General features: G+C 66.4%; 42 protein-coding genes (1 of these 42 running past the window's edge). 20 read left to right on the top strand and 22 right to left on the bottom strand.

Translation table 11 applies throughout. The annotated features are described in order from the left end of the window. Together DYI37_RS16955 and DYI37_RS16950 are read left to right on the top strand one after the other, a co-directional pair. On the top strand, positions 1-213 hold the final stretch of the coding sequence (locus tag DYI37_RS16955) for an amino acid ABC transporter ATP-binding protein (RefSeq protein ID WP_116684466.1). It extends 579 nt beyond the left edge of the window; the window shows 213 of its 792 coding nt (coding positions 580-792); the start codon falls outside the window, past its left edge; it ends in the stop codon at positions 211-213. Further along, complete coding sequence (locus tag DYI37_RS16950) at positions 213-1,007, top strand: histidine utilization transcriptional repressor HutC (protein WP_116684465.1); 795 nt, start codon at positions 213-215, stop codon at positions 1,005-1,007. The genes DYI37_RS16955 and DYI37_RS16950 overlap by 1 nt, the downstream gene beginning before the upstream one ends. A 46-nt stretch (positions 1,008-1,053) precedes the next feature. On the opposite strand, the gene speB is transcribed toward DYI37_RS16950, so the two are convergent. Together speB and DYI37_RS16940 are read right to left on the bottom strand one after the other, a co-directional pair. Continuing rightward, positions 1,054-2,112, bottom strand: a complete 1,059-nt coding sequence (speB, locus tag DYI37_RS16945; protein ID WP_116684464.1) for an agmatinase — start codon at positions 2,110-2,112, stop codon at positions 1,054-1,056. Between the two features lie 172 nt (positions 2,113-2,284). Next, positions 2,285-4,246, bottom strand: coding sequence for a putative bifunctional diguanylate cyclase/phosphodiesterase (locus DYI37_RS16940; RefSeq protein ID WP_116684463.1), 1,962 nt, complete (start codon positions 4,244-4,246; stop codon positions 2,285-2,287). Between the two features lie 426 nt (positions 4,247-4,672). On the opposite strand from DYI37_RS16940, the gene DYI37_RS16935 reads away from it, so the two are divergent. Continuing rightward, complete coding sequence (locus DYI37_RS16935) at positions 4,673-5,962, top strand: PQQ-dependent sugar dehydrogenase (protein WP_116684554.1); 1,290 nt, start codon at positions 4,673-4,675, stop codon at positions 5,960-5,962. Between the two features lie 105 nt (positions 5,963-6,067). Here DYI37_RS16935 and DYI37_RS16930 read toward each other — a convergent pair whose 3' ends face one another. From DYI37_RS16930 to DYI37_RS16910, 5 genes are all read right to left on the bottom strand, one after another. After that, positions 6,068-7,342 (bottom strand): TRAP transporter large permease, encoded by a 1,275-nt coding sequence (locus DYI37_RS16930; RefSeq protein ID WP_116684462.1) that lies wholly within the window; start codon positions 7,340-7,342, stop codon positions 6,068-6,070. Beyond that, entirely contained in the window at positions 7,339-7,869 is a 531-nt protein-coding gene (locus DYI37_RS16925) for a TRAP transporter small permease (protein WP_199520191.1), read from the bottom strand. Before DYI37_RS16925 ends, DYI37_RS16930 begins: the two co-directional genes overlap by 4 nt. 143 nt (positions 7,870-8,012) lie before the next feature. Beyond that, complete coding sequence (locus tag DYI37_RS16920) at positions 8,013-9,005, bottom strand: TRAP transporter substrate-binding protein (RefSeq protein WP_116684461.1); 993 nt, start codon at positions 9,003-9,005, stop codon at positions 8,013-8,015. A 92-nt stretch (positions 9,006-9,097) separates the two neighbouring features. Further along, on the bottom strand, positions 9,098-10,030 hold the full coding sequence (gene kce, locus DYI37_RS16915; protein WP_116684460.1) for a 3,5-dioxohexanoate:acetyl-CoA acetone transferase: 933 nt from the start codon (positions 10,028-10,030) through the stop codon (positions 9,098-9,100). 5 nt (positions 10,031-10,035) lie between these two features. After that, positions 10,036-10,989, bottom strand: coding sequence for a 3-hydroxyacyl-CoA dehydrogenase (locus tag DYI37_RS16910; protein ID WP_116684459.1), 954 nt, complete (start codon positions 10,987-10,989; stop codon positions 10,036-10,038). Positions 10,990-11,183: 194 nt separating this feature from the next. On the opposite strand from DYI37_RS16910, the gene DYI37_RS16905 reads away from it, so the two are divergent. The 3 genes from DYI37_RS16905 (at position 11,184) to ampC (ending at position 14,149) form a co-directional block, all read left to right on the top strand. After that, positions 11,184-11,867, top strand: a complete 684-nt coding sequence (locus tag DYI37_RS16905) for a GntR family transcriptional regulator (RefSeq protein WP_116684458.1) — start codon at positions 11,184-11,186, stop codon at positions 11,865-11,867. Positions 11,868-12,010: 143 nt separating this feature from the next. After that, positions 12,011-12,778: an SDR family oxidoreductase gene (locus DYI37_RS16900; RefSeq protein ID WP_116684457.1), complete on the top strand. Its 768-nt coding sequence runs from the start codon at positions 12,011-12,013 to the stop codon at positions 12,776-12,778. Positions 12,779-12,979: 201 nt separating this feature from the next. Then, on the top strand, positions 12,980-14,149 hold the full coding sequence (gene ampC, locus DYI37_RS16895) for a class C beta-lactamase (RefSeq protein WP_199520190.1): 1,170 nt from the start codon (positions 12,980-12,982) through the stop codon (positions 14,147-14,149). An 18-nt stretch (positions 14,150-14,167) separates the two neighbouring features. On the opposite strand, the gene DYI37_RS16890 is transcribed toward ampC, so the two are convergent. The 5 genes from DYI37_RS16890 to DYI37_RS16870 all read right to left on the bottom strand — a co-directional run bounded on the left by DYI37_RS16890 (position 14,168) and on the right by DYI37_RS16870 (position 19,574). After that, entirely contained in the window at positions 14,168-14,947 is a 780-nt protein-coding gene (locus DYI37_RS16890) for an SDR family NAD(P)-dependent oxidoreductase (protein WP_116684551.1), read from the bottom strand. A gap of 79 nt (positions 14,948-15,026) precedes the next feature. Then, entirely contained in the window at positions 15,027-15,797 is a 771-nt protein-coding gene (locus DYI37_RS16885) for a PCC domain-containing protein (RefSeq protein WP_158555200.1), read from the bottom strand. A 92-nt stretch (positions 15,798-15,889) separates the two neighbouring features. Next, positions 15,890-17,521, bottom strand: a complete 1,632-nt coding sequence (locus tag DYI37_RS16880) for an acyl-CoA synthetase (protein ID WP_116684455.1) — start codon at positions 17,519-17,521, stop codon at positions 15,890-15,892. Further along, positions 17,518-18,687, bottom strand: a complete 1,170-nt coding sequence (locus tag DYI37_RS16875) for an acetyl-CoA acetyltransferase (RefSeq protein ID WP_116684454.1) — start codon at positions 18,685-18,687, stop codon at positions 17,518-17,520. Before DYI37_RS16875 ends, DYI37_RS16880 begins: the two co-directional genes overlap by 4 nt. Beyond that, positions 18,684-19,574 carry an IclR family transcriptional regulator gene (locus DYI37_RS16870; protein WP_425365060.1) on the bottom strand — a complete coding sequence of 297 codons (891 nt, stop codon included), beginning with the start codon at positions 19,572-19,574 and terminating at the stop codon, positions 18,684-18,686. Before DYI37_RS16870 ends, DYI37_RS16875 begins: the two co-directional genes overlap by 4 nt. A 176-nt stretch (positions 19,575-19,750) precedes the next feature. Between DYI37_RS16870 and DYI37_RS16865 the strand changes: the two genes are divergently transcribed. The 4 genes from DYI37_RS16865 to DYI37_RS16850 all read left to right on the top strand — a co-directional run bounded on the left by DYI37_RS16865 (position 19,751) and on the right by DYI37_RS16850 (position 24,388). Further along, positions 19,751-20,842 carry a DctP family TRAP transporter solute-binding subunit gene (locus tag DYI37_RS16865; RefSeq protein WP_116684452.1) on the top strand — a complete coding sequence of 364 codons (1,092 nt, stop codon included), beginning with the start codon at positions 19,751-19,753 and terminating at the stop codon, positions 20,840-20,842. Between the two features lie 128 nt (positions 20,843-20,970). Next, positions 20,971-21,462 (top strand): TRAP transporter small permease, encoded by a 492-nt coding sequence (locus DYI37_RS16860; protein ID WP_116684451.1) that lies wholly within the window; start codon positions 20,971-20,973, stop codon positions 21,460-21,462. Between the two features lie 3 nt (positions 21,463-21,465). Then, positions 21,466-22,800, top strand: coding sequence for a TRAP transporter large permease (locus DYI37_RS16855; protein WP_116684450.1), 1,335 nt, complete (start codon positions 21,466-21,468; stop codon positions 22,798-22,800). A gap of 316 nt (positions 22,801-23,116) precedes the next feature. Further along, complete coding sequence (locus DYI37_RS16850) at positions 23,117-24,388, top strand: NAD(P)/FAD-dependent oxidoreductase (protein ID WP_116684449.1); 1,272 nt, start codon at positions 23,117-23,119, stop codon at positions 24,386-24,388. A gap of 84 nt (positions 24,389-24,472) precedes the next feature. Here the strand turns inward: DYI37_RS16850 and DYI37_RS16845 are convergent, their stop codons facing one another. From DYI37_RS16845 to DYI37_RS16820, 6 genes are all read right to left on the bottom strand, one after another. Then, positions 24,473-27,193, bottom strand: a complete 2,721-nt coding sequence (locus DYI37_RS16845) for a nitrate reductase (RefSeq protein WP_116684448.1) — start codon at positions 27,191-27,193, stop codon at positions 24,473-24,475. 89 nt (positions 27,194-27,282) lie between these two features. Continuing rightward, the gene (gene nirD, locus DYI37_RS16840) at positions 27,283-27,645 is read right to left on the bottom strand and encodes a nitrite reductase small subunit NirD (protein WP_116684447.1); all 363 of its coding nucleotides are present in this window, start codon (positions 27,643-27,645) and stop codon (positions 27,283-27,285) included. Positions 27,646-27,657: 12 nt separating this feature from the next. Further along, the gene (nirB, locus tag DYI37_RS16835; protein WP_116684446.1) at positions 27,658-30,105 is read right to left on the bottom strand and encodes a nitrite reductase large subunit NirB; all 2,448 of its coding nucleotides are present in this window, start codon (positions 30,103-30,105) and stop codon (positions 27,658-27,660) included. Between the two features lie 129 nt (positions 30,106-30,234). Further along, on the bottom strand, positions 30,235-31,998 hold the full coding sequence (locus DYI37_RS16830) for an ABC transporter ATP-binding protein (RefSeq protein WP_116684445.1): 1,764 nt from the start codon (positions 31,996-31,998) through the stop codon (positions 30,235-30,237). Between the two features lie 13 nt (positions 31,999-32,011). Further along, positions 32,012-33,106 (bottom strand): ABC transporter permease, encoded by a 1,095-nt coding sequence (locus DYI37_RS16825; RefSeq protein WP_199520189.1) that lies wholly within the window; start codon positions 33,104-33,106, stop codon positions 32,012-32,014. 91 nt (positions 33,107-33,197) lie between these two features. Continuing rightward, positions 33,198-34,580, bottom strand: coding sequence for a CmpA/NrtA family ABC transporter substrate-binding protein (locus tag DYI37_RS16820; protein WP_116684444.1), 1,383 nt, complete (start codon positions 34,578-34,580; stop codon positions 33,198-33,200). A gap of 643 nt (positions 34,581-35,223) precedes the next feature. On the opposite strand from DYI37_RS16820, the gene DYI37_RS16815 reads away from it, so the two are divergent. From DYI37_RS16815 to DYI37_RS16785, 7 genes are all read left to right on the top strand, one after another. Further along, positions 35,224-36,492, top strand: a complete 1,269-nt coding sequence (locus DYI37_RS16815; protein WP_158555199.1) for a replication initiator protein A — start codon at positions 35,224-35,226, stop codon at positions 36,490-36,492. Between the two features lie 325 nt (positions 36,493-36,817). Then, a complete protein-coding gene (locus DYI37_RS16810) occupies positions 36,818-37,696 on the top strand; it encodes a calcium-binding protein (protein ID WP_116684442.1) in 879 nt (292 codons plus the stop codon). 63 nt (positions 37,697-37,759) lie between these two features. Continuing rightward, positions 37,760-40,891 carry a glycosyltransferase gene (locus DYI37_RS16805; protein WP_116684441.1) on the top strand — a complete coding sequence of 1,044 codons (3,132 nt, stop codon included), beginning with the start codon at positions 37,760-37,762 and terminating at the stop codon, positions 40,889-40,891. A gap of 29 nt (positions 40,892-40,920) precedes the next feature. Further along, the gene (locus DYI37_RS16800) at positions 40,921-41,853 is read left to right on the top strand and encodes a hypothetical protein (protein ID WP_116684440.1); all 933 of its coding nucleotides are present in this window, start codon (positions 40,921-40,923) and stop codon (positions 41,851-41,853) included. 146 nt (positions 41,854-41,999) lie between these two features. Then, complete coding sequence (locus DYI37_RS16795) at positions 42,000-42,623, top strand: class I SAM-dependent methyltransferase (protein WP_158555198.1); 624 nt, start codon at positions 42,000-42,002, stop codon at positions 42,621-42,623. After that, complete coding sequence (locus DYI37_RS16790; RefSeq protein ID WP_116684438.1) at positions 42,620-43,843, top strand: glycosyltransferase family 4 protein; 1,224 nt, start codon at positions 42,620-42,622, stop codon at positions 43,841-43,843. Before DYI37_RS16795 ends, DYI37_RS16790 begins: the two co-directional genes overlap by 4 nt. Continuing rightward, a complete protein-coding gene (locus DYI37_RS16785; RefSeq protein ID WP_158555197.1) occupies positions 43,840-45,366 on the top strand; it encodes a class I SAM-dependent methyltransferase in 1,527 nt (508 codons plus the stop codon). The genes DYI37_RS16790 and DYI37_RS16785 overlap by 4 nt, the downstream gene beginning before the upstream one ends. Positions 45,367-45,430: 64 nt before the next feature. Here DYI37_RS16785 and DYI37_RS16780 read toward each other — a convergent pair whose 3' ends face one another. The 4 genes from DYI37_RS16780 to DYI37_RS16765 all read right to left on the bottom strand — a co-directional run bounded on the left by DYI37_RS16780 (position 45,431) and on the right by DYI37_RS16765 (position 51,672). Then, entirely contained in the window at positions 45,431-46,156 is a 726-nt protein-coding gene (locus DYI37_RS16780) for a CmcI family methyltransferase (RefSeq protein ID WP_116684436.1), read from the bottom strand. Between the two features lie 170 nt (positions 46,157-46,326). Beyond that, positions 46,327-48,066, bottom strand: coding sequence for an SEL1-like repeat protein (locus DYI37_RS16775; protein WP_116684435.1), 1,740 nt, complete (start codon positions 48,064-48,066; stop codon positions 46,327-46,329). After that, on the bottom strand, positions 48,063-49,418 hold the full coding sequence (locus tag DYI37_RS16770; RefSeq protein WP_116684434.1) for an HlyD family type I secretion periplasmic adaptor subunit: 1,356 nt from the start codon (positions 49,416-49,418) through the stop codon (positions 48,063-48,065). Before DYI37_RS16770 ends, DYI37_RS16775 begins: the two co-directional genes overlap by 4 nt. Then, positions 49,390-51,672, bottom strand: a complete 2,283-nt coding sequence (locus DYI37_RS16765; protein WP_116684433.1) for a peptidase domain-containing ABC transporter — start codon at positions 51,670-51,672, stop codon at positions 49,390-49,392. The genes DYI37_RS16770 and DYI37_RS16765 overlap by 29 nt, the downstream gene beginning before the upstream one ends. Positions 51,673-52,405: 733 nt before the next feature. Between DYI37_RS16765 and DYI37_RS16760 the strand changes: the two genes are divergently transcribed. From DYI37_RS16760 to DYI37_RS16750, 3 genes are all read left to right on the top strand, one after another. Then, positions 52,406-54,166 (top strand): class I SAM-dependent methyltransferase, encoded by a 1,761-nt coding sequence (locus tag DYI37_RS16760; RefSeq protein ID WP_158555196.1) that lies wholly within the window; start codon positions 52,406-52,408, stop codon positions 54,164-54,166. A gap of 10 nt (positions 54,167-54,176) precedes the next feature. Further along, complete coding sequence (locus tag DYI37_RS16755) at positions 54,177-55,229, top strand: rhamnan synthesis F family protein (protein ID WP_199520188.1); 1,053 nt, start codon at positions 54,177-54,179, stop codon at positions 55,227-55,229. A gap of 108 nt (positions 55,230-55,337) precedes the next feature. Further along, the gene (locus DYI37_RS16750; RefSeq protein WP_116684430.1) at positions 55,338-56,756 is read left to right on the top strand and encodes a methyltransferase domain-containing protein; all 1,419 of its coding nucleotides are present in this window, start codon (positions 55,338-55,340) and stop codon (positions 56,754-56,756) included. Positions 56,757-57,671: the final 915 nt, after the last annotated feature.

Raw genomic sequence — 57,671 nt, 5'->3', positions numbered from 1 at the left:
ATGCGCGAGCTCGCCGGCGGCGGCATGACCATGGTGGTCGTCACCCATGAGATCGGCTTTGCCGCAAGCGTCGGCGACAAGATCGTCTTTCTCGACCAGGGCAAGCTGCTTCTCGACGGCCCGCCCTCGGAGATCTTCGGCGCACCCCGCCATCCCCGGCTCCAGCAATTCCTCGAGACCTATCTCGATCGCGGCGCCGCAACGCTCGTCTGATGGATGAGGAACGGCATCACGGACCAGAGGGCGGCGGAACCGGGGAGACGTCCGCCGCAGGCACCGATATCGGGAGCGAGGCCGCACAGCCCCGGCGCTCGCTGCACCAGACCATCCTCGAAAGCCTGAAGGGGCGCATCCTGTCGGGCGAATGGCCGCCGGGAACGCAGGTGCCGTTCGAACAGGATCTCGCCCGGCGGTTCGGCTGCTCGCGCATGACCGTGAACAAGGTGATGACGCAGCTCGCCGCCGCCGGCCTCGTGGAGCGGCGCAGAAAGGCCGGCACCTTCGTCAGGCGGCCCCAGTCGCAGACGGCGATCATGACGATCATGGACATCCGTTCGGAGGTCGAGAGCCTCGGCCTGTCCTACCACTACGAGATCCTCTCACGCGAGACACGGGACGCGGACGGCGAAGAGGCGCGCTGGCTCGGGTCCGAGGGACGGGTGGTCGCCGTGACCTGTCGCCATTTCGCCGCCCGCCAGCCCTTCTGCTTCGAGGACCGGTTGATCAATCTCGCAACGGTACCCGAGGCCGCGCGGGAGAGTTTCAGAACCCTGTCGCCGGGCGCATGGCTCGTCTCCAAGGTTCCCTGGTCCGATGCCGAATACCGCATCCGGGCGATCGCGGCGGACGAGGAGATCGCAGGCCGCCTCCTGATCAAGCCCGGCTCGCCCTGCCTCAGGATCTCGCGCCGCACCATGATCGACACCGTGCCGGTGACCTCCGTCACCCTCACCTATCCCGGCACTGATCACGAGGTCTCGGCCCGCTTCGCCTCTCAGGCGATCTGAAGCGCCCGCACCCGACCGCTTCGGGAGCGAGGGCTCGCGCGGCCGTTCAGGACCGCCCGCTGTTCTCGAAGCGCCTGGAAAGCCGTGCGAGGCTCAGGATCTCGAACAGCATCTGCGCACCCGCATGGGCGGTGTTCGTCGTCGTGTCGTATTGGGGCGCGACTTCCACCACGTCGCCGCCGACGATGTCGAGGCCGGAAAGACCGCGCAGGATGCCTTGCGCCTCCCGCGTCGTCAGCCCGCCGATCTCCGGCGTGCCGGTGCCGGGCGCAAAGGCCGGATCGAGGCTGTCGATGTCGAAGGAGACGTAGACCGGTCCGTCACCGACGACGGCCCGCGCCGTCTCGACGATCGCCGGAACGCCGAGCCCCGTCACCTCCTCGGAATGGATCACCGTCATGCCGCTCTCGTAGGAGAACTCCCACAGATATTCCGAGGAACCGCGGATCCCGATCTGGATGGTGCGCTCGGGATCGAGCACTCCGTCGAGAACCGCCTGCCGGAACGGCCCGCCATGGTGGAACTTGCAGCCCTCATATGGACCCGAGGTGTCGCAATGGGCATCGATATGGATCATGCCGACCGGCCTCTCGGCCCCGATCGCCTTGAGGATCGGCAGCGAGACGGAATGATCGCCGCCGACGAAGAGCGGCATGGCGCCGGCCGTCACGATCTTGCGGGCGGCCTCCTCGATATCGGCATGGGAGAGCGCGATGTCGAAGCGCGAACGGAAAGGAATATCGCCGATATCGGCGACGTTCAGCTCGTGGGTCGGCATCGTCTTCAGGACGTGGTTATAGGGTCCGACCCGTTCGATCGAGCGCAGGGCGCGCGGCCCGAAGCGAGAGCCGTTGCGATTGGTGACGCCGAGATCCATGGGCACGCCGACGAGCGCGATGTCGAGCCCGGAAAGATCGAGGGCCGCCCAGTCGACGGCACGGTGGGGAACGTCGAGAAGGGTCGGCATCCCGGCATAGGGCGCGACCCGCGTTCCCTTCTTGTCGAACAGCCGATCCGCAACCTTCGCAAAGCCCGGATCGTAGACCGCGCGCTCGTTCTCGCCCGAATAGCGGGCGCGCAGTTCGTCGAGCTTTGCCTCATCCATGTCCCGTCGATCTCCTTGAAGCGATCCGTTCGCCGGCCCCGCAGGCGGTCTATCCGCCCTGCGAAACATGATGAAGTTGGACGCCAAAGCCGACCGACTTGCAAGTCCTGGGCGGCGGACACCGAGGCATCGGCGCGCAGAACGGCCCCGATCCTCGGACCGGGGCCGGTGCTCAGACGGCGACCGGGTGACGGATCGCGTACTGCTCGGCGAGGAAGGCGGAGACGTCGGCCTCCTTCATGGGCTTGGAGTAGAAGTAGCCCTGGATGAGGCGGCAGCCGATATCCTGGAGAATGTCGAGCTGCTCGCGCGTCTCGACGCCCTCGACCACGCAGGACAGGGACAGGTCGCGGGACAGCGCGGTCACGGAACTGACGATCTTGCGGCTCGCATCGTTGGTCTCGAGGTCGCGCACGAAGCTTCCGTCCACCTTGATCTTGTCGAGCGGCAGCTTCTGAATCTGGCTGAGGGACGAATAGCCGGTACCGAAGTCGTCGAGCGAGATGCGCACGCCCGTCGCCTTCAGGCGGTGGATATTGGCGAGCGCCTCGTCGAGATTCATCATCAGCGCCGTTTCCGTGACCTCGAACTCGACGCGCGAGGGCGACACGCCGCTCTTCATCAGGATGGCGATCAGCCCCAGCACCTTCTCGGCCGACACGATATCGTGGCCCGACAGGTTGAAGGAGATGCCGACCTCCTCCGGCCACTGGCGGATCGCGTCGAGCGCCTTCTTCAGGAGCACCGGCGTGAGGGTTGAGATGAAGCCGCTCTGCTCGGCGGCGACGATGAACTTGCCCGGAGAGACGAAGCCGAGGACCGGGCTCTGCCAGCGCGCGAGGCATTCGAGGAGGAGCGTGCGATCCTCGTGCGAATCGACGATCGGCTGGAAGGTGAGAAAGAACTCGGCCTCCAGATCGGCCTCGCGAAGGGTCCGCTCCATGAGGGCCGCTTCGCGCACGTCCTTCTCGTGCTCGTCGGAGAAGACGACGGTCTTCATGCGTCCGGTGCGCTTGGCGTTGAAGAGCGCATAGTCGGCGCGGTCGTAGAGGGCCGTCGCGTCCTCGGCCGCCTTCGGGAATTCGGCAAAGCCAACCGAGCAGCCGAGAAGGAGGCGAAGGCCGCCGACCTCGATCGGCCTATGGACGGCCTCGACCACCGCATCGCCGATGGCCTGCAGCGCATCGGCGTCGGCGAAGTCGGAAACGATGAAGGCGAACTCGTCGCCGCCGAGGCGATAGACGCTGCCCTGCGCGGACATCGCGTCCCGCAGGCGCTCGGCCATGGCGGTGAGGAGACGGTCGCCGACGAGATGCCCGTGGCTGTCGTTCACGGTCTTGAAGCCATCGAGATCGATGATGCCGAAGGCGACCGCCGAGCCCGTGTTCCGCGCCGTCTCCAGCGCCTTTTCCAGATCGCGGAAGCAACTGCGCCGGTTGCCGATTTCCGTCAGCATGTCCGTATTGGCGATACGGAAGTTCTCCTCGCTGAGCTCCTCGATCTCCACGATCTTGGCCTGGATTTCCGCGCTCTTGGCTTCGACGGCGAGGCGCGACCTCACCAGCCGCGCGAAGTCTGCGTAATGCTTGTAGGCGATGTAGGCGAGGCCCGCGACCCCGCCTGCCAGCAGGATCAGCAGGCCCAGCATTCCGGCCCCGGCGCGTTCCGCGATCGCCAGCATGCCGACGACGCATAAGAGAGCAGACACCATCGACGGGGTGCGAAGATGCAGGAGGCCGAACATGAGGAAGACCATCTGCCCTCCCATGCACAGCGCGAGAAGAAGGAGCGCCTCGGGCGTCGCCCACTGGGAGATCCAGACCTCCCAGCCGACGATGAGACCCACTCCGATCACCAGTTCGATCCCGACGATCCGCAGCGTTCGCAAGCATTTCTCCGGCTCGGGCACCGCGTCGCGATGGCGGTAGAGCAGCGCGAACCAGAACGCGCCTTTCGGCAGGAGGAAGAGGGGTGCGAACAGCGCCCAACTCCACCAGGGCGCGGTATCAACATGGACGAAGGAGACCGCACCGATAACCGCGCACAAGGCGAGGAAGAGAGCCGGGCAGATGTCAGCCAGAGTGCGGAATCGGGCTTGCTCCAGAGACTGGATGCTGCGGGATCTGACTGACATGCGTGTTGTTTCCCAACTTACGATATGATCTCGAACCTGACCCTCCGCCGTGAAGATTTGATTGACAGGCGCGGCAACGGGCTTCCCCACCGTGAAGGACGATTAACAAAAGACCTCCGATGCGCCGGTCCGATGGAAAGATCCGGATCGTCCGAACACTCTCACCGGCTCGAGGGGGGGGGGGGGGAGCCGCCACCGTTTTCAGGCTGCGGCATAGCTGAGCCGAGCCGGGAGTGCGGCATGCCGAGCCGGCGCCGGCGACGATAGCGATGTAGTAAGACGGCCGGGAAAGCGTCGCCGGAGGGCGGCCGAACGATGCGGGATGTCTTGACGGCGTCCCGTATCACGGTGAAAACCGCCGCTTGGCGCAGCGGCTTCGCCCGCCGGCGCTCTTCAACCAAGCTCATCAGCACAAGGCAGCCGGTCATGGGAATTGTCGCGAAGGCCACCGAGGTCGTGGGTGGCGCCGTCGCGCTCGTCAGGCGCTTCGGGTCTCCCTCTCACCAGGCCGTGGGCTCCAGTCCGCAGATCCCCGAGGCCCGACGGCAGGGGATCATGACGCTGAAACTTCCCGCGGCGGAGGGCTGGAAGAACGGGCGGCTGCCCACCTGCGCACCGGGCCTGAAGGTCAATGCCTTCGCCTCGAACCTCGATCATCCCCGCTGGATCGAGGTCCTGCCGAATGGCGACGTCCTCGTGGCCGAATCGAAGGAACAGCCGGAGACGCCGCGCAGCCTGATGGACCATGCCCAGCAGGCCACCATGCGCCGCGTCAAGGCGATCGGGGACAGCGCCAATCGCGTCACCCTGTGGCGCGACGCCGATGGGGATGGCGTTGCCGAACACCGCGAGGTCTTCGTGGAAAACCAGAACCAGCCCTTCGGCATGGCGCTGGTCGGGGAGCGGTTCTATCTCGGCAATACGGACGGCATCCAGTGTTTCGACTACCGGCCGGGCGATACGAGCCTTGTGGGCCCCGGTCGGAAACTCACCAGCTTCAAGCCGCACGGGCACTGGACGCGCAGCCTGATCGTCTCGCCGGATGGATCCAAGATCTATGCCGGCGTCGGATCGCTCACCAATATCGGCGACAAGGGCATGGCGGCCGAAGAGGGCCGCGCCGCGATCTGGGAGCTGGATGTCGCCACCTCGGAGGCGCGGATCTTCGCCTCGGGCCTTCGAAACCCGGTCGGCATGGCCTTCGAGCCGGTCACGGGAAAGCTGTGGACCGTGGTCAACGAGCGCGACGGTCTCGGGGACGAGACGCCGCCCGACTACCTGACCTCGGTCGAGGATGGCGGGTTCTACGGCTGGCCCTACAGCTATTGGGGCCGGACGGTGGACGACCGGGTTCCGCAGGATGCAGCCCTCGTCGCCCGGGCCATCCAGCCGGACTACGCCCTCGGCGGCCATACGGCATCTCTCGGTCTCTGCTGGATGCCGAACGGCACCCTGCCCGGATTCGGCGAGGGCATGGTGATCGGTCAACACGGATCGTGGAACCGCTCGACGCTCAGCGGTTACAAGCTGATCTTCGTGCCCTTCGAGAACGGCGCACCGAGCGGGCCGGCCCGCGACATTCTCTCGGGCTTCCTCTCCGAGGACGAGAAACTCGCCTATGGGCGGCCCGTCGGCGTCGCGATCGGCCCGGACGGCAGATCGCTGCTGATGGCTGACGACGTGGGCGACGTCATCTGGCGCGTGACCGGCGCGTGACGATCGTGCGGCGGACTTGCAGATAGGGGGCACCGCCCTTTCGCACCGGTCTCGCGCGCGGCCTTCCCGGCGGCGGACGAGACCGGCAGAGACGTGCCGGCCCCCCTATTTCGACAGGCTCGGCAGCCAGAGCGAGAGATCGGGCCAGAAGCTGACGATCAGCACCGCCGAGAAGACGATGACGACGAAGGGCAGAATGGCGCGCGACAGCTGCGCTATTCCCGCGCCGGATATCTGTGAGACGATGAAGAGGTTCAGTCCGACCGGGGGCGTGAACATGCCCATCGCCAGATTGACCACCACGATCACTCCGAAATGGACCGGATCGATGCCGAAGCTGATCGCGATCGGAAGAAGGATCGGGGTCAGGATCAGGATCGCGGCGGCCGCCTCGATGAACATGCCGGTCAGAAGCAGAAGCAGGTTGAGGGCGATCAGGAAGACGATCTTGCTCGAGACGGAGGCGATGACCCAGTCCGAGATGATCGCCGGGACCTGAAGCGAGAGAATGATGCGGCCGTAGAGGCCGGCCGTCGCGATGATGACCAGGATGACGGCGGACGTGACCGCCGACTGGCGGAAGACGACCGGCAGCTGGCGGATCGGGATCTCGCGATAGACCACGACGCCGACCACCAGCGAATAGACGACCGCGATGACCGCCGCCTCGGTCGGCGTGACGATGCCGCCATAGATGCCGCCGAGGACGACGATCGGCATCAGGATCGCGAGCAGCGCCTTGCGCCCTGCGCGCAGGATATCGCCGAGGCTCGACCGCTCCTCTGAGACATGGGGATGGCGACCCGCATAGACATAGGCATAGATGCAGAGGCAGACGGCGACGAGGATGCCCGGAAAGATCGCCGCGAGGAACATGTCGCCGATGGAGACATTGGCCGCGACCCCGAAGAGGATCAGGGGAATGGAGGGCGGGATCACCACGCCGAGAGCGCCGGAAGCGGCCTGGTTGGCCGCCGCATAGTCCCGGCTGTAGCCCTTCGCGATCATCGCCGGGATGAGGATGGACCCGACCGCCGCAGCCGTCGCCGTTCCCGAGCCGGAAATCGCGGCGAAGAACAGCGAGGTGACGATCGCAACGATCGCAAGACCGCCCTGCATGGCGCCGACGAGGGTGTTGGAGAACTCCACGAGACGGCGCGAGATGCCGCCCGACTGCATCAGGAAGCCGGCCAGGATGAAGAAGGGAATGGCGAGGAGCGGGAAGGAGTTGATGGCGCGGATCGATTCCTGGGGAACGATCAGCAGCGGCATCAGATCGCCCTGCCAAATGGTCGCCATGGCCGCGAGGCCGAGCGCGAAGGCGACCGGAACGCCGAGAACCAGGAGAACGACGAGGAGGCCGAAGAGGAGCGCGATCATTCGGTCGGCTCCGCCTGGCCGAGCGTGCGGGCGGCCGGCTCGTCACCCAGATACTGGTCGATCAGCAGCGCGAGGCCGTTGATCATGATGAGGATCGCCCCGGCGGGAATGGCGCCGTAGAGCCAGAGCATGGAGAGCCCGGTGCTCGGTGCCGTCTGGTAGGAGATGCGGCTGGCGAGGAACCACCCCTGGGTCAGGAGCACATAGGCGAAAACCATGGAGATCAGCGTGACGAGGACGATCACCGCGCGCCGCAGGGTGGGTCCCGCCGTCTCGGCGACGAGATCGATCGAGATCAGCGTTCCCTGCCGAAAGGCGTAGCCCGCGCCCAGAAGCGTCATCCAGACCATCGAGAAACGCGCGATCTCTTCCGAGAAGGCCAGAGGACTGCCCATGACGTAGCGGGCGAAGACCTGCCAGGCGATCAGCACGATCATCACCGCCAGAAGCGCGGCGAGCAGCCAACCGGCAACCCAGTTGATGCCGTCTATCCCCTTTCGGATCACGGTCAGCGGCCCCTTCATCATGCCTCTCCTCTCGGCGCACTGGTTGAAACGGATGGCGAGCCCGCGGGCCTCGCCCGGCTCCACGGGTCTCGGGCGGTCGCCCGCGACCCGGCGAAGACGCCGCCCGCCCGTTCGGAAGCGGGCGGGCCGAGCGTAAAGGGCGATCAGCCGTTCTCGGGCTCGAAGTTCACGGCGGCATCGACGAGGTCCTCGCCGACCGTGCCGCGCCAGCGCTCGATCACCGGCTTCACCTTCTCCCGGAAGGCGTCGAGATCGGGCTCGGTGACTTCCATGCCGAGTTCCTGAAGACGCGTCCGGTACTCGTTCTCGAGGCGTGCGCTGGCCTCGCGCTGCACCGGCAGGGCGATCTGAGCCGCTTCCATGACGATCGCCTGATCCTCCGGCGAGAGAGAATCGAAGAGACCGGCATTCATCATGAAGGGCGCCGGCGAATAGACGTGCTGGGTGAGGTTCAGATAGTCCTGAACCTCGTAGAAGTTCACGTCGTAGATCGTCGGCAGCGGGTTCTCCTGGCTATCCATCACGCCCTGCTGGAGGGCGGTGAAGACCTCGGTCCAGGCCATCGGCGATGCGTCCGCACCGAGCGTGTTCCAGGTGTCGACCTGAACCCGGCTCTCCTGGGTGCGGTGCTTGATCCCCTTCAGGTCGTCGGGGGTGTGGAGCGGGCGCACATTGTTGGTGTTGTGGCGGAAGCCGTTCTCCATCCAGGCGAGGATCTTCACGCCCGTGCGCTCCTGCAGCTTCCGGGCGAGTTCCTCGCCGTGTTCGCTGTCGAGAAAGCCGTGCGCGTGAGCGTAGTCGGGAAAGACATAAGGCAGATCGAAGAGCAGGAACTCGTCGACGAAGCCACCCATCGGCCCCGTCGAGGTGATGCCCGCATCGATCAGGCCGAGGCCGATGCCCTCGATCACCTCGCGCTCGCCGCCCAGAGCGTTGTCGTAGCGCGGCTGGATCGTGAGGCGGCCGTCGGACAGGCGCTCCAGTTCCTCGCCGAATTTCAGGATGCCGATGCCCTGCTGGGACTCGGGGCCGAGCGGCAGGCTCACCTCGAAGCTGCGTTCGGCCTGTGCGAAGGCGCTCGTCGAGACGAGCACCGCGGCGCCGAGCGAGCAGAGTGCAGTTACGATCGATCGCATGTCAGATCCTCCCATTGGTCCTGCGATGTGATGTTCAGGAATGCCGGCTGCGGCGCTCCGTCGTCGGAGCGTTTCCCGCAGCCGGCCGATAATCAGAAGGCGACCTTGTCGCCGCCCTTCAGGCCGAGAATCTCGCGCGCCTCGTCGGGTGTCGCGATCTCGTGGCCCAGTTCCTCGATGATGCGGCGCACGGCACGCACCTGGATGGCGTTCGTCTCGGCGAGCTTTCCCGGTCCCGCCCAGAGGGAATCCTCGAGGCCCACCCGCACATTGCCTCCCATGGCGGCCGCCATGGCCGCGATCGGCAACTGGTTGCGTCCCGCGCCCAGAACCGACCAGCGATAATCGTCGCCGAACAGGCGATCGGCAGTCCGCTTCATGTGCATCACGTCGTCGGGATGGGCGCCGATGCCGCCCATCAGCCCGAAGACGGTCTGGATGAAGAGCGGCCCCTTCACGAGGCCGCGATCGTGGAAGTGCTTCAGATTGTAGAGATGGGCGGTGTCGTAGCACTCGAACTCGAAGCGCGTGCCGCCGGCTCCGACCGTCTCGAGCACATGCTCGATATCGCCGAACGTGTTGCGGAAGACGATATCCTTGTTGCCCAGATAGTCGCGCTCCCAGTCGTGCCGGAGCTGGCTTTCGAACCGGCCGAGCATCGGGAACAGGCCGAAATTCATCGTCCCCATGTTCAGGGAGGCGACTTCCGGCTTGTGGGTCGCGGCCGGGCGCACGCGCTCGGCGATGCCCATGGTCGGCGCACCGCCCGTCGTGATGTTGAGGACCGCGTCGCTCGCCTGCTTGATCACCTTGAGGAAGGGCTCGAACGCCTCGGCGCTCTGGTCGGGACGGCCGTCCTTCGGATCGCGCGCATGGAGATGGATGATCGCGGCGCCGGCTTCAGCCGCTCCGATCGCCGCATCGGCGATCTCGGAAGCCGTAACCGGCAGATGCGGCGACATCGAAGGCGTGTGGATCGCCCCGGTCACGGCGCATGTGATGATGACTTTATTCTTGGCCGCCATGGGCTTCACCCTCCTTTGCGGGTCTTGTCTGTGAAATGGGCGGACAGATGGGCCTGAAGACCCGCAAGACGCGCATCGCGCACCTCCTGGGCCTTGCGGATCTCCCCGGCCTCCGGGGCCGGTCCGAAATGCGCGGCGACCTTCTGCGCGGCCGTCATGGTGAAGGCCTCGCCCCGGGCGCTGTCGTCGGCGAGCGCCGCCATGGTCGGGAAGAAGCGCTCGGCATAATCCATGACGCCCAGCGGCGCGTTGAGATTGATGGTCTCGAACGGGCCCATGAAGGCCCAGCGCCGGCCGAGGCCGTGCTTGATCGTGTCGTCCAGCCCTTCGACGGAAACGATGCCCTCGTCCACCAGCCGCAGCGCCTCGGCGAGGACGACCGCCTGAAGGCGGTTGAGGACGAAACCGTCGATCTCGCGGGCAAGGCGCACCGGCACCTGACCGGCTCGCTTGTAGATCGCCTCGGCTGCATCGAGGGTCGCCGGGGCCGTATCGGGACCCGGCGACAATTCGACGACGGGCACGAGATGGGGCGGGTTCACCGGATGGGCGACGAGGCAGCGCGCCCGGCCCTCCAGCGATGCCGTATAGGATGAGACCTTCAGGGCCGAGCTCGACGAAGCGAGAATGGCGGATGGCGGAGCCAGCCTGTCGAGATCGGCAAAGAGCGCCTGCTTGACGGGAAGCCGTTCGGGTCCGCTTTCCTGAACGAGGTCGGCGCCTTCCAGCGCCTCCTCCAACCGGGCAAAGGGGCGCACGCGTCCGGCGACCCGCTCGAACGGCTCGTCGACGAGGCCGCGCTCGGCCAGAAGCGAGACCATGGCGGAAAGATCGGCGGGCGCAGCCTTCACGACCGCCTCATTGGCGTCCCAGAGAGCGACATCCATGCCGGCCCGCGCGAAGACAACGGCCCACGCCTTGCCGATGAGCCCCGCGCCGACGATGCTGACGCGCGTCATGGCCGGGTGCCCGCAGCGGCGCGGCACAATGCGCCATCCCGGCCGTGGCAGACCTGCCCGGCGGCCCTTTCGAACATGATCATGATGCCTCCTCCATCCGTCTCCCAACGGATCAAACGATCACACTTTCTTTTACTGTGATCTCAGATCATACTGTCAGATAATTTCGCCACGTCAACCAGGAGCGATCGGGAATGGGTTTCACGGACATGGGAGGGGCACGTGTCGACCAGCAGTCTCTTTCCGAGCAGGTGAGAACGCGAATCGAGGCCATGCTGGTCGGGGGAGAACTGAGGCCGAACGACCGCACCTCGATCCGGGAGCTGGCGGAAAACCTCGGCGTCTCGACGATGCCCATCCGCGACGCGGTCTCCCGGCTGGTGGCGAACGGTGCGCTCGCCATCGAGCGAAACCGCGCCGTGATCGTGCCGCTCCTGTCCATCGAGGATTTCGAGGACCTGACCCGAACCCGCGTTCTGACCGAGGCGGAGGCGGCAAGAAAGGCGGCCGGGCGCGTCAGTGCGGCCGATATCGCCGACCTTGCCGCGATCAACGAGGAATTCGTCGCCGCGATGGGCGACGGGCGCGGTCGGGATGCGGTGCGGATCAATCAGCGCCTGCACTTCAGGCTCTACGACTGCGCCGCCTCGCCGAGCCTGTCCCGCATCATTGCCAGCAACTGGCTGCAGGCCGGGCCGATGATCAATCTCGATATCGGACTGCCGGTGCGCTCCGCGCGCAACGAGAACTCCCTGGCCGCCCATGCCGAACTTCTGGAGGCCCTGAAGAGCGGCGACAGCGAAGGCGCGGCGGCAGCTATCGTCCGCGATATCGAGACTGCGGCCGCATCGATCATCACCACGATCCGGGAGGGATGAGGGACCGGGACGCACAGGCCCCACCCAATTCCGAAACGACCGCATTCGCTCTGCCGCCGGTTCGGTCGGATCTGCGAATTCATCGCGCCGGGCACGATCGATCCCGTGCATCGGCGCCCGCTTCAAACGAGAAGGAGAGTTCCATGCAACTTGGTCTAGAGGGCGCGCGCGTCATCGTCACGGCTGGCGCGGGCGGCATCGGCCGCGCCGTGCTCGACGCATTCCTGAACGAGGGAGCGAAGGTCGCGACCTGCGACATCGACGAGAAGGCCCTCGCGGATCTGCCCCCGGGCGTCAGCGCCTACAAGGTGGACGTCGCCGATGCGGACGCCCTCGCCCGGTTCGTCGATACCGCGATCGAGAATCTCGGCGGTCTCGACTGCCTCGTCAACAATGCCGGGATCGCAGGCCCCACATCGCCGATCGAGGAGATCGGACTGGCGGACTGGGACGCCTGCCTGCGGATCGGATTGACGAGCCAGTATATCACGGCGGGCCGGGCCGTGGCGGCCCTGCGCCGCTCGTCCAACGCCTCGATCGTCAACATCTCCTCGCTCGCCGGCCGGATGGGGTTCGCCTATCGAACGCCCTATGCCGCAGCCAAATGGGGGGTGATCGGCCTGACGAAATCGCTCGCGATCGAACTCGGCGGCGACAATATCCGCGTGAACGCGATCCTGCCCGGCCTCGTCGCCGGCGATCGCCAGAAGGCCGTTCTCCAGGCCAAGGCCGAGCGGCAGAACCGCAGCTTCGCCGAAGTGGAGGCCGATGCGTTTTCCTACACCTCGATCAAGGACTATGTCGCGCCGTCGCTGATCGCCGACCATGTCCTCTTCCTCGCCGGTCGCACGGGACGCCTGACCTCGGGCGAGACCCTCTCGGTGTGCGGGAATACGCGCATGCTCGTCTGAGCGAGACGTCGGCGGGCGCGCTCCTTTGCCGTCCGCCGCGTCCACGGCCTGATCCCGGCGGCGCGGGACGAGACGACCGCGTCCGCGGACCGGCACCCGTTAACGATGTTCCGCGCTTCTTTCCTGTGGACCGCCGGGCGGCCGCACGAATGACACAAGGCATCCCTGAATGGGCCCGACCCGTCTTGATGGAGCCAGTGATTGAACACGTCCCTTTTCTGCGCCACGGCGCTCGCCCTCGCCTTCGGATCCTCGTCCGCCCTCGCGCTGACCGATGACGAGTTCCAGGCCGCCGCGTCGAAGGTCTTCCTCCCGATCATGGAGGAGTACCGCATACCGGGCCTTGCCGTGGGCCTCACCCTCGACGGGCAGGAGTTCACCTTCACCCGTGGCGAGGCCGTTCGCGAGACCGGGCAGCCGGTGGCGAAGGACACGATCTTCGAACTCGGTTCGGTGAGCAAACTCTTCAACGTCACGCTCGCCGCCCTCGCGCAGGAGCGCGGCCTCCTGTCCCTGAGCGACAGCGTTTCGGACCATGTGCCGGCACTCGAGGGCAGCGCCTTCGACACCATCACGCTCCTCAACCTCGCCACCCATACGACGGGCGGCCTGCCGCTTCAGGTCCCCGACGACGTGTCGGATGCGGGCGACGGCCTCAACGCCTATCTGAAGGCCTTCGAGCCCCATGGCGACCCGAACGCCTCGCGTTCCTATTCGAATGTCAGCATCGGCCTGTTGGGCATGATCGCGGCGGAGAGCTTCGAAAAACCCTATGCACAAGCGGTGAAGGAACAGGTCTTCGACGGTCTCGGACTGCCCAGCACCTATGTGACCGTTCCGGCCGATGCCGCCGGTCGGTATGCCTATGGCTATTCGAGAGACGGTGACCGGCCCGTCCGCGTCAATCCGGGCGTCCTCGATGCCGAAGCCTATGGGGTGAAGTCGACCGTCACGGACATGACCCGCTTCCTCGGCGCCAATCTCGGCAGCGTCGAGATCGCGCAGGATCTGTCGGCGGCACTCGCCGAGACGCGCACCGGCTATTTCGAAACGGATTACTACGTCCAGGATCTGATCTGGGAACAGTATCCCTGGCCGGTCGACGCCGCGCGCCTCAAGGCCGGCAATTCCAGCGACATGGCGCTGAAACCCCAGCCGGTGACGCGTCTCGCCTCGCCGCTCCCGCCCGCCTCGCAGGGCGTGTTCCTGAACAAGACCGGAGCCACCAACGGGTTCGGTGCCTATGTGGCCCTCCTGCCGTCCGAAAAGCTCGGCCTCGTGATGCTGGCGAACCGGAACTATCCCAACGACGTGCGGGCCGAGGCGGCCCGCCGGCTGATTGAGATGCTCCAGGCGTCACCCGCAGAATGAAGAAAGGCGGCCGAACGGTCAGTTCGGCTGCGCCCTCCGCAGGGTCGGAAGACCGATGCCGGTCGCCTCGAACCCGCCGTCGACGCCGAGGGTCTGGCCGGTGATATAGCTCGACCGCTCCGAGCAGAGATAGAAGATCGCGTCGGCAAGTTCCGTCTCCAGCCCGTAGCGTTCGAGCGGGATCGCGTCGCGGTAGTCGGCCCGGATCTCCGGCGTGTGGACGGCCTTCGCCATCGCGGTCTCGACCGGACCGGGCGCGACCGCATTGACCCGGATGCCGAGCCCCGCAAGTTCCACCGCCTGCTGCTTCGTCAGGTGGTTGAGGCCGGCCTTGCTCGTTCCGTAGGCGACCCTCAGCGTCGAGGCGCGCACGCCCGAAATGGACGTGATGTTGACAATCGCCCCGCCGGTCTCGGCCATGATCGGTGCGACGGCCTGCGTCATCAGGAACGGGCCGCCGAGATTGACCGCGAGAACGCGGTTCCATTCGGCAGGCTTCGTCTCCAGAAGCGGCTTGAAGACCGCCGTTCCCGCATTGTTGACGAGGGCGTCGATCCGCCCGAAGCGTTCGGATACCGCCTCGACGGCACGTCCCACTTCATCGGGATCGGCGACATCGGCTGCGACCGAGAAGACCCGGTCCGGCACGCCCAGCTCGTTCGCGGCCCGGTGAACGGCCTCCTCGTCGATGTCGAGAAGCGCGACCCGCCAGCCTTCCTCCAGAAAGCGCCGGACGGCGGCAAGGCCGATCCCCCGCGCCGCGCCCGTGACAAGGGCCACCTGTTCGATCTGTGTCATGTCCTCCCCTTCCCGGCTCATAGGAGCCGTGTTCGTGATCCGGCTTCGAAGAGCCGTGGTCGTTTCATCGAGTGGCTGGTCAGTCCGGCTCGCCATCCGGCACGATCACCAGTTCGAAGGTGACGCAGACCGGATTGTCCCCGCGCACGAGCCTGCCTTCGAAGATCGTGCCGTCCATCGCGACGACCGCGACATCGAGGCTGGCCTTTCCCCCTTCGAGCCGACCCTCGCGGATCAGAAGCTCGGAGGCGTAGGATGCCATCGGCGGGCCGTCCTCGAAACGGGCGCCGTTGAGGCTACCGATCCCATGGATCCTGGCGCGGGTGATCGCCACGTCGCGGCAGATCGCCTCGATGGCGTGGCAGACGTCCTGATTGGGTCGCAGCGTGACGGCGAGCGCGCTGTTTGCGGCAGGCGGCCAGCCTTCCACCGCCTCGGCGGCGAACAGCCTGAAATTCGTCTCGGCGTCGTCGCGCGAGGCGAAGACGGCGCCGGAAAGACCGGTTCCGACCGCCCGGATCGGTTCGGCGGCAAGACAGTCCGGCGGCAGCATATGCCCCATCCGACGCTCGCGATCGCAGCTGTGCCAGAGCCCATGGCAATGGACGAACGGTGCGCCGTCGCGCGTCCCGACGATCGCCCCCGCCCGTTCGACCGTGACGCCGCCCTCGGGCGCATGGGTCTGCGAATACCATGCCGCGTGGCTCTCGCCGGGAGAGCCTGCCGGCATCACGAAGCGGAACGGATCGAGCCGTCCCGCATGGATCTCCACATAGCCCGAATGGCAGCCCGCCTCGGCCAGGCCCCGGCCGAGGCCGGCCTCGATGCTTTCGCCGGGCTCGATCGTCACATCGAGTGCGGTCCGTTCGCCAAAGGCGCGGGAATGGCGACGGCTTGCGACAGGTCCGGGATGAGCGATCGAACGCAGCGGCGCGGCCATCCTCAGGCACCCGCATCGGCGCCGAGAAGCCCGCGCTCTTCGAGGGTCTGGCGAACCAGCTTCTTGGTGATCTTGCCGTAGGCCGACTTCGGCATCTCGTCGAGGACGACGAACCGCTTCGGCAGCTTGTAGCGCGACAGCTTCGGCGCGAGGAATTCGGCGATCTCGGCCGTCTCGATGCTTTCGCCGCCCATCGGCACGAGCACCGCGATCCCCACCTCGCCCCAGTCGGGATCGGGAATGCCGAAGACCGCGGCCTCCGAGACCTTCGGATGGGCGAGGATCTTCTCCTCGATCTCGCGCGGATAGATGTTCGAGCCGCCGGAGATATACATGTCGGAGGCCCGGCCGGTGATGAAGAGATAGCCGCCCTCGTCGAGATGGCCGAGATCGCCGGTGCGGAACCAGCCGTTGCGAAACGCCTTCGCGTTGGCGTCCGGGTTCTGGTAGTAGCCGGCGAAGACGGCCGGACCGGTGACGCAGATCTCCCCCGTCTCCCCGAGCGGCAGGTCGTCGCCCTCCTCGTTCTGGATCGCGATCTCGATGCCGGTGCGCTCGAAGCCGCAGGTGCCGATGCGTGCGTCGTCGCCATCCTCGGCGTGGTGTTCGCCGGCGGGCAGGACGGTGATGTTTCCGGTCACCTCCCCGAGCCCGAAATACTGGACGAGGCAGGGACCCAGCGTCTGGAGCGCCCGCTTCTGGTCGGCCCGGTACATGGGCGCGCCGGCATAGATGACATAGCGCAGCGACGAGGTGTCCGCGGTCCGGGCGGAGGGATGCTCCACCAGGCGCTTCACGATCGTCGGCACCGTGAACATGTTCGTCACCTTCCAGGAGGCGACGAGATCCCAGACTTCGGCCGGATCGAAGCGCTCCGAGGGCAGGAGAACGGTGGTCGCACCAGCCGCGACCTGGACCAGCTGATGGACGCCCGCACCGTGGGAGAGAGGCGCGACGACGAGCGAGACGTCAGCGGGGCCGGTGCCGGGCATCAGATCGCAGAGATGGTTCGTGACGACGAAGGCCATCTGGCCATGGGTTAGCACCGCCGCCTTCGGGCGCCCCGTGGTGCCGGAGGTGAAGAAGAACCAGCACGGATCGTCCCGCTCGACGGGTACGTTCGCGATATCCCTGCCGAGATGCTCGCCGACCAGCCGGTCGTAGCTCGGCCCGAATTCGGCCTCCCCGATCGCGATCACGAAATCCGGCGGCGCCTTCGAGGCGAGGCAGGCGGCGGCGTGGCCGGGGAAGTTCGCGTGGCAGATCATGCCCCTCGCGCCGCTCGCCTCGCAGAGAAACGCCACCTCTTCCGGCGTCTGGCGATAATTCGTCGGGACATAGACCGCGCCCAGCCGGAAGCAGGCGAACATCGCCTCGAACATCTGGTTGCAGTTGTGGGACTGGACGAGGACGCGGTCGCCCTTCCCGATGCCGTAGACATCGTGGAGAGCGGCGGCGGCGGCGCTGATGCGGCTGTCGAATTCGCGCCAGGTCCAACGGGCCTTACCGCAGGCCAGCGCCGTGCGCTCGCCGTGGCGCCGGCTCGCGCGCGTCACGAAATGGGCAAGATTGGAGACCCGCACAGACTGGGGGGCGAGCCCGCCCTTCAGCTCGCCGCCGGAAGAATGGCTCACTTCACGCGCTCCATGATCGAGACGTAGTTCGCGACTGCCGCACCGCCCATGTTGAAGACGCCCGCCGTCCTCGCGCCGGCGATCTGCATGTCGCCGGCCTCGCCCATCAGCTGCATGGCCGCCATCACATGCATGGACACCCCGGTCGCGCCGATCGGATGGCCCTTCGATTTCAGCCCGCCCGACGCGTTGACCGGAAGCCTGCCGTCCTTGCGGGTGGTGCCGTCGCGCACCACGCGGTAGCCTTCGCCGCGCCTCGCCAGCCCCATCGCCTCGTATTCGATCATCTCGGCGATGGTGAAGCAGTCGTGGGTCTCGACGAGATCGAGATCGTCGAGTGTGAGCCCGGCATCCTCGAGGGCGCGCGCCCAGGCGGTCCGGCATCCGGCAAACTCCGTCGGGTCGCGCCGGCTGATCGCGAGAACGTCGTTGACATGGGTGCGCGCCCGAAACCCGATCGCACGCTCGAGGCCTGCCGCGACCTCCTCGTCGGCAAGGACGATCGCCGCCGCCCCGTCGGAGACGAGCGAGCAGTCCGTGCGCCGCAGCGGCGGAGCGACATAGGGGTTCTTGGCCGAGACCTCGTTGCAGAAGTCGAAGCCCACATCCTTGCGCATATGGGCGAAGGGATTGCCGACCCCGTTCTCGTGGTTCTTCGCCGCGATCATGGCGAGTTCCTCGGACCGGTCGCCATGCTCCTGAAAATAGCGCTGGGCGATCCTCCCGAAGATCCCGGCGAACCCGCCTTCGACCTCGGCCTCCTCCTCCCGGTAGCTCGCGCCGAGAAGGACGTCGCCGACCTCGACCGTGGGGATCGCCGTCATCTTCTCGGCGCCGACGACGACCGCGATGCGGCCGCGTCCGGCCTCGATGAAGTCCATCGCCGAATAAAGGGCGGCCGAACCCGTCGCGCAGGCATTCTCCATCCGCACCGCCGGCACCTGGCCGAGCCCGTCATGGGCCATGCCGACGAGTGCTCCCTGGAAGTCCTGCTTGGAGAAGCCGTTGTTCATGACCCCGACGAAGATGCCGTCCAAGTCGGGCGTCTCGATGCCGGCATGCTCGATCGCGGGGCCGACGACCTCGCGCATCAGCGCCTCGGTCGAGGGCGCCTCGACCTTTCCGAAATGGCTGTGCGACCAGCCGACGATGCGGGCCTTCGTCATGATGCGTAACCTTTCGTGGGTGAGATCGGGCGCGGGGGATCGCCCCGCCTTCGCTCGGATGCGGGCCTTGCGGCGGAGGGCTGGGCCTTGAAACGGGCGGCGAGCCGGGCCTCGACCTTCGCGGCCTCGAGCGCGAGGTCGGCGGCGAGGTCCTCCCGGCGCGCCTCGTCCATGCGGCTGTCGATCGCGGCGATGGAAAGCGCCCCGGCGAGCGAGCCGTCCGGATAGCGCACGGCCCTGCCGATCGCCCAGGAGTTCCTGAGGACGCGGCCCGGATTGAGCGCGTAGCCATGCGACCGCGCGAAGACGATGTCGGCGCCCATGACATCGGGCGTGAAGGACGGGAAATCTCTGGAAAGGGCCGCCTCGTTGGCCGCCAGAACGCGCTCGATCTCGTCGTCGGGCAGAGCCGCGAGCATCGCCATGGAGCCGGCCCCAATGCCGAGCGGGTGGCGATGTCCCGGCATCAGCGCATGGGTCCGGATCGGAAAGGCGCCCTCTTCCCGGTGCAGGCAGATCGACATGTCGCCGCGCCGGATCGAGGCGAAGCTCGTATCGCCCGTCCGCTTCGAAAGGGCGGTCAGGCTTTCGAGAGCACAATCGAGGAAGCCGAACCGGCGGGATGCGAAGACGCCGAGGACATAGGCTTCCTCACCGAGGAAATAGCGCCGGGTGACCGGCTCCTGTTCGACGAGGCGCGAGCGCATCAGGGCGAGCACGAGCCGGCGCGCGGTCGCCCGGTTGAGCCCGCTCGCCGCCACGATTGCGGTCAGCGTCACCCCGTTATCGGCCACGCGCCCGATCAGGGAGAGCAGCGAGAGGGCCCGGTCGACACTCTGCGCGCCCCCGCCATCGGCTGCGACCTTTTCCAGCGTGTCCAACCCCAACCTCGTTCACAATGTGGACCGTCGAATGCTTCTGTCATTGTCAGACAATCGAAATGATCTTGCAAGCGCCGGCCGGTAATGGCAACCTGCCGAAAATCGGCACCGGCTGATGTCCATAATATGGATGCTTTGGGAGAAGCGCCGGCGCCGGATACCATCTGACGGGAGGACGATCGATGACCTTGAAGCAATTCGCCACTGCAGCCGCCCTCGGTGTGGCCTTCGCGGCCGCAACCCTCGCTCCGGCGAGTGCCGAAACGTTCCGCCTCTCGCACAACACCAACGACACGACGACCTGGCAGAAGGGCGCCGAGAAGTTCAACGAACTTCTGAAGGAGAGCTCCGGCGGCGAGATGGACATCCGCATCTTCCCGAACGCCCAGCTCACCGGCGGCGACCAGATGAAGCAGGCCGAGATGGTCGGTCGCGGCAGCCTCGACTTCGTCGTGACCTCGGCGATCAACGTCACGCCGCTCGTGCCGGAAATGGCCGTGTTCTCGCTGCCCTATCTCTATTCCGATTACGACGACGTCGATGCGACGACCTCCGGCGCGCCGGGCGAGAAGATGAAGGAGATCCTCGCCGAGAAGGGCATCGTCGTCCTCGCCTGGGGCGAGAACGGCTTCCGCGAGGTCACCAACAACGTCAAGCCGGTCAAGGCCCCCGCCGACATGCAGGGCCTCAAGATGCGCGTGGCCGGCCCGATGTATATCGACGTGATGAACGCGCTCGGCGCCAATCCCCAGCAGATGCAGTGGACCGAGACCTTCTCGGCGCTCCAGCAGGGCGTCGTCGACGGCCAGGAAAACCCGATCGGCGCGGTGATCATTCCCCAGCGCGTCTACGAGGTGCAGAAATACCTCACCACCTGGCACTATTCCTACGATCCGATCTTCATCGGCGTTTCCAAGCAGCTCTGGGACAGCTGGGATGCCGAGACGCAGACCATGGTGCGCTCGGCCGCCGAAGAGGCGATGACCTATCAGAAGGACGTGACCCGCAAGGAAACGTCGGAAGGCGTCGCCTTCCTCACCGAGCAGGGCATGGAGGTCTACGAGCCGACGGCCGAGGAGATCGACGCCTTCCGCCAGGCGACGAAGCCGGCCTTCGACAGCTGGGCCCAGAAGGTCGGCCCGGACCTCGTCGCCCTGTTCCAGGAGACGATCGAAGGCGGCAGCGACACCGGCACGGCGAACGATGATACGGTGACGCCGACCGGCGGACAGGATGCCGCCGCCGGCACCGACCAGGGTGCGGCCGCGCAATAGGCGGGCCGTTCAGCCTGAAAAAGGGGCCGGTCGCCGTGCGTCCGGTCCCCTCCTAACGGTCCGGCCGACCCGGACGCGGCGAGAGGGTCCGAACGCCCTCGCCGCACCCCAGTTCGAAGAGATGGCAGATGCGTCACGTTCTCGGCGAAGCGGAAAAGATCGTCTGCTCCGTCATCTTCCTCGCCATGACCGGGCTCGGCTTCGCGAATGTCGTCGTGCGCTATCTGACGAGCTATTCCTTCGCCGCGACGCAGGAACTCCTCCTCGACGGCTTCCTGCTCCTCACGGTCTTCGGAGCCGCCATCGCGGCCCGGCGCGGGGAGCATCTGGCGGTCACCCTCTTCACCGATCTCCTTCCGGCCGGCGCGCGGCGGATTGCGGTTCTCCTCTCCGCATCCCTGTCGCTGCTGCTCCTCGCTCTGTCCGCCTGGTACACGATCGAGCTCGTCGAGAACCAGTATCGCAGCGGCATCACCTCCTCGGCGATGCAGATCCCCGAATGGTACGTCTCGGTCGGCCTGCCGGTCGGCTTCCTGCTGATCGGCCTGCGCCTCATCGAGAGCGGGATTGCCGAATGGCGCGAACCGGGCGGCGTCCCGGACGATGGATCGGGGATCTGAGCGATGTTCGGTTTCGATCCCGGCACCGAGATGGTGATCCTGTTCTTCCTCCTCCTGGCGCTCCGGGTTCCGGTCGCCTTCTCGCTCGGCCTCTCCTCTCTTTATGCGATGTGGGTTCTCGGCTTCGGGCTCGACCTCGTCGGCGATCTTCTGGCGAGCGGCATCGCGAAATTCTCGCTTCTCGCCATCCCCTTCTTCATCCTCGCCGGCGCCCTGATGGGAACCGTGGGCATCGCGGAGCGGATGATCCGCTTCTTCCGGGTTCTCGTCGGCTCGCTTCCCGGCGGAATGGGCGTCGTCGGCACGGTGGTCTGCCTGTTCTGGGGCGCGGTCTCGGGCTCCGGCCCCGCATCGGTCGCCGCGATCGGCCCGCTCATCATCCGCGGCATGGAGGAGGACGGCTATCCGAAGCCCTTCGCGGCCGCCCTCGTCTGCACGGGCGCCGCGCTCTCCATCGTCATCCCGCCCTCGATCGGTCTCGTCATCTACGGCGTCATCGCCGAGACCTCGATCGCCAAGCTCTTCATCGCCGCGATCGTGCCGGGCCTCGTCATGGGCCTCCTAATGATCCTGACGCTGCCCTTCGCCGGCAAGGCGGCCCATCGCCAGGCGCAGGAAGCACGCGGCCAGGGTCTCGCCCATCTCGCGCCCCTGCCCTATGCCGGCCTCAGCTATCCGAAGCGCCTCGCCCGCTCCTTCGTCGACGCCTTCTGGGGGCTTCTCACGCCGATCGTCATTCTGGGCGGCATCTATGCCGGCGTCTTCACGCCCACCGAGGCCGCCGTGGTCGCGACGGTCTACGCCCTGTTCGTGGGCGTCTTCATCTACCGCACCCTTACCTTCAGGACGCTCTATTCAGCGCTTGTCGATGCGAGCGCGTCCTCGGCCGTCGTCATGCTGGTCGTCACCTTCGCCTCCCTGTTCGGCTGGGTGGTGACCGTGGACGATCTCGTCGGCAAGTATTCCGATGCGCTTCTCGCCGTCAGCGACAACGAATGGGCGATCCTCGCGGTCATCATGCTGGTGGTCCTCATCGCCGGCATGTTCATGGATGCGATCACCATCATGTTCATTGCGCTCCCGATCTTCCTGCCGGTCGTCCACAAGCTCGGCTGGGACCCGGTCTGGTTCGGGGTCGCGCTGATGGTCAATCTCGCCATCGGCCTGTTCACGCCGCCGGTCGGAATCAACCTCTTCGTCGCGGCGAACATCACCCGAATATCGCTCGAGAAGATCGCGATCGGCGCCCTGCCCTTCCTCGTGACGAGCCTCATCGGCCTCGCCATCGTCGCCGCCTTCCCGGACCTGTCGAACCTGTTGCTGGACTATATGCAGTAGGAGACCGGCTACGCGCCTTCCGCCTCGCCACCGCGCGAGGCGGCGAGCGTCTCCTCCGCGATCGCGCGGACCTTCCGGGCAAAGAGACGATCACCCGTTTCACCGGGCCGGCGCATCCCCTGAAGCATCGGACCGAAAAGTGGGTCCGGTCTTCGGACCATCCGATGCGTCAGCAGGAAACCGGGGCTTCGGGCCCAATATTCGAATCGGGTCCGAAGCTCTAAGTGTGCCCGCACAATCCGCGTGATCCGGGGCTCTGTCCGGTTCTCGCGCGGCAATCATCCGTCTTGCCCTCCACCTGTCGAAGGGGAACGCCATGACCAGAACAGACCCGGCTGAACCCGGCGAGCAGAACGCGGCCCCGTTGGCGGAGCGCATTCTCGTCGTCGGGGCGGGCCACGCTGCCGTCCAGCTTGCCGCCAATCTGCGCCAGGAGGGTCACGAGGGCTCGATCATCCTCATCGGGGACGAACCGGGGCTGCCCTATCAGCGCCCGCCGCTCTCGAAGGCCTATATGAAGGATGGCGATGCCGAACGCCTCGTCCTGAAGCCTCAGAGCTTCTTCGAGAAGAACGCGATCGAACGGCGTGAGAGCGCGCGCGTCGTGTCCGTGGACCGTGCCGGGAGGACGGTGCGGCTCGAAGACGGCGAAACCATCGGATACGACCATCTCGTCTTCGCCACCGGCGCGCGCAATGCCCGCCCGCCGATCGAGGGTGCCGACAGGGAGGGCATCGCCGAATTGCGCAGTCTCGCCCATGCCCGGGCGATCCGCGACCGGCTCGAAGCCTCGATGCGCGCGATCGTCGTCGGCGGTGGCTTCATCGGCCTGGAATTTGCCGCGATGGCCGAGGCCGCGGGCGTTGCCACGACCGTTCTCGAAGCCGGATCGCGTCTGATGGCGCGGGCCGTCTCGCCGGCGATCTCCGCGCGCTTCCTCGCCCATCACCGCCTGAGCGGAACCGATGTCCGGCTCGGCGCGAAGGTCGTCGCCATCGAGGCGCGGCAAAGCCCCGATCCCGAACGTGTCCACCTCGAAAGCGGCGAGGTGCTGGAAGGCGATCTCGTCCTTGTCGCAACCGGCGTGCGCGCCAATAGCGAGCTTGCCGAGGCTGCGGGACTTGCCTGCGAAAACGGGATCACCGTCGACGAGACCCTGTCGACCGAAGACGCCGCGGTCTCCGCGATCGGCGACTGCGCGGCCGTTCCCGGCGCCTTCGGGGCGCGCGAGCGGCTGGAATCGATCCAGGCCGCCACGGATCAGGCTCGCCATCTCGCCCGGCGCCTCACCGGCAAGGGCGGCGGCGCCTATCACGCGGTGCCGTGGTTCTGGAGCGATCAGGGACCCCTCAAGCTGCAGATCGCAGGGCTGACCGCAGAGGCCCGCGCGTTCGTCGAGGCCGGCGAGGACATGGTCCTCGGCTTCCGCGAAGATCGGCTCGTCTCGGTCGAGACGGTCAACCGGCCGGGAGACCACATGGCCGCGCGCAAGATCCTGGCCGGCGACGAACCGCCGAGCCGGGCCGCGCTCGAAGCGGTGGGCTTCGACCTGCGCGCCTTCGCCAAGGCTTCGAAGCCGGAAGCTTGACGGACGGCCCACGCTCCCGGAATTTCGACCGGAAAGCGTACCCCTTGCGCCCCAACCTCAATCACCGGGCGAGCCGGGACGGTCTCAGACGGTCGCCTCGACGCAGGCTGCTTCGATGATCGCCCTGATCTCGCTGCGGCAGGAGCCGCAATTCGTCCCCGCATTCAGCGCCTTGCCCACCGCCTCGACCGATGCCGCTCCCCCGCTTGCCACGAGTGCGGCGATCTCGTTGATGCCGACCCCGAAGCAGGAGCAGACGACGGCGCCCGGATCGGGCCTGTCGGCTCGGCTGCGCCCGGCGAGAAGCTCCGCGCGGCTCGCGCCCTGCCCGCCGGCAAGCGAAAGCTGCGAAACCGCCCAGCTTCGCGCGACGCTCACCGGCTCGGGCGAAAGATAGAGTGCCCCGAGCAGCTCGCCCTCGAAGAAGACGGCGAAACGCTCGGTGCCGGCCCGCCTGTCGCGATAGGCGACGATCTCGGCCGCCGGCTGGCCGAAGAGTTCGCGGGCAAAGCCCGGCGCATCGCTCAAGGCCCGCGCGCCGGCCAGCTCCAGCCGCCAGCCGCCATCGGTCCGCGCGGCCGCGCGGTAGTCGGCGATCGGGGCGATGGCCTCGAGATCTGGCCGGTGCTTCAGGATCGCGAAGCCGTGCCATGCCGCAGAAAACCGTCTGACGGTCCCCGATGTCGATTTCAGCGCCGGCTGCCCGGATACGGGGTCCCTCTCAGCATGGGCCACCGCGCCGATGCGTGCGGAGGGCGCAAAGCGCGCGGTCCAGTGCATGGGAACGAAGACATTGCCCGGGCGCTGGCGATCCGTAACGAGTGCGCGCACGACGGCCCGGCCATGGCTGGATGCGATCTCCACGAGATCGGCGGGCGCAATTCCAAGCCGGGCCGCGTCCTCGCCGTGAAGTTCGGCGAAGGGCTCGGGCATGTGGGCAGACAGCCGGGCCGAAAGACCCGTGCGGGTCATGGTGTGCCACTGATCGCGCACCCGGCCGGTATTGATGGTGAAGAGGGGCGCGGTCTTCGATGCCGGAGGCTCGACCGCGACGAAGCGGGCCCGGCCATCGGCATGGAAATAGCCGCCCTCGGCGAAGAAGCGGGTCTCCTGCGTGTGTCTCCCCGCCTGCCGATCCGTCGCCGGGGCCCGGACCGGATCCCGGACTGCCCCCCGAACCGGCCACTGCGTCGGCGCCATCAGGTCGTATCCGCTCGCACCGAGGCCTGCGAGACCGCCGATATCGAAATCGCGGGACCCTGCGTTCTCGTAAGATGAAAGGCGCGCATGCTCGTCGAAGACCTCGCCCGCCGAGCCGTATTCGAAGCCGAAAAAGCCCATGCGCCGGGCGACACTTGCGAAGATCGCCCAGTCCGGGCGCGCCTCGCCCGGCAGCGGCAGGAACGGGCGCTGGCGCGAGATGCGGCGCTCCGAATTCGTCACCGTGCCGTTCTTCTCGCCCCAGGCCGCGGCGGGCAGAAGCACGTCGGCATAGGCCGTCGTGTCGGTCCTGGCGATAACATCGGAGACGACGACGAAGGGGCATGCGGCAAGGGCCCTGCCGACCGCATCGGCATCGGGCATCGAGACGACGGGGTTGGTGCCGGCGATCCAGAGTGCCTTGATCCGCCCTGCGGCCACCGCCTCGAAGAGCTCCACCGCCTTGAGGCCCGGCGTCGCCGCGATGGTCGGCGAGCCCCAGAAGGCCTGGACCCGCTCGCGGTCGGCCGCATCCTCGATCGACATATGGGCCGCGAGCATGTTGGAGAGGCCGCCGACTTCCCGTCCGCCCATGGCGTTCGGCTGGCCGGTGATCGAGAACGGCCCCATTCCGGGCCGGCCGATGCGCCCGGTCGCCAGATGGCAGTTGATGATCGCGTTCACCTTGTCGGTGCCGCTCGCCGACTGGTTGACCCCCTGGCTGTAGACGGTGACGGCTTTTCCGGTCCGCGTGAAAAGATCGTAGAACGCGGTGAGCGCGGATTTCGCAATCCCGGTCGCCTCGGCGACGGCCGAAAGGCGCCATCGCTCGGCGGCGGCGAGCGCCTCGGCAAAACCCGTCGTATGCTCGCCCACATACACCTCGTCCGTCGCTCCCTCTTCGACAAGGTGGCGCAGGAGGCCGCAGAAGAGAGCGACATCCCCATCGGCGCGGATCGGCAGATGAAGGTCCGCGATCTCGCATGTCGCCGTGCGGCGCGGATCGATGACGACGATCTTCATCTGCGGCCGCACGGCCTTGGCCGCCGCGATCCGCTGATAGACGACGGGATGGCACCAGGCGAGATTGGACCCGGTCAGCACCACGAGATCGGCCTCTTCGAGGTCCGAATAGGTGCCGGGCACGGTGTCGGAGCCGAAGGCCCGCTTGTGACCGGCGACCGAGGAGGCCATGCAGAGGCGCGAATTGGTGTCGATATTGGCCGAGCCGATGAAGCCCTTCATCAGCTTGTTGGCGACGTAATAGTCCTCGGTCAGGAGCTGGCCGGACAGATAGAAGGCGACGGAGTGAGGCCCGTGCTCGGCGATCGCCGCCTGAAACGTCGTGGCCACACGGTCGAGCGCCGTGTCCCAGTCGCAGCGCTCGCCGCCGATCGTCGGATGGAGCAGGCGTTCTTCGAGACCGAGGGTCTCGCCGAGCGCCGAGCCCTTGGAGCAGAGCCGGCCGAAATTGGCCGGATGGTCCGGGTCCCCGGCAATGCCCACCGAACCGTCCGGCCGAGGCGTCGCGAGGACACCGCAGCCGACCCCGCAATAGGGGCAGGTGGTCTTGACCTCTCTCGCGGTCTCCTCGGCGTGTTTCATCGACAGGTCACCCGTTTGTCCTGAAGGGCGTTTGAGCGAAGGCGCGAACGGTCCTTCGGATCATGGGATGCGCAGCGAAGGCGGCCCGCTCAGGCGGGAACCGCGGCCGCGTTCGCCGCGGCGGCGAGGTCCTCGCCGCTGAGCTGGATCTCGCCGCCGGACAGACGCAGCCGGAAGGTGCGGACCTCGCCCGTATCGGCCCCTTGCGCCTGTCCGCTCTTCAGCGAGATCACCATATTGTGGAGCGGACAGGTCACACATCCGTCGTGGACGATGCCTTGGCTCAGGGGCCCGCCCTTGTGCGGGCACTTGTCCTCGATCGCGAACACCTCGTCGGAGGCGGTGCGGAAGAGGCCGATGGTGGCAAAGCCGGTTTCGATCCGCCTTGCGCCGAGGGGTGGGATATCCTCGATGCGTCCGACGCTGATCCAGGGCTTTTCGATGATCGTCATGGGTTGCATCTCCTATTCGGCGGCTTCGGCGAAATCGAGCCTCGCAATGGGCTGGAACTCGTGCTTGTCCTTGCCCGAGACGCGCTCCGACCAAGGATCGACCTGGGCGAATTTCTGCGAGAAGACGAAGCGATCGAAATAGGCCTTGCGCATCGCATGATCGTCCATGATCTGCCGGCGGATCTCGTCGAGGCCGATGCGCTTGGCCCATTTGTAGATGCGCTCGAGATAATGGCCCTGTTCGCGGTACATCTGCGCCAGCGCCACGACATGCTCGAGCGCCTCGTCCTCCGTCTCCACATGGCCGAGGATCTCGGTCCCCTTGATGTCGAGGCCGGCGGCACCGGCGAAATGAATGTCGAAGCCGGAGTCCACGCAGATGATGCCGATATCCTTGCACGTCGCCTCGGCGCAGTTGCGCGGACAGCCCGAGACGGCCATCTTCAGCTTGGCGGGCGTCCAGGAGCCCCACATGAACTTCTCGATGCGGATGCCGAGGCCGGTGGAATCCTGCGTGCCGAAGCGGCACCAGTCGGTGCCGACGCATGTCTTCACCGTGCGAAGACCCTTGGCATAGGCCTGGCCCGAGACGAAGCCGGCCTTGCCGAGATCGGCCCAGACGGCGGGCAGGTCCTCCTTGCGGATGCCGAGCATGTCGATGCGCTGGCCGCCGGTGCACTTGACCGCCGGAATGTCGAACTTGTCGCAGACATCGGCGATCGCGCGCAGTTCCTTGGCCGAGGTCATGCCGCCCCACATGCGCGGAACGACGGAATAGGTGCCGTCCTTCTGGATATTGGCGTGGACGCGCTCGTTGATGAAGCGAGACTGGTAGTCGTCGGCATATTCGTCGGGCCAGTCGGCGACGAGATAGTAGTTGAGAGCCGGGCGGCACTTGGCGCATCCGTTCGGCGTCGACCACTGGAGTTCCTGCTGCACCTCCGGGATCGTCTTCAGCCCCTTCGCCTTGATCAGACGGCGCACGTCGTCATGGGCGAGCGTGGTGCAGCCGCACATGGGCTTGACGGCGTTCGGATCGAACGCGTCGCCGAGGGTCAGGCTCATCAGCTGCTCGACGAGCCCGGTGCAGGTGCCGCAGGAGGACGAGGCCTTGGTGTGGGCCCGCACCTCGTCGAGGGAGGTCAGCCCCTTCGCGGTGATCGCGCTCGTGATCTTCGATTTGCAGACGCCGTTGCAGCCGCAGATCTCCGCATCATCCGGCAAGGCTGCAACGGCCGCCATAGGGTCCAGCGGGGACCCTCCCTGATAGGCGGGGCCGAAGATGAGCGTATCGCGCATCGCGGCGATCGGCTCGCGGCTCTTGATCAGATCGAAGAACCAGTTGGAATCGGCCGTATCGCCATACATCACCGCGCCGATCAACCGGTCGTTCTCGATGACGAGCCGCTTGTAGACCCCCTGGCCGGGATCGCGCAGGACGATGTCCTCGCGGGTCTCGCCCTCGGCGAAATCGCCGGCGGAGAAGAGATCGCAGCCGGTGACCTTCAGCTTGGTCGACAGCTCCCTCACCACGAAATCGTCGGTATCGCCGAGAAGGCACTTTGCCAGCACCTTGGCCTGCTCGTAGAGCGGAGCGACGAGGCCGAACAGGGTGCCGTTGTATTCGACGCATTCCCCGACCGCATGGATATGGGGATCGGAAGTCCGCATCTGGGCATCGACGACGATCGCGCGATTGACCGCAAGGCCCGCCTCTTTCGCGATCTCCGCCGAGGGACGGATGCCGACGGCCATCACGACGAGATCGGCCGGCAGCCGCTTGCCGTCGGCGAGCTCGACGGCCTCGACCCTGTCCGTGCCGACGATCTTCTGGGTCGAGGCCTTGAGGAGCACCTCGATGCCGCGCTTTTCCAGATCCCTCTTCAGGAGATGGCCGGCCGCCTCGTCGAGCTGACGCTCCATCAGGTGCCCGGCGAGGTGGAGGACGGTCACGTCCATGCCGCGCAGCTTCAGCCCGGCGGCGGCTTCCAGCCCGAGGAGACCGCCGCCGATGACGACGGCGCGGGCGCCCGAGGCGCCGGAGGCCGTAATCATCGCCTGGGTGTCGTCGAGGTCGCGATAGGAGACGACACCCGGAAGATCGCGGCCCTCGACCGGTACGATGAAGGGCGAGGAGCCCGTCGCGATGATCAGCTTGTCGTAGGGCACATCGCCCTTCTCGCCCCTGACGATCCTGTTCGCCCGGTCGATCGAGACGACCTTCTCGCCGAACCGGCAGGCGATGTCATGCCGGGCGTACCAGGCATCGTCATGGGTGACGATTTCCTCATAGCTCTTTTCGCCCGAGAGGACCGGCGAGAGCATGATGCGGTTGTAGTTGCCACGGGGCTCGGCGTTGAACAGCGTGACCTCGTAGGCGGCCGGATCCATCTCGAACAGGGTTTCGAGAACACGGCCCGATGCCATGCCGGCACCGATGACGACGAGTTTCTGCATGATGGGTTCCTCGGAGCTGTTAGTCGGCGGTCCGGCGGCGGTGATCCGCCGACGCTTCGACGCATGGGGCGGTGACGGAGCGGCCGGCCGAAGCTGCGGCCGCGCCTGGGTGGGTCGTCGTGCGGATCTCGTTCATGCCGCCTCCTTCGCCTCGTCGCCGGCGCCGTCGGCCTTGCCGGCGGCTGTCCCGGCCGTTTCCTTCGGATGCGCGCCACCCTCGTAGTCCTGAAGGAAGCTCAGCACCTCCTGGCGGTAGCGGTAGTAGTCCGGGTGTTCGAGAAGCTCCCTGCGGGTACGCGGGCGCGGCAGGTCGACCGTCATGATCTTGCCGATCTTCGCCTTCGGGCCGTTGGTCATCATTACCACCCGGTCGGCGAGGAGGATCGCCTCGTCGACGTCGTGGGTGACGCAGACGGCGGTGACGCGCGTGCGCTTCCAGACATCCATCAGCACGTCCTGGAGATCCCAGCGGGTGAGCGAGTCCAGCATGCCGAAGGGCTCGTCGAGAAGGAGGAGCTTGGGCGAAAGGGCGAAGGCCCGGGCGATGCCGACGCGCTGCTTCATGCCGTTGGAGAGATCCGCCGCCTTTCGGTGCATGGCGTCGGACAGGCCCACCCGGTGGAGGTAGTGCTCCACCACGTCGCGGCGCTCGGCCACGCTCGCATTCGGATAGACCCGATCGACGCCGAGGGCGACGTTCTCGCGGGCGGTCAGCCAGGGCATCAGCGAGGGCGCCTGGAACACCACCGCGCGGTCCGGCCCTGCAGACGCCACCTCGCGCCCGTCGAGCACGATGCCGCCCGAGGAGATGTCGGTGAGTCCGGCAGCCATTGACAGGACCGTCGACTTGCCGCAGCCCGAATGGCCGATGAGCGTGACGAACTCGCCCTTCTTCATCTTGAGGTCGAAGCCGTCGACGACGGTGAGCGGTCCCTTCGGCGTCGGATAGACCTTGCGCACCTCGAAGAACTCGACGAAGCGCTCCTCGATCGGCGATTGCGCGGCCCGCTTGTAGGCCTCCGGCAGGTCGGGCGCCGGACGCTGCTTCCTGCCGGCGATGTCGACGGGAATGACATTGGGAAGCTCGACCGCCTCGCCGGCCTCGCTCTGGGCGTTTCGTCCCTTCTCCATCAAGTAGTTCGTCACTTCGCCGCGCAGCCGCTTGAAGGCCTCGTCGGAATTCATCGCCGTGCGCTCGCGCGGACGGGGCAGATCCACCGAGAAGGAGGGGCCGAGGGTGGCGTTCGGGCCCGGATCGAGCGGAATGATCCGGTCCGCGAGGAGGATCGCCTCGTCGACATCGTTGGTGATGAGGATGATCGTCTTCTTTTCCACCTGGCTGATCGCCGCGAACTCGTCCTGAAGCTTGGCCCGCGTCAGTGCGTCGAGGGCCGAGAGGGGCTCGTCGAGGAGGAGCACCTCCGGCTGCATGGCGAGCGCGCGGGCGACCGAGACCCGCTGGCGCATGCCGCCCGAGAGCTCCGCAGGCTTGCGGCCTTCCGCATGGGAGAGGCCGACCATCTCGATATATTTCTCCGTGCGCGCCTTCCGGCTTCGCTTCGGCTCGCCGGCGAAGACGGAATCGACCGCAAGCGCCACATTGCCGCGAACCGTCAGCCAGGGCATCAGCGAGTAGGACTGGAAGACGAGGCCGCGGTCCGGCCCGGGGCCCTCGACCGCCCTGCCCTTCATCAGCACCTCGCCGGCATCGGGCTTGATGAGGCCGGCAAGCAGCGACATCAGCGTCGTCTTGCCCGAACCCGAGAAGCCGACGATGGCGACGAATTCGCCCTCCTTCACTTCGAGGTTCACGGTCTTCAGGATCTCGGCGCGGTCCTTGCCCTCGCCATAGCCCTTCGAGACGTCGCGCAGTTCGATGATCGGTGTGTCGCTCATGATCGCTCCCGGATTATCGCGTGCCGGAGAAGGTGAAGGCGGACTGGAGGGCGGCCATGATCCTGTCGAGGACGAAGCCGACGATGCCGATGGTGATCACCGCGACCATGATGCGGGCGAGACTGTCGGAGGAGCCGTTCTGGAACTCGTCCCAGACGAACTTTCCGAGGCCGGGATTCTGGGCGAGCATCTCGGCGGCGATCAGCACCATCCAGCCCACGCCCAGCGACAGGCGTAGGCCCGTGAAGATCAGCGGCATCGCGGAAGGCAGGACGAGCTTGGTGATGGTCTTGGCGGTGGAGAGCTGCAGCACCTTGCCGACATTGACGAGGTCCTTGTCGATCGAGGCGACGCCGAGGGAGGTGTTGATCAGCGTCGGCCAGAGCGAGCAGAGGGTGACGGTAATCGCCGAGACCACCATGGATTTCGGCAGGGCGTCCGAGACGTTCACGTAGAGGGCCGAGACGATCATCGTGACGATCGGCAGCCAGGCGAGCGGCGAGACCGGCTTGAAGATCTGGATCAGCGGGTTGAGCGCACCGTTGATCGTGGAGGAGAGGCCGCAGGCGATACCCAGCGGCACGGCGATGACCGTCGCCAGGAGGAAGCCGAGGAAGACCGTCTTGAGCGAGGTGAGGATCTGCTGGGGATAGGTCGGCGCGCCGGTATAGGCCCGGGTCTGGACGCGGTCGCCATAGCCCGCCTCGATCATCTGCTGGTTGCGCGCCTCCTGGCGCTCATAGAAGGCGGCCTTGTCGGCCTGGGTGCGCTCCCAGTCTGCATAGAGCGAGCCGACCTGGTCGGCGACCTGGGCCGGCCCAGGCACGGTGCCGAGCGAGGTGTGGACGGTCGGCGCGAGCGCCGCCCAGACCCCAAGGAAGGCGAGAATGCCGAGGAGCGGCACGAGAAGGCTCTTCCAGAGAACTTTCATGTTGGAGCTCGGATCGTCGCCCGCCGCCATCTTCATCAGCGGCACGGACCAGCCGAGGCCGATCGCAGTCAGGGGGCCGGTGGCGCGGGTGATCCGCATCATGCGCTTTTCGCGCTTGAGAATGCGCCGGTCCTCGGCGCCGGGCTCGCGGCCCATGAAATCGGAGGCGATGGTCATGAAGTGACGGACCTGTCTTCGAAACGGGGAGACGGATTTCGGTAGGGTGCGGCGGGGCCCCGAGCGGCGCTCGTCGGGGACCCGGCCGGGATCAGTTCGAGAGGCCGGCGGCGGTGTCCTCGCCCTTCAGCCCGATCGCGAACTTGGCGAGATAGTCGTTCGGCTTGCGGCCGTCATATTCGACGCCGTCGATGAATTCGGCCGTTGCCGGCTTGTAGCCGTCGGTGTCCGAAGGGATCTCGGAGGCGTCGAGTTGGCCATCCTCGATCAGCGACTGCGCCGCCGCCATGTAGATGTCCGGCTTGTAGACGCTTCTCGCGGTCTCGTCGTACCAGTTGTCGGGCTTCTCCTCGGAGATCTGGCCCCAGCGGCGCATCTGGGTCAGGTACCAGACCGCATCGGAATAGAAGGGATAGGTCGCGTTCTTGGCGAAGAAGATGTTGAAGTCCGGCGCCGGGCGGACATCGCCCTTCTCGTATTCGAAGGTGCCGGTCATCGAGTTCGCGATGACCTCCTTGTCGGCGCCCACATATTCGGGGCGCGAAAGGATCTCGACGGCCTCTTCGCGGTTCGCGCCGTCGTTCTCGTCGAGCCATTTGCCGGCCCGGATCAGCGCCTTGGTGACGGCGATGGCCGTCTGCGGGTTCTCCTCGACGAAGGCGGCGGTCATGCCGAAGACCTTTTCGGGATTGTCCTTCCAGATGTCGTGATCGGTGATGACGGGCACGCCGATGCCCTTGAAGACGGCCGCCTGGTTCCAAGGCTCGCCGACGCAATAGCCCTGGATCGTTCCCGCCTCGAGCGTCGCCGGCATCTGCGGCGGCGGCGTCACCGACAGGAGGACGTCCGCACCGATCTGTCCGGAGGTATCGCTCGGCGAGTAATAGCCGGGATTGAGACCGCCGGCCGCCAGCCAGTAGCGCAACTCGTAATTATGGGTCGAGACCGGGAACACCATTCCCATGTTGAAGGGCTTGCCCTCGGCCTTGAACCCGTCGACGACGGGCTTCAGCGCAGAAGCGGAGATCGGATGTTCGGGCTTGCCGTCCGCGCCCATCGCGATATTGGCCTTCATCCCGTCCCAGACGGCGTTCGAGACCGTGATGGCATTGCCGTTGAGATCCATCGAGAACGGCGTGACGATGTGGGCCTTCGTGCCGTATCCGATGGTCGCGGCGAGCGGCTGGCCGGCCAGCATGTGGGCGCCGTCGAGCTCGCCGGTGATGACGCGGTCGAGCAGCACCTTCCAGTTCGCCTGGGGCTCGAGCGTGACGTAGAGGCCTTCGTCCTCGAAGAAGTGCTTCTCCTTGGCGATCGCCAGCGGCGCCATGTCGGTGAGCTTGATGAAGCCGAACTTCAGCTCGGCCTTTTCCGGAAACACCATCTCGGCGAAGGCCGCGCTGGAAACGGTGGCAAGCGCGGCCGCTCCCATCAGCGAGAGGACGGTGCGGCGGGTGGTGGAGAAAGAAACCATGGGACAAGACTTCCCTGATGCCGGAACGGCGCGGCTCGCCGCATGTCCGGTCTGAGTTGCATCTGGAACGAAAAAAGGCTGCCCGACCCGATCGGCCGCGAAAGAAGTCGAAGACCGCTTCGCGAACACTCGATAGGTCGGCAGCCTTGCCGAAGGACACCCGCCTTTGGATGTCGCAGGGACCGACCCTATCCGGCCGGTCCGCGAGGAGAACCGTCGATATCGGCCTCTGCTCTGCCCTTGTCTTACCGTGCGATTTTTCGCGGTGCAATAGCAGTTTGCGGGATATTTATACTCATTCCAAATATGCACAAATCGTGTGCACCACGCCTTTTCCTCCAGCAGTTGGACGCCCCCGAGGAGAGAGCGTACGCGACAGGCCGAATTTCGATGTCCGCCTTTTTCGCAGCCCGCTCCGCCGGGCGGTCTTTTGTGGAAAATTCGCCACAATCGGGATCGTGAATGAACGACGTGATGCGTCGGTCGCGGCCCCGGTTCGTCCATCGCCCTGATCTGCCTTGACCTTTCGTGAGCAAGCGACCATTCACGCGTTCGGACCGAGACGATCCCGGCCGGCCCCTGCCGGATGTTTCGTCCAGACCGCGTGTTCGCCTGTCTTCAACGGATCGAACAGGAGAGTCTCTTGCCGAACGAAGGCGCCGCTCTGCGGCACGAGTTGCAGCTTCTCGATCGCGAAGCCTTTTGCGAACTGTCTCTTCACGAGAAAAACGCCTATCTGCAGACCACCGTCCGCGAAATCCAGACGGTGAGCGCGAGACGCTGCATTCCCCTCGACCGGGATCAGCTCAGCCGGCTGCGGCGGTTCTATTCCCGCCGGAGTATCGCCGATCTGAAACTGGGGACCGAGGATCGGGACAAGGGTGAGACGGCGCTCCTGATCTATGCCGAGGCGATCCGGCGCGGGGCGGTCGAGATCGCACCCGAACCCCGGCCGGCGACCGAAACGGCGAACGGCTCGCCCGTCTCCGCCGGGGCCGAGACGGTGGACGACGCGGCGCACTTCTTCCTTCCGGCCCTCAACGCCTCGGGCGTGCGGGACGAACTCGATCTCATGGACATCGCGCCCTTCACCCTGTCGAAGATGGTCCGCGACCGGATCCTTCGCTACGAGCTCGAAGACAGCGTCGTGACCATCGAGGGCGGCAGCGAAGTCGGACTCGCGACGGCCTACGACTACGACATCTTCATCCACATGGTCTCGCATCTGGCGGCCGAAATGCAGGCCGTCGAGGAAGCGAGGAGCCGGGGGCTCGAAATGCCCCTGCCGGCGCGGATCTACCGGCCGAGCCTCGGCGATCTCCTGAAATTCTGCCAGCGCGCCTCGGGCGGCAAGCAGTATCTGGAGCTCGAGAACGCTCTCGACCGCCTCCAGGCGACCCGCATCAAGATCACCAATCTGCAGGATACCGATCGCCGGGAGACCGAATCCTTCCCGCTCATCGGGCGCTTCCGGGTCGTGTCCCGAACGAGGCAGAACCGGGTGGAGCGCGTCGAGATCGAGATTCCGGGCTGGGTGTATGACGGGGTGACCGCAGCCGGCGACAAGCAGTCGGTCCTTGCGCTCAATCCCGCCTATTTCCTGATCACGCGGCCGCTCGCCAAGTTCGTCTACCGGCTCGCCGTGAAGTCCGCCGGCGAAGGCACGGCCATTCACGGCCTCGAAGACGTCCATCGCCGGAGCGGCTCCTCCCTCCCGTTCCGCAAGTTCCGGTCCGTGATCGAGGGACTTGTCGAGGAGTGCCGGACCCAGCCCCTCCCCGACTACGATCTGCGGCTCGAACCTGCGAGCGAACCCCAGATTCTCATCCTTCAAAAGCGCCGCACGGCGACGGTCGACATCACGGTGACGGTTTCTTGCCAGAACGCCGTACATCATTCCGGCAATCCTTGATAAAAATGGTGCAGCGCGAAGGTGCACCGCATCCGAACCTTGCGTAAGTTACAAATTTAATGCTTTGATAAACCTGCCATTCCCCGTTTTGGCAGGACTTCGTACATCGAATCCCGCCATATTCAGGTCGACAGGTCCATTGAGTCCAGAAAGCCACAGTCGATCTTTGCCAAAATGGCGTACTTGAAGTTTTGATGACCGTGTTGCTTCCTTGATCGACTAAAAACGGCAAGCAGAATTGGTCGGATATGCATTTTGACGATTGCGGGACGCCAGTCTTGATGATAATTCCCTCCAAGCATCAAACCGTTTGAAAGGCCTTCCCATGGCAACAATCTCTGGCGGCACCAGCAATGCCGGCGCTGCGGTCGCGAACGACTCGTCCATCACCGACGCCACCAAGGCGATCCTCAACGGTGTGAACGCTTCGGGCGGCGTCTACACGACCACGACCGCGGGCTCGGCGAGCACCCCGGCCGTGGCCGGCGGCCCCGATCGTGCGGTCACGATCGTCGATCAGCCGAGCTCCGTCGTTCAGGTCGGCTCCCAGCTCAACGCCTTCGTCGTCGCCGATCAGGCCGCGACCATCGCCGGTGGCGCGGGTTCCGGCACGATCGTCGGCTCGACGGGCGGCGATCTCATCGGCACCGCCGGTTCGGGCGGTGGCCAGTACAGCCTCCTCGCGGGTGCCGGCAACGACACCATCATCGCCGCTTCGGGCCAGTCCACGATCAACGGTGGCGACGGTGCGGACATCATCGGCGTGTTCGGTGGCCAGAACCTCGTCGCCGTCGGCGCCGGCGACACGGCCTTCGTCGCAGCGGGCCAGAACACCGTCCAGGGTTCGGCCGGTTCGACCACGGGCTTCTCCGGTGGCCAGAACGTCTTCGTCGGCTCGGCCGGTGCGGAGACGATCATCGCGGCTCAGGGCACGAGCACGATCTCGGGCGGCGCAGGCAAGGACCTCTTCCTGTTCACCAAGCTCGACAACTCCGGCGGCCGTCACGTCATCACCGACTTCGGCGCCGGCGGAACGGCGGACACCCTGGCCTTTGTCGGCCTCGGTGCGACCAGCGTCGACGCCCTGCTTGCGAACGCGACCGTCAGCGGCGGTTCGGTTACGCTCAACTTCAGCGGCGGCATCTCGGTCACGGTCCAGAACACCACCGTCGACGCTCTGCGCGGCAACATCCTGCTCGGCTGAGCCGGCTCGCAGCAATCATGAATTGGGCTCGCACTTCGGTGCGAGCCTTTTTATTGTGTGGCCATGGCATTCGTCTTCCCCGATAAAGTTGCCGCACTCGACGACCTCATCGCGGCGGGCGACCCCTCCGCCGATCGGCTGGCCCGTGATCTGCTCGCCGATCGCGACCATCATCTTTCGGCCGTCGCCGGTCTCGTCCGGCTCGATCTCGCCCGGCGGGACTACGACGCAGCCTTTATCCACGGCGCCCGCCTCGTGCGGATGCGCCCCGAGCGCCTCGACTTCCTGACGCTCAACGCGGCGATCGCATGGGCGCGCGAACGCCATCGGGACGTTCTGGCGATCCTTCGCAAGGCTGAGGCTGCGGGAGGTGCCGACGCGACCCTTCTCGTCATCGCCATGCGCTCGGCCAAGGCGCTCGGCGAAAGAGCGATCCTCGATGACCTCTGCCGCACCCTCGCCCGGTTCGGCGCTCTGTCGCAGGACGCTATCGCGCAACTCGACCAGAGCCTCGACATGCTGCCCGAACGACCCGGCTGGGTTTCGGTGACGGCCGATGGCGGCCTTCTGGGATCGCTCCGCCGGGACGGACTGGAGGGTGCCGAGATCGTCTGGCGCAAAACCGGAGAGCCGGAGAGAAGACGCGCGCTTCGCGAAGTGGCGGTGATCGAGACCGCCGGCGATGTCCTGCGTTTCAGCCTGCCCCGACGCACCTTGCCGGACGAGGGCCGGCTGCGGTTTTTCGGCGCGCGCGAGGAATGGCTCGGCTCGCCGATCGCCCTGCCTGCCCACCCGGCCCTGCGCGGTATGGTCGGCGAAGGCGCGAAGGGCGTCTACGGCTGGGCCTCGGCACCCGGCGATCCCGACCGCCCCATCGATGTCGAGGTGACGGATTCGGCCGGGCGGACCACATGGATCACGGCCGGCGAACCAAGCGACATCGCGCGCGCGCTCGGCAGCTCGTCCGTGACCTGCGGCTTCACCTTCGATCTCGACCGCCACGACCTTCAGCCGGGACCGATCTCCTTCCGCGCTCTCGGAGTGCCGCTTTCAGGCTCGCCCATGATGGTCGAGGCGCGCTCGCGGCGTGCGTCCGCCCTCGCCCCCTTCCGCCGGGCCGCCGCGCACGCCCTTCCACGCGACGACAGCCTCCTCAGCGATGCCCTCGCGGTGGCGCCCATTCCCGCCGGCGTTCGCGGGCGGCATCCGGCCGGCCGGATCGCGATGGATCGTAGCGCGCCGAGGGCCGTTCTCGTACCGGTCTACGACGGACGGGACGAGACCCTCGCCTGCCTCGCCTCGGTGATCGAAACGGTCCCGGCCGACGTACGCATTCTCGTCGTCGACGATGCCTCACCCGATCCGGACCTCTCTGACGAGCTGGCGGAACTCGAACGCCGGGGCAGGATCGAACTCCTGCGCAACCCCGTCAATCTGGGCTATCCGGGTTCGGTCAATCGCGGCCTGGAACGGCTGACCGGCTTCGACGTCGTTCTTCTCAATGCCGATTCGATCGTTGCGGGGAACTGGCTCGATCGCCTGACGGCGGCGAGCCGGAGCGCTCCCGATATCGGCACGGTCACGGCCCTTGCCCCATCCGGCAGCATCGCCGGATATGCCGCTCGCGCGCAGGATCAGGCGCCGGAGACGATCGCGGCGACCGACAGGGCGGCCGCGAGGGCCAATCCGGGTCTCGTTATCGACGTGCCGACCGGTGTCGGGCACTGCCTCTATGTGCGGGCCGACTGCTTCGCCGCCGTGGGGCGCCTCGACGCTCTCACCTTCGGGCGCGGCTATGGCGAGGAGAACGATTTCTGCCTTCGCGCCTCCGCCCTCGGATTCCGAAACGTCGTCGCGGCCGATGTCTTCGTCGGCCATCTGGGCGAGCGATCCTTCGGCGCCCAGCGTCGCATCCTCTCCCACCGCAACGGTCTTCTCATCGAACGCCTGTATCCGGGCTATGACGCCCTGGTGGCCCGCCACGTCGCGAGCGATCCCCTCGCCGGCGCCCGGCGCCGGATCGATCTCGCACGGCTCCGGTCCGGTCCGCCGGCCGTCCTTCTCGTCACCATGGGCCTCAAGGGAGGAGTCGCGACCCATCTCGACGCTCGGCTGGAAACGCTCCGGACGGAGGGCTACCGGGCGCTGACCCTCCAGTCCCTCGCGCCTACCTCGGATGCGGGCCCATCCGCCACGGCGCGGTGCAGGCTGGCCGTCGACGACCAGCCCGATCTGGAGGATCTGATCTATACGCAGGACGAGTTCGGCCCGCTCATGGATCTCCTGCAAAGCCTGCGGATCGAGAGAATCGAGATCCACCACACGCTTCATCACCACCCGCAGGTCTTCGACCTGCCCGCGCTGCTTGCCGTCCCTTACGAGATCGTCGTCCACGACTATTCGTGGATCTGTCCGAGAATGGCGCTCGTCGACGGGTCGGGGCGATATTGCGGGGTGCCGGACGCTGCCGCCTGCGAGCGCTGCGTGACCTCGTTCGGCTCGATCTCACAGGAACGGATCACGGTCGCGGATCTGCGCGCGCGCAGCCGCGCCTTCTTCGCCGATGCGGACCGGGTAGTCGTCCCCTGCCGCGATGTCGCGACCCGGCTCGAACCCCATCTTGGCCGGACCGGAATGACGGTCGTTCCCTGGGACGATGCGAGGCCGCTCGGGCGACCGGAAGGCGCAACCGAGAACCGGGCGCCGGACCGGCTCGTCGTCGCACTTCCGGGCGCCATCGGTTTTCACAAGGGTTTCGAGGTCCTGAAAGCCTGCGCCGACGATGCGCGCGCCCGCCACCTGCCGCTTGAATTCGTGCTTCTGGGCAATAGCGAGGACGACAACGCCCTGTTCGCGACGAAACGAGTGTTCGTCACCGGCACCTATGAAGCGGCGGAACTGCCGGCGCTGCTCGAAGCCTCACGCGCCGAACTCGCTCTCCTGCCTTCGGTCTGTCCCGAAACCTGGTCCTATACGCTCAGCGAGATCTGGCGCAGCGGCTTCGAGGTGCTGGCCTTCGATCTCGGTGCGATCGCCGAGCGCATCCGCGCCCATGGGGGCGGACGGCTGCTGCCGATCGAGGCGACGCCGGCAATGGTCAACGATGCGCTCCTCGCCTGGAAGCGTCCCGGCTTCACACGGTCGCAAGGGAAGGATATGAACGCCGTCGGAAAAGCCGACGACTGTTGTCGCTGAACTGATGTTTGCGGGCAAAGGACCCTTTGATGGACGCCAGTAATCCCACGAAGTCTTCCGAAAAGGTCGCCTCTTCGACGCAGATCTTCACGTTCTCGCCCGGCCTCTACTCGGTGACCGTCACCGATAACCGCTACCTGAACACCCAGGACAAGGTCGCTCTGCCGGCCCTGCACATCGTTCCGGTCGACGGCGCCGAGCATGTCGACCTTCTCGGCTCCAAGACCGCGCCCTGGCTCTCGCGCATCGGCGAAGCGGTCGTCATCCGCGTCGCGGACGGGGACGCGGCGCTCGCTTTCGTGTCCCTGAAGCCCGCAGATCGGCCCGACGCGGCCATCGGCATCAATCTCCAGCGCATCGATGCGGATGGGCCGAAGGCGTCCGCGCCGGCCGCCCTCTCCTATGCGGGCGCTCAGCCGGCCCCGGGACTGGCCGGCCGCCCTGATATCGGTGCGTCCCGCAACGGAATGGACCGTCGCGGCCCCGCAGCCCAGGCCCCCGGCAGCGTGATGGGTCAGAACGTCCTTCGCTGCGAGGTTCTCGTCCATGTGCAGCGCTATGGCGACATGCGCGTCTCCGATCTCGGCTGGGCCGGGCTTCAGGGCCAGGGCAACTGGATCGAGGCGGTCGCCATTACCCCGCTCGAGAGCATTCCGCGCGCCAGCCTCGAATACAAGGGCCTCACGGCCGGCGGCGTCGAGACGTCCTGGATCCGCGGCGGCGACCTGTGCGGCAGCCGCGGCATGGGCCAGGCGCTCACCGGCATCGCCATCCGCCTGACGGGCGAGGCCGCGCAGCGCTACGATGTCAGCTATGAGGGAAGCTTCGTCAGCGGCGGGCGTGGAGCGAAGGGTCAGAACGGCTCCCCCCTGCGCTCCGACCGCATCGGCGATGCGCTCGAAGCCCTGCGCGTCTTCATCGTCGAGCGTCGCACGGAAGCCGATCAGGGACGGATCTTCTGACCATCGCCCGAGCGCGGAGCCGCTTCGCGCGCGGATGATCGCGAGACGGGCGTCGCAGCGCCTGCCTGCGCCGAGGCCTGCGAGCCGGTCCCGGCGGGCTCGGCCCTGAAGATCCGAGCGCTTCACACATGAGGAAACGATCGTCCATGTCCCTGGAAGAGCATCGCCTGCCCAGAGTGCTCAATGTGGGAAGCGGACCGCCCGGCGCGGACGATCGCTTCACCGCGCAGTTCGTCAGCGGTGGCGGCTGGCAGGTCGTGCGCGCCGATGTCGATCCCAATGTCGCGCCGGATGTGGTGGCGTCCGCGACCGATCTGTCGGCCCTTCAAAGCGACAGCTTCGACGCTGCCTGGTGCTCGCACATCCTAGAACATCTCTTCGCCCACGAGACGGAGACGGCGGCCCGCGAACTCTTTCGCGTCCTCAAACGCGGCGGCACCCTCTTCGCCTTCGTGCCGGATGTGGAAGCGGCAGCCCGCGCGGTCGCCTCGGGCGGGCTCACCGAACCGGTCTACATCTCGCCGGCAGGTCCGATCACCCCGCACGATATCCTCTATGGTCACGGCGCCGCCATCGCGGCCGGACGCACGGCCATGGCCCATCGCAGCGGCTTCACGCCCAATCGTCTAGGCGAAGCCCTGCACCGAGCCGGTTTCGATCCTGTGGTCGTCCAGCGCACGACCGAGTTCGAGATCCAGGCGAAAGCCACGAAACCGCTCGGGGACTGGTCGCCCGAACTTGGAACCTACAGGGACTCGCCCTTCGCATGAACGTCCTGTTCGTGCATCAGAACGCGCCGGCCCAGTTCGCCCATGTGGCGCTGCGGCTCGTCGCCGAGGGACATCGCGTCGTCTATCTCACCCAGCTTCTGATGAAGCCGCTGCCGGGGGTGGACGTGCGTCCGTATCAGCGGCATCGCTCCCCATCGCCCGAGACCCATCACTATCTGACGGATCTGGAATTCGGCGTCCTCAACGGGCAGGCCGTCTACGAGGCGTGCCGGAGCCTGCGCGCTGAGGGCTTCGATCCCGATGTGATCGTCGGTCATTGCGGATGGGGCGAAACGCTCTTCATCAAGGATGTCTGGCCCGGGACGCCGGTCCTTTCCTATTTCGAGTTCTTCTACCGCTATGACGGCGCCGATGTCGGCTTCGATCGGGATGCCGTCGTCAACGCGGACGACCCGCCGCGCATAAGGGCCAAGAACGCCATTCCCCTCCTCGCCTTCCAGACCGCCGACTGGGGCGTGACGCCGACCTTGTGGCAGAAGTCGGGCTTCCCCGCCTACATGCAGGAGCGCATCACCGTCCTCCACGAGGGCATCGACACGGCCCGCGCCGCGCCGGACCCCGACGCGCTCCTCCTCGCCAAGGGCCAGCGCTTCAATGCCGGCGAGGAGATCATCACCTATGTCGCGCGCAATCTGGAGCCCTATCGCGGCTTCCACATCTTCATGCGCGCCCTGCCCGACGTGCTGCGCCGCAGGCCCAATGCCCGGGTCCTGATCGTCGGGGCCGAGGGCGTGAGCTACGGCACGCATCACAGAAGCGGCCGCACCTGGAAGCAGGTGATGCTCGACGAGGTCGGCGCCGGGCTCGATCTCGACCGCGTCCATTTCCTGGGTCACCTGCCCTACGAGCAGTATATCGGCATCCTGAAGGTCTCGGCCGTCCACGTCTATCTCACCTTCCCCTTCGTTCTCTCCTGGTCCTGCCTCGAAGCCCTGAGCACCGGATGCCTCCTTCTCGCCTCCGATACCCAGCCGGTGGAGGAGGTGATCACCGACGGAGAGAACGGCATCCTGTGTGATTTCCACGATATCGAGGCGCTGACGGAGCGCCTCGTGGACATTCTCGCCAATCCGGACGCCTATGCCGCTCTGCGCCGCAGGGCCCGCGAGCGATGCATCGAGAGCTTCGATCTGGAGACCGTCTCCCTGCCCCGCTACCTGAGGCTGATCGACGAGGTTCGGCAGGGGAAGACGCCATGAGCGGATGGGGACAGGGCTACATCACGGATATCGGCTACACCCGCACCCATTTCCGCGAACTCATGCCCCGTTACCTGGCGCTGACGGCGCTTCTGCAGGGGTTTCGGCCTCCCGATCCGGACCAGCCCTTCCGCTATCTGGAACTCGGCTGCGGCCGTGCCCTCAGCCTCGTCGCAGCAGCCGCCGCCCACCCCGAATCCACATTCGTCGGGATCGACTTCAATCCCGAGCACGTCGCCTCCGCCCGCCGGCTGATCGCATCGGCCGGGCTCGACAATGTTGTGGTCCACGAAGCCGATTTCGAGAGTTTCGCGGCCGGTGCCTTGCAAGGAGAGCCCTACGACTTCGTGACGCTTCACGGGGTCTTCAGCTGGGTCAGCTCGGACAATCGCGATCATATCGTCTCGATCCTGTCGCGATGCGTCGCGCCGGGCGGTCTCGTCTTTCTCAGCTACAATGCCATGCCCGGCTGGGCCCCCATGATGCCGCTTCAGCGCCTCTTGCGCGCGAAGGCGGAAGAGGTGACCGGCCGCAGCGACCAGCGCATCTTCGAGGCGATCGATTTCGCCCGGCGGCTCGGCGAGGCGAAGGCCGGCTATTTCACGGCGAATGATGGACTTTCGGCCCAGCTGACGCGCATCGAGGGTCAGGACGTGCGCTATCTCGCGCACGAATATCTCAATCAGAGCTGGACGCCGCACGCCTTCCCGGACGTCGCGGACGCGCTCGCCCCGGCCAAGCTCGGCTTCGTGGGATCGACCCATTTTCCCAACAACGTGGATCGCTTCGTGATGTCGGGCGAGTTGCAGACGCTCGTCGGAACGGTGTCCGACTGGCGGCTCCGGGAATATACGCGCGATCTCGTCGTCAACACGGTGTTCCGGCGCGATGTATGGGGACGCGGAGCCGAACGGCTGTCGCAGGACGAGCAACAGCACCTCCTGTCGCGCATCCGGCTCGTCGCCATCGCCGATTTTCCCCAGCCGCCGACCGCCTTCGCCATTCCCGTCGGCGAGATCCGCTTCTCGCAGGACATGGCCCGCATCGTCTGGTCGGCGCTGCAATCGGGTCCGATGAGCATCGAGGAGATCGGACGAAGCGTCGCCTTCTCCCGCGAGAACTGGCTCGATTATCTGACGCTGCTCGTCCATGCCGGCAGAGCCCATCCCTGCCGAAGCGCGGGGACGGTCGCCGCCGCAACGAGGGACCGGGCCCGGCGCCTGAACGCCGCTCTTCAAGACGAAGCGCGCGTGCCGGCCGTCGCAGCCTTCCTTGCCTCCCCGCTCCTGTGCGGCGCACTGCCCCTCGATCCGGCCGACCAGCTGCTTTACCGCCTCTGGACGGATCATCCGGAGATGGACGACGCCTCGCGCGCCGACCGTCTGCGGAACGCGATCGCCGACCACTCCCTCATTGCGGTGCCCGAAGGCGGCAGTCTCGAGGAACTGATGGCGGAGCGGGCGAATGCCGGCGCCGTCGCGGCGAGACTCCGGATGTGGAGAGATCTCGGCATCGAGCCCTGAAGCATCGCGCCGAAAAGCCGCTCCGGTTTCCGGATCGTCCGATGCGTCGTCGAGCCTCCGGGGCTCAGCCGCGACGCTTCAGATAGCCCTTCGGATTGAGCGTCATCAGGAAGCGTTCGCAGGCCGGATCGGAGACGAAATCCTCCGTCTCGGCCAGAAACGCTTCGAGCGCCTCCATGGGCCCCGGTCCGAAATCGGGCAGGGTCGGATGGCCGTTCACATTGGTGTCCTCGACGATGAGATAGTCGCCGGGCTTGACCAGCGGCGAATAGGCGCGCAGCTCGGCAAGGACATGGTCCCGGCTGTGGTCGCTGTCGAGAATGACGAGGCAGCGCCCGTCGCCGACCGTTTCGCGGATGCCCGCGAGCAGCTTTTCGTCGAGACTGGAGCCGTTGAGATAGGTGATGCGATCATGGACCGGCCGGATCGAGACGAGGCTCTCGTCGATATCCACGCTGAGGACGCGGCCATGGCCCATCTGGTCGCAGACGCTCGCCATGAACAGGGCACTGCCGCCGAAGCGCGTCCCGGTCTCGACGATCACGTCCGGGCGGCGGGAGACGATCAGTTCCTGATAGAGCCAGAGATCCATCGGGCATTTCAGGGTCTCGTGGCCGAGCCAGCCGATCGAGATGGTCTGGCCGCCCTGAAACCAGCGGCGATAGTAGAGGTCGTGGAAGCGATCGACGATCTGGCGATCCTCATCGCCGAGGGGTGGCCCCTTGGGTGCCGGCTTGAAGGGTCCGACCTTGAAAGGGGACGGGGTCTTTTTCGACGAGAACGGCCACATGGCTTCAAAAGCTCCTGAAACGGGAAGCCTTCGGGGCCTCACCAGGGGCGCCGGTAGCCGGATTGGCGGCCCGGCACAAGACGCGCGCGTCTTGTCCGGGCCGAAAACGCCGGTCCCGGCCGATGGGTGAAGGAAGGTTCACGCGGAAGGCGCGGACGGTGCGGGCGAACTCAAGCGGTGCTCGGCTCGCCGCCCTTCGTCTCGGGCGCAGCTCCAGTCTCGTCGCCCACCTTGGCACCGGCATCGGAGGCGTCCGGAGCGTGCAGGATCGCGGAGAGGAGATCGGCCGCCCGCCTGTCGCCGGCCGATGCGCCGCGCGTCAGCCAGTGCCTTCCCTCGGCCATGTTCTTGTCCGGCCGCCAATGGGCGTAGAGCTCGCCGAGCGCCGTCATGGCCACAACCTCGCCGGCATCGACGGCCTTGCGCAACCAGAGTTCGGCCTCGACGTAATCGGGCTCGCAGCCGAGGCCCTGCATCAGGAACCGGCCGAGATTGACCTGTGCGAGCGCGATGCCGGCTTCGGCCGCCGGCCGGGTCCAGATGATGGCCTGCGCGTAATCCTGGGGCACGCCGTCGCCGGCGGCATAACCGGCGCCGAGGCGGAACCGGGCCATCGCGCTGCCCTGTTCCGCAGCCTTGCGATACCAGTCCATGGCGGCGGTGGAATTGCGCTCGGTCCCCGCCCCGCTCTGGGCCATGAGGCCGAGACTGTAGACGGCGTCGGCAACCCCCTGATCGGCCGCGCGCCGGAACAGGGTTTCCGCCCCCTTCAAATCCTTCGGCCCGCCGATGCCTTCGGCCATCAGCGTGCCCAGCCGGCATTGCGCCTCGCCATCGCCCTGATCGGCGGCCCGGGTGAGCCAGGTCCGCGCCTGGACGGCATCCTTCGGAACCCCGATCCCGCCGATGAAGAGCAGGCCGTAGATGCGCTGCGACGGCTTGTGGCCGAGTTCGGCGGCCATGCGATACCAGTTCGCAGCCTCCGTCGGATTGGGATCCAGCAATCCGCCGCCGGTGCGGTGCAGGTCGCCGAGAAGCGCCATCGCCTCCGTATCGCCGACGAGAGCCGCCCGTCTCAGCAGCGTCTCGCCGCGCGAGGCGTCCCGCTCGAGGCCCATGCCGTGGAGATAGAGCTGGCCGAGCGCGCGCTGGGCACTGCTGTTGCCGAGTTCAGCCGCCTTGCCGAGCCAGTGGGCCGCCTGCTCTTCGTCGCGCTTGGAGGCGAAGCCATAGAGATATTCGAGGCCGAGATAATAGGCCGCGGTCGGGGTGCCGAGTTCGGCCGCGCGGCGATAGAGTTCGGCCGCACGCCGGTGATCGGGCTCGCCGAGCCATCCGCCGGCCAGCAGCGTGCCGAGCCCCAGAAGCGCCTGCGCGCTGTCTTCGGCCGCGGCGCGCTCATACCATTTGGCCGCCTGCGCCGCATCGATTTCGCCGCCCCAGCCCGCGGCCAGCAGATAGCCGATCAGTGCCATGGATTCGGTGTGGCCGGCCTCGGCCGCAAGAAGCGCCCATCGCCGGGCCTCGGCATGATCCGGCTCGACGCCGAGACCGTGCGGAAACAGCACGGAGAGCGATTGGGTATGATCGGCGACGTCGGCGGGCGGGCGAGCCCCGTAGGTCAGCACCAGAGCGAGGAGGTAACGGGCTTCCAGATGGTTCTGGTCCGCCGCCTTTCGCAGCCAGTGGACGGCATCGCCCGCGCTTCCCACCACGCCCTTCCCGGTCTGGTAGAGCCGGGCAAGCTCGAACTGGGCCTCCGCATCGCCGTCGCGGGCGAGTTCGAAGAAGAGCTTGGACGCCTGTCCGTGGTCGCCCCGCTCGAGCGTCCGCTTGGCCTTCTCCAGCCGCGCGCCATGGCCGCCGCCGAGGCCGACGGCCGTTCCGAGCTTGCGGAACAGGCCGCTCATGGCTCCCTCAGCGCGGACGAGAAGGCATCGGCCAGTCCGCCCGTCAGCGAGGCGAGGATGCTGCGATCGCCGACGACGATGTCGGCGGTCACGGGCATGCCCGGAATCACCCGGAAATCGGCCGGCACATCGCGCAGCTCTGCCTTGTCGATGGCGACACGGGCCCGGTAGTAGACCTCGCCCGATCGCGGCCCCTCGGTCCGCGTGAAGGAGTCCTGGCTGATGTTCCGCACAACGCCCTGTGCGGTCCCGTGCTCGTTGAACGGATAGGCGTCGAACTTGATCTCCACCTTGTCGCCGACCGCGACGAAGCCCTGGTCGGCACCGTTGATGTCCACCTCGAGTTCCAGTTCGGCATCGACCGGAACGAGACGGAAGATTTCCCTCGCGCTCTGGATGACCGAGCCGACCGAGACCGGGGCGACTTCGAGGACGACGGCGTCGCTCACGGCCCTCAGGGCGACGAGGCTGTGCCGATAGGTCGCCTTGGCCAGCTGTTCGGACACCTCGTTCTTCGTCTGGCGCGCAGCCAGAAGCTGGTCGACCGTATCGGCGCGCCACTTCTCCTCGAAGGTTTCGCGCTCGGCCTTCAGGGCTTCGAGCTGATGGCTCGCGGTGATGGCGATACCCTGGCTCTCGGCGAGCGAGCGCTCGACCGAAAGCCTGTCGTCGATCGCCTGGATGGAGTTGAGCCGGCTGCCGGCCGAGGTGCGCTCGAGCTTGGCGCGCATGTCCACCACTTCGCCGAGGAGTTCGTTGCGCTCCGACAGGAGAGCGCTCTCGTTGCGGCTGCGCTGGAGATCGCTGCTGGTCGCCGCGATCTTCTGCTCGTAAGTGGCCATCGACGCCTTGAACTCGGCCGCACGGTGCTTGAAGACCGCCGTCTGGAGCTGGGAGAATTCGTTGTCCGCATCGGGATCGTAGGCGATACCCGCGATCTCGGCATTGAGCCGGGCGATCTCGGCATCGAGGCTCGCATCACGCCGCTGCAGCGAGTCGACGTCCGCATCCGTGATCGTCGGATCGAGACGCGCAAGCACATCGCCCTTGGCGACGATGTCGCCGGGCCGCACCTCGATACTGCTGACGACGGACGTCTCGAGCGGCTGCACCACGATCGTCGGCGTCTCCGAGACGACCATGCCGCGTGCGACGACGACCCGCTCCAGCCGCAGGATCGCGGCGAGCGCGATCGCCGCCACGACCATGACCGCGAACATGACGACGGCGGCCCGTGCGAAGCCCGGATCCCGCGCCTCGGTGATGGCTGCGGTCTGGGACTGGAAGTAGCCGATCGCCGAATCGGACTCGGCGTCCTCGTTCTTAGGCGTCTTGCGATTGATCAGTTTCATTCTGGGATGTCCCGCCGAGATGTCGGTTTTGCTGGAACCAGAGCTGGCGATAGATTTCGGATTCGTTCAGGAGATCGCCGTGTCGACCGGTGTCGACGACCCGTCCCCGTTCCATCACGAGAATCTGGTCGCAGTCTGTCAGGGAACTGAGGCGATGGGAAATGACGATGACGGTCCGGCCCTTCGCGATCTTGCGAAGATTGGAGTTGACGATCGCCTCGCTGTCCGGGTCGAGCGCGCTGGTCGCCTCGTCGAGAATGAGGACGGCAGGGTTCAGGATCAGGGCGCGGGCGATGGCGATGCGCTGCTTCTGGCCGCCCGACAGATTGGCCGATCCTTCGGCGATGAAGGTGTCGTAGCCGCGCGAAAGGCGCTCGATGAACTCCTCGGCGCCGGCCATGCGGGCAGCTTCCGTCACCTCTTCGAGGGTCGCGTCGGGCTTGGCCGCCATGATGTTCTCGCGGATCGTGCCCTGGAACAGGAAGTTGTCCTGAAGCACCACGCCGAGATTGGAGCGCAGATGATAGAGGTCGATCTCCTTCAGATCGACGCCGTCGATCTTGATGAGGCCCTCATAGGTCATGTTGAGCCCCTGGAGCAGGCGCGTGACCGTCGTCTTGCCGGAGCCAGAGCGCCCCATGATGCCGACGACCGAGCCTTGCTTCGCCTCGAAATCGACCCCGTTGAGGGCGAAGCTGGTCGCGCCCGGATAGCGGAAGCGCACGTCGGAGAAGGTCACGCGACCCTTGATCACCGGGCGCGAGCCCACCATGCCGTCGGGCCGTTCGGGCGCCTCGTTGACGATCGAGCCGACCATGTCGACCGCGCCTTTCACCTCCTGATATTCCTGGAGGAGATTGGCGATCTGGATGAACGGCGCCACCGCGCGGCCCACCACCATGACGAAGAAGATGAGCGTGCCGGCGAGGAACGGCTCGGTCCCGGTCAGGACGAGGGCGGCGCCGAGCAGCAGCGAGCCCGAATAGACGAGCTTTTCGAGCGGGTTCAGCATCGTCTGGGGCTGGTTGCCCAGAAGCTGGAAATCCGTGTTGGCCTTCACCGCCTCGGCCACGTGCTCGTCCCATTCCTGCCGCTTGCGCCCTTCGAGGGCGAGGGACTTGATGGTGCGCATGCCGTGGATGGATTCGATCAACGTCGTGTTCTTGCGCGTTTCGGCCCGGATGACGCGCCCATAGGCCTTGCCCATGGCCGGGATGTAGGCGGCGACGATCAGGCACATGACGAGCGCCACGCCGACGACCGCGAAGGCCATCCGCGCGCTGATGAGGAACAGGGCGGGAAGGAGGAAGATGAGGACGAAGCTGTCGAGAAGGGTGTTGAACAGGCTTCCCGTGATGAAGTTGCGGATCCGGAATACCTGGGTGATGCGATAGGACAGGTCGCCGACGGGCATCCGCTCGAACAATTCGATCGGCAGCCGGAGGATCCGGTTCATGATGAAGACGTTGAGGCGCGCGTCGATCTTGGCCGTTCCGACCGCGATCAGATAGCGCCTCAGATAGCCGAAGGCGGTATCGAAGATCAGGTAGAACACGACGACCGTCGCAAGCACCACCAGCGTCGACATGCGCTGGTAGAGCATCACGTTGTTCACGATCACCATGAACAGGAGCGGCGGCACCAGCGCGAACAGCGCGAGCACCAGCGCCGAAAGCGCGACGCTGCCGAAGATCTTGCGCTCCAGGACGAACTCGCGGATCAGCATGCCCCAGCCGAAGGTCTGGGTCTCCATGGTCCCGGCCGGATGCCGCTTCAGGAGAATGGCCGAACCCGTCCAGACCGCGGCCATGCGGATCTCGTCGATGGCCACCGGCTGGGACGAGGGCGCGGTCGGATCCCTGACGATCGCAACGTCCTGCCCGCCGCGCTGCTCGAAGCTGACGATGACGAGGGTCGCCCCGGTTTCAAGGCGCAGGAGAGCCGGAAGCGCGTCCTTAAGCCGGGCGAGCTGGGCCCATTTCAGACGAACCTCGCGCGCCTCCAGACCATGATCCTTGGCGATCGTCATCAGAAGCTCGTTGGGCGCCTCCGCTTCGCCGATCCGGTAGTCGCGGACGAGCTGCTCGACGGACATGTGAACGCCGCGCTGGCGGGCCGCCATGGAGAGGGCGTGGAGGGCCGTATGATGGCCGGACGTGCCGCCGAAATGCCCCTGCCCCTTCTGGCCATCGCCCGAAGGACCTTCGGTTTCGGCGGGCTTGGCTTGGTCGACGACCTTGAGAACGGAAGACATGGATCGCGCTTCGCTTTTCTGTCTCTCAGACCTTCCCTTTACACGCAAAGGGGAAGGCCTGCCATTGCATTCTGTTCTTGTTTTTATTTCGGCAAACGAGTTCGTCTTTGCTTGGATGACCGGACTTTCATCAAGATCATGTCCACGGCAGAGCGTTCGGCGACCGAACCGCCGTTCGGCGCCGGGTCACGGCCCGCCCGCCGGACCCGAAGGATCAGGCGGCCGGATCGATTGGCGATCTAGACCGTTCGCGATCGGGTTTCCAGCCCGGGGCTTCACCTTCCGGAAGAGACCCGCGTTCCGGGCGCGCGGGCGCGAAAGGCGCGTCCTTTGCTTTCCCTCAAATGGCTCCTATAAGAGCGCGAACGGGCCCGCGCCCGACAGGCCGCCGATGAAGCGCCACGCCTTGCGCCGCCATCCGATCTCGGGACCTTGAGCATGATCGAAGCGATTTTACTCCCGGCGCTCGTGCCGGCCTCCCCGCTCCCGCCGGTCCCTGGTGAACTCGCCTTTCTTCGGGACGCCTGATGGTCCCTCGCGGCCCCTCGCCCCGGTCGCGGCCCACGGCAGGGAACGGAAGTGTGGATGAGGCTCGGCACACCCCGTCAAAAAGTCGGGGCCCTGCCGACTTTACGTTAAGTTCGACTTGCCATCGGGGGGTCGCTTCTGACACGGGGCTGCGTGACGACGCCGAACGCCTGCCGGTTCGGCAAAACGGATGAAGGATGCGAACATGGAATGGCTCGAAGGGCGTGGACCGGAACGACGTTGCCCGGCCTGCCATGCGACGCAGGAGACAGAGCGGGTCCTGAAGATCCGTTCGGCCCTGCCGCCCCGCGAGGAGCTGACGCTCGAGCGGTGCGCGGCCTGCGGCAGCGCCTTCTTCGCCGATTTCAAGGAGCCGGCCTACGAGACCGTGTGGGGCGGCGACGCCGCTCTCTCTTTCTACCAGGAACAGGGCGCGGGCATCGACGTGATGCTGGCCTCGCTCTACGCCGTCCCCCATCAGGGCATCGAACGCTTTCTGGAAATCGGCTGCGGCTTCGGCTTCTCGGTCGATTTCGCGTCGAAGATCCTCGGCTGGAAAGCCCATGGCATCGATCCGGGCCCGGCCGCGCGTCTGGGACGCGAGCTTCTCGGCTCATCGATCGATGCCACCTATCTGTCCCTCGACAATGCGGACGAGCGCGAGGCCGTGGATCTCATGCTGGCCTCCGAGGTAATCGAGCATATCGCCGATCCCGACCCCTTCCTCGCCGTCCTCGCGGCTCATCTGACAGGGAACGGCACCGTTCTCCTGACGACGCCCAATGCCGATGCCGTTCGCCCCGAGACGAGCCCGGCGACCCTCGCCCCGCTCCTGAGTGCCGGCTATCACGTGGTTCTCTATTCGCCGAAGGGGCTCGAAGCGGCCCTGAGGCGTGCGGGCTTTGCGGGGGTCGTGGTGGCCGACTGGGGCCATTCGCTCCGCGCGGCGGCGTCTCACGGAACCTGTGACGCCGATTTCACCCGGCCGCTCGACCGGACGGCCTATCGCGAATACCTTGCCCGCATCGCCGCATCCGCCGAGGCCGGCAGCGCCCTTTCGCTCGGCATGCATGGCCGGCTCCTGAAGGAGCTCGTCAATGCCGGCGACTACGATGCCTGCGAAGACACGATCGCGGCCGTGCGCGCGACGCTCGCCTCGCGCTGGGGTCTCGATTTCGACGCCCCCGAAACCATGCCTCTCGACGGTCCGCTGCCCGGCTCGCTCGACGACCTCTACCGCATCCATCCCTTCAACCTCGCGACTCTCCTCTACATGACCGGCACGCTGGCGCTCGCCCGCAACCGGGACGAGGAGGCCCACGCGCGCTTCGCCGCCGCCGCCAAGGCCTCCGACCGCGTTCGCGCGGTCCTGAGAGCGATCGGCTCCGACGATGGCGAGACCGAGGAGCTCGGCTGGCGTGCCCGCGTCTATGCCACGGCCTTTGACGCCCGCAAGTCCCCGGACGAGGCTCCTGCCGCGCTCGAACGTCTCGCCGTGGGGGCCGATCCTCTCGGCGAGCGCATGCCCGAGCCCCTTCTCGCCAAACTGCGCCGCGACGTCTTCATCGGGCTTGTGGGCGAAGGCCATCACATGGCGGCCGAGCGAGTTGCCCCGCGCATCGAGGCCTCGGATCTGACGGAGGACGAGCGCGGAGTATCCCTAGGTTTCGCCCTCGGGATCCTTGAGCTCAACCACCGCAATTCACCCAAGCGCGCGATGAACCATTTCGCGGGCGCCCGGGAGCGTCTCGACCGGATGGCGGACGGCGGGCCCCACGAGACGGGCTCCTTCGTCTGGGCGGTGCGATACCACGAGGGCATGGCGGCGCTGAGGGCACGCGAGCGCTCCCGCGGCAAGACCGCCATGGAGCCCTTGCTGACGCCCGACGCGGCCTATGGCACCCCCGATCCCGCCGTCGCCGAGGACGCGCTCAAGATCGCCCGCGACTACGGCCTGGCGAGGTGAGAGGCGTCCCATGTTCAGAATGCTGACGGCCCTGATCCGTCTTCCCCTCTATCTGCGCGTTCCTCTCCGGGTGTTCTCCACCTGGCTGCGCCTCGGCTTCGCCCAGTTCATGTATCTGGCGAGCTTCGTGCGGACGGGCCCCTTCGTGCGCCGGGTCCGCACGGGCTCGCGGTCTCTTAATGGCGCGCGCGACGTCTGCGTCGTCGTGCATTTCGACCGGGGCGGCCGGGTCCACGACTTCCTGATGTACTATCTCTACCAGCTGCACGCGATCGGCTTCGAGATCGTCTTCGTCAGCAATGCCGAAGCGCTCGACGAAAGCGATGTGGGGCGTCTGGAGGAGATCTCGGCCCTCATCGTGGAGCGCCGCAATGTCGGCTACGATTTCGGCGCCTGGAAGGACGGGATCGATCTCATTCCCGACCTTGAGGCACTCGATCGCCTGCTCCTCGTCAACGACAGCGTCTACGGCCCGATCCACCATCTCGGACCGACGATCGACCGGATGAACCCGGAGGACGCCGATGTCTGGGGCATGACCGACAGCTGGGACTTCAACTTCCACCTGCAGAGCTATTTCATGCTCTTCCACGCGGCCGCCATCCGCTCCGACGCCTTCGCGCGTTTCTGGAAGAGCGTGCGCTACGTCCAGTCGAAGACCTTCGTCATCCGCCGCTACGAGGTCGGCGTCTCCCGCGCCATGATGCGCGGCCGGATGCGCTGCCGGGCCGCCTTCGCCTATCGCGATTGCGCGCGCCATCTCGTCCGCGCGGTCGTCGAAAGCGATGCCATCGACAAGCTCGATCCGGTTCGCCAGGCTTTCGTTCGCCAGCTCTACAAGACGATCGATGCGGGCGTTCCGCTCAACGTCACCCATTTCTTCTGGGATCACCTGATCGCGAAGATGGGCTTTCCGTTCATCAAGCGCGAACTCCTCCAGAAGAACCCGGCCCGCATTCCCCTTCTCAACTACTGGGAAACGGTGGTCGAGGCGAATTCCGACTACGACACCAACATGATCCTCGAACATCTCGAACTGACGCTGAAGAACCGGACGGTCTGATATCGAAGCGGCATGACCCGGCGGCCGGCGCCGGGATCGTCTCTTCTTCGTCCGCCCTTTCCCGCCTTTCCTCGACGACATCGCTCCCCAACCAGGCTGGATCCCACCATGGTCTCACTTCGCTCCGTCTTCGCCCGCAAGAGCGACCCCCGTCTTGCGATCGCCGAACGGTTCCGGTGCGATGTCGCAAGCCTTGCCGGCATCGAACTGCCGCTGGGAAGCCGTCCGCAGGAGGCCGGACAGATCGATCTCCTGATCCGCGATACTGCGAGCGGCGCCAATCGGCGCGCCTCCTGGTCCCTGCGGGAGAGCAGTCTCGGCGACAGCGTGCCGATCTCCTTCACACCGATGCCGGTCGAGCCCGGCACGATCCTCGATCTGGCGGTCGCCTTCGATGCCGACGAGCATTCGAGCCGGTCGCTCTGGGAAGCCTTCGACAAGCTGAACGGGACGGGGCGCGACCCGATCTCGATCCCGTGCCTTTCGGAGCGGACCGCGATCGAGGAACCGGTCATCGCCAGGCGGTTCTGGTGCGACAAGAACGGTCTCTTCGTGGAAGGCGAGATTGCACGCTCGTCCTCTTCAGTCGAGGACGCCCGCCTCGTCTGCGGTGAGGACAGCGCCGGCCTCGACATCGAACCGCTCGGCGAGGATCGCTCGCGCTTTACCGGCTATCTCTCCTGGCGCGCCGGAACGCCCGTCTGGATCACCTGGCGCTGCGCGGGCGAGACAATCCTCCTCCCCCTCACCCTTCCGCGCGGCGATCTCGAGCCGACCCCGTGGGGCGGCCGCGACCAGTGGGACGAGACGATGACCGAGGCCATGGCGGCCGAAGGCGGCGAGGAGAGCCAGGCGGCGATCTCCTTCAAGCATTTCGTCCGCATGGCCGACGATCCGAAGATGACCGTAGTCGAGGTCGGCGGCCGGGTGGTCGGCGATGCGAGCCAGGCCATGCGCCGCTACATGCCGAAGGCCGGGCGCTTCCTCAGCGTCGATATCCACGCCTCCGACCATGTCGACGTGGTCGGAGATGCCCACTATCTCGACGACCTTATCGGCGCCGAAAGCGTCGATGCGATCTTCTCACTCTCGGTCATGGAGCATCTGGCCTATCCCTGGCTGTTCGCGGCCGCGGTGAACCGCGCCTTGAAGCCGGGCGGCCTGGTCTTCCAGAGCACGCCCCATACCTGGCCCCTGCACGAGACCCCCAACGATTTCTGGCGCTTCTCGGACGAGGCGCTCAAAATCCTGTTCGGTCCCGAGACCGGCTTCGAGATCATCAATGCCGGCATGGTCAACCGGATCTGGCTGTATCCGGAAGAGCGGCGCGGCGCCTTCGTCGACATGCCGTTCAACCACGGTTACGGAAACGCCTATATCTACGCCCGCAAGGTCCGCCATCTGGAGACGGACCTTATTCGCTGGCCGGTCGATCGGTCCGCGAGCGACAGTCTCGCCCGCAAATATCCTGAAGCCGACCGGGCAAGTCGGGGCGCGGCATCGGGTCCAGCCAAATCCGAGGCCTGACACACCGTCGGACGCCGGAGGCCGAAGCATAGGCCCTCCGAGCTTTTCAGATTTTAGGACCATCCGGTGCGCCAGAAAAGAGCCGGAAGTTCTCGCCCGTTAATAGGGCGGGATCTAGCGGGACCGCGACCGCAGGCGCCTCGGGGGCGCCGCGAAGATCATATGGCGCAGGCTCGCATAGGTCTCGAAAAGGCTTGGATAACGCTGCCAGAACGGCCGCATCGGCGAAACATAGGGATTGTCTTCCGGACACATAGTCTCGGCGTTGAGGGCGCGCAGGCGATCGGCATCGAGCTCGCAAGCGACGATCCGGCAAGAGCCTCAAGCGTCTCGCCGGCGAGCGCCACATAGCCTCGCGTCTCGGCGACATGAATGAAACGCCTTTCGGCAGGATGGGCAGCCGTGCCATCGAGCTGCCCGCACTCGGGCGCGAATAGCGGGGCGAGATCGGCCGTCGCGAACGGCTCGAGCGCTCTGCGGCGGAACCAGAACATCGTCCCGGCCGAAAAGGATTTTGCCCTCAATTGCGATCATAATCCATCGTGCGCGTCCTTGTCATGGCAGGGCTTGTCTGACGATTACCTGTTTCGCGCTGCCTTGTCGGCCTCGCGCTGCCTCGTCGGCCTCGCGCTCCCTGATCGCGATCGCCCTCACCCTCCCCGATCGCGATCGCCTTTACTGACCTCGTCCGCCCTTCCCTATTCCCCCTAAGCCTTCCCCATTCCGCCGAGCCTTGGGCTTCAGCTGGGCCTGCCGCGTTGACGTCTCGGCTTGATGGCCCTCGCGCTGGTACGAATCCGTATCCTGTCTTGTCCGGCGCGTTGCGAGGGGTGGCTCGTCGTTTGAGGCCTATGGGGGATGAGGGTACTCGGGCTGGGTTTTTTCCGGAGGTGTTTTTGCGCCCGCCGTCTTTTC

This window comes from Fulvimarina endophytica, assembly GCF_003403015.1.
Classification (GTDB): domain Bacteria; phylum Pseudomonadota; class Alphaproteobacteria; order Rhizobiales; family Rhizobiaceae; genus Fulvimarina; species Fulvimarina endophytica.
This window is presented reverse-complemented; position numbering and strand designations above follow the sequence as displayed.

Coding starts and splice junctions, on each gene's coding strand:
- DYI37_RS16950 (WP_116684465.1), top strand. CDS start 213: ATGGATGAGGAACGGCATCACGGACCAGAGGGCGGCGGAACCGGGGAG.
- speB (WP_116684464.1), bottom strand. CDS start 2,112: ATGGATGAGGCAAAGCTCGACGAACTGCGCGCCCGCTATTCGGGCGAG.
- DYI37_RS16940 (WP_116684463.1), bottom strand. CDS start 4,246: ATGTCAGTCAGATCCCGCAGCATCCAGTCTCTGGAGCAAGCCCGATTC.
- DYI37_RS16935 (WP_116684554.1), top strand. CDS start 4,673: ATGGGAATTGTCGCGAAGGCCACCGAGGTCGTGGGTGGCGCCGTCGCG.
- DYI37_RS16930 (WP_116684462.1), bottom strand. CDS start 7,342: ATGATCGCGCTCCTCTTCGGCCTCCTCGTCGTTCTCCTGGTTCTCGGC.
- DYI37_RS16925 (WP_199520191.1), bottom strand. CDS start 7,869: ATGATGAAGGGGCCGCTGACCGTGATCCGAAAGGGGATAGACGGCATC.
- DYI37_RS16920 (WP_116684461.1), bottom strand. CDS start 9,005: ATGCGATCGATCGTAACTGCACTCTGCTCGCTCGGCGCCGCGGTGCTC.
- kce (WP_116684460.1), bottom strand. CDS start 10,030: ATGGCGGCCAAGAATAAAGTCATCATCACATGCGCCGTGACCGGGGCG.
- DYI37_RS16910 (WP_116684459.1), bottom strand. CDS start 10,989: ATGACGCGCGTCAGCATCGTCGGCGCGGGGCTCATCGGCAAGGCGTGG.
- DYI37_RS16905 (WP_116684458.1), top strand. CDS start 11,184: ATGGGTTTCACGGACATGGGAGGGGCACGTGTCGACCAGCAGTCTCTT.
- DYI37_RS16900 (WP_116684457.1), top strand. CDS start 12,011: ATGCAACTTGGTCTAGAGGGCGCGCGCGTCATCGTCACGGCTGGCGCG.
- DYI37_RS16890 (WP_116684551.1), bottom strand. CDS start 14,947: ATGACACAGATCGAACAGGTGGCCCTTGTCACGGGCGCGGCGCGGGGG.
- DYI37_RS16875 (WP_116684454.1), bottom strand. CDS start 18,687: ATGACGAAGGCCCGCATCGTCGGCTGGTCGCACAGCCATTTCGGAAAG.
- DYI37_RS16865 (WP_116684452.1), top strand. CDS start 19,751: ATGACCTTGAAGCAATTCGCCACTGCAGCCGCCCTCGGTGTGGCCTTC.
- DYI37_RS16860 (WP_116684451.1), top strand. CDS start 20,971: ATGCGTCACGTTCTCGGCGAAGCGGAAAAGATCGTCTGCTCCGTCATC.
- DYI37_RS16855 (WP_116684450.1), top strand. CDS start 21,466: ATGTTCGGTTTCGATCCCGGCACCGAGATGGTGATCCTGTTCTTCCTC.
- DYI37_RS16850 (WP_116684449.1), top strand. CDS start 23,117: ATGACCAGAACAGACCCGGCTGAACCCGGCGAGCAGAACGCGGCCCCG.
- DYI37_RS16845 (WP_116684448.1), bottom strand. CDS start 27,193: ATGAAACACGCCGAGGAGACCGCGAGAGAGGTCAAGACCACCTGCCCC.
- nirD (WP_116684447.1), bottom strand. CDS start 27,645: ATGACGATCATCGAAAAGCCCTGGATCAGCGTCGGACGCATCGAGGAT.
- DYI37_RS16830 (WP_116684445.1), bottom strand. CDS start 31,998: ATGAGCGACACACCGATCATCGAACTGCGCGACGTCTCGAAGGGCTAT.
- DYI37_RS16825 (WP_199520189.1), bottom strand. CDS start 33,106: ATGACCATCGCCTCCGATTTCATGGGCCGCGAGCCCGGCGCCGAGGAC.
- DYI37_RS16820 (WP_116684444.1), bottom strand. CDS start 34,580: ATGGTTTCTTTCTCCACCACCCGCCGCACCGTCCTCTCGCTGATGGGA.
- DYI37_RS16810 (WP_116684442.1), top strand. CDS start 36,818: ATGGCAACAATCTCTGGCGGCACCAGCAATGCCGGCGCTGCGGTCGCG.
- DYI37_RS16805 (WP_116684441.1), top strand. CDS start 37,760: ATGGCATTCGTCTTCCCCGATAAAGTTGCCGCACTCGACGACCTCATC.
- DYI37_RS16800 (WP_116684440.1), top strand. CDS start 40,921: ATGGACGCCAGTAATCCCACGAAGTCTTCCGAAAAGGTCGCCTCTTCG.
- DYI37_RS16795 (WP_158555198.1), top strand. CDS start 42,000: ATGTCCCTGGAAGAGCATCGCCTGCCCAGAGTGCTCAATGTGGGAAGC.
- DYI37_RS16790 (WP_116684438.1), top strand. CDS start 42,620: ATGAACGTCCTGTTCGTGCATCAGAACGCGCCGGCCCAGTTCGCCCAT.
- DYI37_RS16785 (WP_158555197.1), top strand. CDS start 43,840: ATGAGCGGATGGGGACAGGGCTACATCACGGATATCGGCTACACCCGC.
- DYI37_RS16780 (WP_116684436.1), bottom strand. CDS start 46,156: ATGTGGCCGTTCTCGTCGAAAAAGACCCCGTCCCCTTTCAAGGTCGGA.
- DYI37_RS16775 (WP_116684435.1), bottom strand. CDS start 48,066: ATGAGCGGCCTGTTCCGCAAGCTCGGAACGGCCGTCGGCCTCGGCGGC.
- DYI37_RS16770 (WP_116684434.1), bottom strand. CDS start 49,418: ATGAAACTGATCAATCGCAAGACGCCTAAGAACGAGGACGCCGAGTCC.
- DYI37_RS16765 (WP_116684433.1), bottom strand. CDS start 51,672: ATGTCTTCCGTTCTCAAGGTCGTCGACCAAGCCAAGCCCGCCGAAACC.
- DYI37_RS16760 (WP_158555196.1), top strand. CDS start 52,406: ATGGAATGGCTCGAAGGGCGTGGACCGGAACGACGTTGCCCGGCCTGC.
- DYI37_RS16755 (WP_199520188.1), top strand. CDS start 54,177: ATGTTCAGAATGCTGACGGCCCTGATCCGTCTTCCCCTCTATCTGCGC.
- DYI37_RS16750 (WP_116684430.1), top strand. CDS start 55,338: ATGGTCTCACTTCGCTCCGTCTTCGCCCGCAAGAGCGACCCCCGTCTT.